Source organism: Pseudarthrobacter sp. CC4 (genome assembly GCF_048957775.1).
Classification (GTDB): Bacteria; Actinomycetota; Actinomycetes; order Actinomycetales; family Micrococcaceae; genus Arthrobacter.
On sequence record NZ_JARCCZ010000002.1, the window covers coordinates 286178 to 343516 of the forward strand.

Sequence of the window (57339 nt, forward strand, 5' to 3'; positions counted from 1 at the left end):
GTAACGACACCTCATGGCAGGCAATCGCTGAAGCCGATGACATCGACGTGGTCAGCGTGGTCATCGCCAATTCCCTCCACCGCGAGGTTGTTGAGGGTTTGCTGGCCGCCGGCAAGCACGTGCTGTGCGAAAAGCCCCTGAGTGATTCGATGGACGATGCCCGCGCAATGGCCGACGCCGCCCGAAATGCGTCCAGCATCGCCCGCATTGGCTTCACCTTCCGCCGTACACCGGGCATCGCCTACATTCGCAACCTCATCCGGAACGGGGTTCTCGGCAACGTCCTGCATTTCAGCGGCCGGTACTGGACCGACTATGGCTTCAGCCCCTTCGCCCCCATGAGCTGGCGGTACAAGGGTGGCGCAGGTTCAGGTGCCCTTGCCGACGTCGGGTCCCATCTGGCTTACGTCTCTGAGTTCCTCTGCGGCGATATTCAATCCATCTCCGGCGGACAGCTCAGCACCGTCATCGGCAAGCGTCCGCTGCCGCTGGCCGCAGTGATGGGCCATGACCACGTGGCCGTCAGCGACACCTTCGAAGCCGTCGAGAACGACGACTACGCAGCCTTCAACGCAGAGTTTGCCGTCGGCGCGGGAAGCTTCGAAGTCTCCCGCGTTGCCGCCGGCCACGCCAACAGCCTGCAGTTCGAGGTGTTTTGCGAAAACGGCGCCGCCAAGTTCGACCAGCGCCGGCCGTCCGAGATCCAGCTCTTCCTCAACGACGACTCCGGCAACGAAAACGGCTACCGGCAGGTCATCCTCGGCCCAGGCCACCCCTACATCGCCGGCGGCCTCGCCATGGACGCCCCGGAGGTGGGCTTCGGTCAAAACGATGCGTTCGGCTACCAGGCACGGGCATTCCTCGAAGAGGTTGCCGGCATCAGCGAAGCAGAGTCCCTCCCCCGGTGTGCCACCTTCGACGAGGGCGTCCGCAACATGGAACTGCTCGGCGCCGTCACCGAGTCCGCCCTCAACAACGGAAAGAAGATTTCGCTATGAAACTGGGTGTCTATAACGCGATCCTGCATGACCGGCCCCTTCCCGAGGCATTGAAGGTCATCGCCGACCTCGGCCTCACCGGGATCGAAATCAACACCGGCGGGTTCCTGCCTGCGGTCCACGTGCCCGCCATGGACCAGATCCTGGAAAGTGACGCAGCCCGCGATGACTTCCTGGCGATCTTCGAGGGTACCGGGGTGTCAATCGCCGGCCTGAACTGCAACGGCAACCCCCTGCATCCCAAGCGCGAGATCGGCGAGAAGCATTCCGAAGACATCCGCCGTTCCATTCGCCTCGCGCACCGCCTTGGGCAGAACCGGGTGGTCACAATGTCAGGGTTGCCCGGCGGAGAGCCCGGCGCCACCGTCACCAACTGGATCGTCAACGCCTGGAACTCAGCCGCCCTGGACGTTCTGGACTACCAGTGGGGCGTGGCTGCCAGATTCTGGAAGGAAACAGACCAACTGGCCCGGGAGTACGGTGTGAAGGTTGCCCTGGAGCTGCACCCGCAGAACCTGGTCTTCAACCCGGCCGACGTGCATAAGCTCGTGGAGCTGACCGGAGCGACACACATCGGTGTGGAACTGGACGCCTCCCACCTGTTCTGGCAGCAGATGGACCCCATAACCGTTGTCCGCGAATTGGGGCCGCTGGTATTCCAGGCCGCGGCGAAGGATGTACGGATCAACAAAGAAACCGCCGCACTCTACGGTGTTTTGGACAACCGGTTCCGGCGGCTCTCCCCGGAAGAACACCGGACGAACCTCGGCGGCGACGAGTGGGCTAACGAATGGCCCAGGCCTGCAGCTTGGGACTTTGTCGCGCTGGGCAAGGGGCACGACACCGCCTACTGGGCCGAGTTCCTCCGCGCCCTCCACGAAGTGGACCCGAACATGCTCGTCAACATCGAACACGAAGATGTCGAACTGGGCCGTATCGAAGGGCTGGAAGTTGCGGCCAAGGTTCTCCTGGACGCAGACGCAGCGCTCTCGGCTTCGTTGAAACTGACGGCCTGATCGCACAACAAACCCGCACAGCAGGAGGGGTGGCGCACACGCGCCGCTCCTCCTGCTGTCTTTCTGCTGTCTCTCCCGGCGGGGTTGTCCTGAATGTCGGCCATAAGCGGCGGCGTGTCGCCGATATCCTGGCTTTGGCCCGCTTCCAAAGATGAAAGGCGCCCGACGCCAGCCGGCGTCGGGCGCTTTTTTTGGCACGGAGTGTGCCTTGCGTTGGGGGGATTAGGCGTTCATGCCGGAACGCTCTTTGAAGAGGTGTTCGAGCTCCTCAAGCGACTTGTCCTTCGTTTCCGGTACCACCCGCTTGACCCACGCGATCGCGCAGATCTGCAGTGCCACGAAGATGAGGAAGGTAGCCGAAACTCCGATCCACGAAACCATCTGCGGGAAGAAGAAGCCGATGAGGAAGTTGACCATCCACAAGACAAAAACGCAGATTCCCATGGCGACGCCGCGGACATGCATCGGGAAGATCTCGGACATGGTCAGCCAGGTCACGGTGCCGATGCAGCCCTGCATAGAGGCCAGGAACGTCACCATGAACAGCAATACCAGGTAGCCGCGAAGGGTGCTTTCCGGCAGGGCCAGAGAGATCATCGCGATGGCCAGCAGGGATGTGGCCGTGCCGCAAAGTCCCACAATTAGCATGGGTTTGCGAGGCACACGCGACATCAGGTACATGCCTATAACGACGGCCACTACGGAGGTGATGCCGTTCAGAACGTTTGCGATCAGTGCGCCCTGGTCGCCGAATCCTGATGAAGACAGGATGGACGTTCCGTAGTACATAATCGCGTTGACGCCGCTGATCTGGTTAATGATCGCCATGCCGAGACCCACCACGAAGATCCTGCGGATCCAGGGAACGGTAAGGTCCTTGACCGTTCCGAGTCTGGCCTGGTAGTCCTCGCGGGCCGCCTGCCGCACTTCGTCGAACTCCGCCGATACGTCCCCGGCAGCGCGGGTGGAGCGCAATACTTCCAGAACAGCACCGAACCGGCCGGCAGACGCCAGCCAGCGCGGGCTTTCCGGCAGGACCAGCATCCCAAACCACAGCACCACAGCCGGCAACGTAGCGATCACGAGCATCCACCGCCAAATGTTGGCCTCTTCCGGGAAGGCGTTGCCCAGGACGGCATTGAACGTGAAGGCGATGAACTGGCCTGTGACGATCATCAGTTCGTTCTGCGTGACGATGCGGCCACGCTGGGCCGCCGGCGACATCTCCGCAAGGTACACGGGCACGATTACCGACGCGCCGCCCACGGCGAGCCCCAGCAGGGTCCTGGCCGCTATCAGTAGTTCAGTGCTGGGCGAGATGGTGCAGAAGATGGTGGCGACGACGAAGATCAGCGCCAGCCCCATGATGGTTCTGCGTCTGCCGAAACGGTCAGACAGACGGCCGGCACTGATGGCGCCAAACGCTGCACCGAACAGGAGCGTCGATGTCACGAGTCCTTCGGTCAGCGGTGTAAGGCCAAGGTCGCGCTGCATGAATGGGAGGGCGCCGTTGATGACTCCGGTGTCGTAGCCAAAAAGCAGGCCGCCGAAGGTGGAGAACAGCGCCACCTTCCGCATGAACTTTTTCGGATCGGATTGATAGGCCTTTGCAGGTGCTCCCCCGCCGATAGCCGTGTCCGGGGCTTCGGGCTCCGTTAAGATTCCTTTGCTGTGTTCCATCCGCACATCCACTACTTCGCCTTGGCGATGTAGGCCTTCATCGTCTCCAGCTGGTACCGGGAAACCTCGTCAGCGTTCTCGTCCTCCGCAAAAACGCTGGAGACCATTACAGTGTCATCCCTGTCCAGGAAGCCGATTTCCTTGAGTCCGCCGAAGAACTCATCCCAGTTCACGTCGCCGTCACCGATCTTCAGGTGCTGGTGCACGCGGACGGGATTGCCCGGCGGGTTGGTGATGTACCGAAGCCCGTGCGAGGCGTGGTGGTTCATGGTGTCGGCGACATGGACCAGCCGCAGCTTGTCCCCCGCTGCCCGCATGATGTCCAGTGGAGCGTTCTTCATGTGGAAGCTGTGCGAGGCGACGTAGACCAGGCCTACGTTCTTTGAGTTCAGCCCCCTGATCACCCGGATCGCTGCCAGGCCTTCCTCCACAAAGTCGTCCGGGTGCGGGTCGATCAACAGGTCGAGGCCCTCGCGTTCAATGATCGGCAGGAGTTCCTCCATGGAACGGTAGAAGGCCCGCTCGGACTCCTCGGCCTTCTCCGGCCTTCCGCTGAACTCCGTGTTGATGGTGCCGACGCCGAGGTCGACCGTGATCCGGATGACCCGCTTCCAGTAGCGGACTGCTGCTTCGCGGGCATCCTCGTCCGGTCCTGACCATCGGAGGACGGGCAGCACGGACGCGATCTCAATCCCCGCGTCCCGGCAGGCCTTGCTGAGCTGACCCACAAGTTCGTCATCGGCCTTGGGGTGGTTGTAGAAGGGGATGAAGTCCGCGTGCGGGGTCATCTGCATGTACTTGTAGCCGAGGTCCGCAACCACCTTTGGGAACTCGAGCAGGTTGTGCGAGTGGTGGAAGGGCGTAGGGTCAAGTGCGATTTTCACGAAAAAACACTCCGTTGTGGATCGGTAAAGGGTTGGAGACGGAAAAGGGGACGGATCGCTCCATCCCCTTTCTGTCCTACTTGTAGAGGTCCGGCTTGGGGGCAAGCTTCACGGCCACCTTTTCGCCGTTCTTCTGCGCCTCGACGCCTGCTTCACAGCAGGCTGCGGTGGCGTAACCGTCCCAGGCCGTGGGACCGCCGATCTCGCCCTTAAGTGCCGCGTCCACCCATGACTGGATTTCGACGTCGTATGCCGCACCGAAACGCTCCTCGAAGCCGGGGGTGACGTTGCCGCCCCAGCGGCCGGCGCTCCGGGTGTACGGGCCCTTGTCTCCTCCGATACTGACGATGCCCTCTTCGAAGGAAGCCTGGGTGGCCACTTCGTAGCCGAACTTGGCATTCACGTAGATTTCGACGTCGGCCAGGACACCCGACTCGGTCTCGAGCAGGACGTGCTGGGGGTCGTGCTGGCCCGCGGGCGCGTTCTTGGTCGCCTTGCCCAGGCGGACCTGGACGCTGGTGATCTCCTCGCCAGTGAAGTACCTGATGGCGTCGAACTCGTGCACAACGGAGTCGTTGATCAGCATCTCGTTGGTGAAGCCGGCCGGCGTAGTGGGGTTGCGGTGCTGGTGGTGCAGCATCAGCAGTTCACCCAGTTCGTGGTTCCGGATGATCTGGCCAAGGGCTGCATATTCTGCGTCGAACCGGCGCATGAAGCCGACCTGGATGCGCTTGTGGCCCAGTGCAACCTCGGCCTGGACGATCTTCCAGGAGGACTCGGCATCCGGGGTCAGCGGCTTCTCGCAAAGGATGGGGATGTCCTTGGCAACGGCCTTGAGCAGGATGTCCTCGTGCAGGAAACCAGGTGTGGCAATGAGTACTGCATTGACGTCGCCGTTGTTGAGCGCTTCCTCGGCGTCAGCAAGGGCAACGGCTCCCGGAATGCCTTCAACGGCCGCCTGGGCACGGGCCAGGTCAACGTCGACGACGGCGGCAACCTCGGCACCGTGGATGCGGGTGTTGAGCCGCTGGATGTGGTCGGCGCCCATGCGCCCGGCGCCGATGACGGCGACGCGGAGGTTTTGAGTCATTGTTTCGTCCTTCTGTATCTGTAACGGATGCGGGCTGTCTTTGTTGTCAGTTGACGGTGGTTCGGGAACCGCAGGACAGCAGGTAGTTGCGGGTGCGCTTGGCGATCGGCATGGGCACGTCGAAGGCCACCGGGTACATGTCCTGCTCCACGATGCCGAAGATGGGGCGGTTGAGGCCCTCGACCGCTTCGATAACGGCGCGGAGGTCGGGCAGGCCGTTCGGCGGCTCGGTCATAACGCCTGCCAGGTTGGCGGCAGCCCAGGTCATGTTTTCCTCGTTGACCTTCTTGAGGATCTCCGGGTTGATCTGCTTCAGGTGCAGGTAGCCGATCCGGTCCGGGTAGTTCTTGATGAGCTCCAGGCTTGATGCGCCGCAGTACTCGGCATGGCCCGTATCCAGGCAAAGGTTCACATACTTCGGGTCAGTCGCAGCCAGCAAGGTTTCGATGTCCTCCTGGGCTCCCACGTGGGAATCCGCGTGGGAGTGGAACTGCTGCTTCAGGCCGAAGTCTTCGAGCAGGGTCTTGCCCAGGCGGTTGTGGCCCTCGAAGAGGTCGCCCCAGGCCTTGTCGTTCAGGGTGCCGCTTTCCACTGCCTCGCCGGTAACGTCATCGCGCCACATGGCAGGGATGACCACGATGTGCTCGCCGCCCATGGCTGCAGTCAGTTCGGCAACCTTCCGGGCGGGCTCCCACGCGGTTTCCCACTGGTCCAGTCCGCGGTGGAAAGCGGTGAACACAGTACCGGCGGAGATCTTGAGGTCGCGCTGCTTGAGTTCCTCGGCCAGCCGCGCGGGGTCGGTGGGAAGGTACCCGTAAGGGCCCAGTTCGATCCACCTGTAGCCGGATTCGGCAACCTCGTCGAGGAACCGTTCCCACGGCGTCTGCTTGGGGTCGTCCGGGAACCAGACGCCCCAGGAGTCCGGCGCCGTGCCGATGATCAGTTTGTTCTCTGTCATTGTGCGTTCCTCCTCATCGATTGCTCCGCAGGTGTCGTTTTGGACGCTCAAAACGGCGGGTACGGAGCAGTCGATGGTGGTTGTCGGGGTGGGGCCTAGTTGGACGGGAAGTTGTAGGAGGCGCCGGAGGCGTGGTGGGTTTCGGGCCAGCGTGAGGTGACCACTTTGCCGCGGGTGTAGAAGGAGACGCCCTCGGGGCCGTAGATGTGCTTGTCGCCAAAGAGGGATGCCTTCCAGCCGCCGAAGGAGTGGTAAGCCACGGGAACGGGCAGGGGCACGTTGATGCCGATCATGCCGACGGTCACCGAGCGCTGGAACTTGCGGGCTGCGGCGCCGGAGGAGGTGAAGATGGCGGTGCCGTTGCCGTACGGGTTGGCGTTGATGAGGTTGATGCCGTCCTCGAGGCTGTCAACGCGGACCACGACGAGGACCGGTCCGAAGATTTCCTCGGTGTAGGCGGTCATTTCGGTCCTGACGTGGTCGATGACGGTGGGGCCCACCCAGAAGCCGTCCTCGTGGCCGGGGACCACGAGGTCGCGGCCGTCAACGACCATGGCGGCGCCGGCCTGTTCGGCTTCGGTGACGATCCGGACGATGCGTTCCTTGGAGGCGGGGGTGATCACCGGGCCCATTTCGGCGTCGGGCTCGGTGCCGTTGTTGACCTTCACGGCCAGGGCGCGTTCTTCGACCTTCTTGACGATCAGGTCGGCTGCGTCCGCGACGGCGACGGCGACGGAGATGGCCATGCAGCGTTCGCCGGCGGAGCCGAACGCGGCGGCGGCCAGGTGGTCCGCGGCGTTGTCCAGGTCGGCGTCGGGCATGACAATGGCGTGGTTCTTCGCCCCGCCCAGGGCCTGGACGCGCTTGCCGTGCTTGGTGGCGGTCTCGTGGACGTACTGGGCAATCGGGGTGGAGCCGACGAAGGAGATGCCGTCCACGTCCGGGTGGGTCAGGAGCCCGTCCACGGTTTCCTTGTCGCCGTGCAGGACCTGGAACACGCCGTCGGGCAGGCCGGCCTGCTTCCAGAGCTTGGCCAGGAGCATGGAGGCGGAGGGGTCGCGTTCGGAGGGCTTGAGGATGAACGCGTTGCCGGTGGCGATCGCCATCGGGGCCATCCACAGCGGGACCATCACCGGGAAGTTGAACGGGGTGATGCCGGCGACCACGCCAAGGGGTTCGCGGAAGTTGAAGACGTCGATGCCGGTGGACACCTGGTCCGAGTAGTCGCCCTTGAGCAGGGTGGGGATGCCGCAGGCGTATTCGATGACTTCCAGGCCGCGGCCGATCTCGCCCTTGGCGTCGGAGAGGACCTTGCCGTGCTCGGCCGTGATCAGCTGGGCGAGCTCATCGATGTGTGAGGCGACGAGCTCGCGGAACTTGAACAGCACGGCGGTGCGCTTGGCCAGGGAGATGTCGCCCCAGGTGTCGGCGGCCTTGCGGGCGGCCGCAACGGTGGCGTTTAGGTCCGCCCGGTTCGCCAGCCGCAGCTCTGCGCTGACCTGGCCGGTGGCCGGGTTGTAGACGTTGGTGGTGCGGTCGCCCTCGCCGGCGGTTTCGGCGCCGTTGATGAAGTGGTTGATGACAGTGGTGGTCGTCGTTGACATGTGTGGACTTCCTTGGTCTGTGGCTGTGCAGGGGTGGGGTGTCAGCCGAGCAGTTTGCGCTGGCGGGCTTTGTGGTCGGTGTAGGTCTGGTAGGCCGCTTTCGTCGAGTCCAGTTCTGATACCTGGGAGACGGGAACGTCCCACCAGGACTCGGAGGACGGGGCGTCCAGCAGCGGGTCGGATTCGACGTGGATCAGGATGGGGCCGCCACGTTCGGGGGCGGCCTTGGCGTCGCGGATGGCCTGTTCGAGTTCGGCGATGACCTTCTCCCCCGGTTCGATCCGGATGACCTTCACGCCCAGGGACTCGGCGTTCAGGGCCAGGTCCACGGGCAGGGTCTCTCCTTCGTCGAAACTGTGCTGTTCTTCGTCCAGGGCCCGGTACTGGGTGCCGAAACGCTGTGAGCCGAGCATCTCGGAGAGCGAGCCGATGGAGGCGTAGCCGTGGTTCTGGATCAGGACCACGATCAGTTTGATGCGTTCGGCGACGGCGGTGACCAGTTCGGTGTGCATCATCAGGTAGGAGCCGTCCCCCACCATGACGACGACGTCGCGCCGGGTTCCGCCTTTGGCGGCCTCCGCCAGCGCCGCGCGCTTGACGCCGAGGCCGCCCGGAATCTCGTAGCCCATGCAGGAGTACGCATATTCCACGTGGTAGCCGAACGGGTCCCGGACCCGCCACATCTTGTGCAGGTCACCGGGCAGGGAACCGGCCGCACAGATCACAACGTCCTGCGCGTCCATGGCCCGGGAGGTGGCGCCGATGATCTCGTTCTGGGCCGGCAGCGGGGTATAGCGGGTGTCGAAGGCCGCGTCCACGGTGGCGTCCCAGCGCTTCTTCTCAGCCTCGATTTTCTGTTCCAGGTCCGCACCCACCCGGTACCCGCCCAAAGCTGCGTTGAGCTTCACCAGTGCCCTGCGGGCGTCGGCCACGATCGGCAGCGTGGTGCCGTGCTTGTACGCGTCGATCGGGGCGACGTTGATGTTGACGAACCGTACGTCCGGGTTCTGGAAGGCCGTGCGGGACGCGGTGGTGAAGTCCTCGTACCGGGTGCCGATGCCGATGATCAGGTCCGCCTCGGCAGCGATGGCGTTCGCCGCCGTCGTCCCCGTGGAACCAATCGCCCCCAGGGAGAACGTGTGGTCCCAGGGCAGGACGCCGACGCCCGCCTGCGTGTTGCCCACCGGGATGCCCGTCAGCTCCACGAGCTTCGCGAGTTCGTCGTTGGCGTAGGCGTACAGGACGCCGCCGCCGGCGATGATCAGCGGGCGCTTCGCGGCACGGATCGCCGCTGCGGCGCGGGCGATGTCGTCGTCGTCCGCGTCCGGGCGGCGGATCCGCCACTCCCGCTCGGCCAGGAACTCCGCAGGCACGTCAAACGCCTCGGCCTGGACATCCTGCGGCAGCGAAATGGTCACCGCGCCGGTCTCTGCCGGGTCCGTCAGGACGCGCAGGCCGTGGTGGAACGCGGAGAACAGCTGCTCCGGCCGGGTCACCCGGTCAAAGAACTTGGACAGCGGCCGGAACGCATCGTTCACGGTCAGGTCGTACGCGTAAGGCTGCTCCAGCTGCTGCAGCACCGGATCCGCGGCACGGGTGGCGAACGTGTCGGACGGCAGCAGCAGCACCGGCAGCCGGTTCGTGGTCGCCAAAGCGGCACCGGTCAGCAGGTTCGAGGAACCCGGACCGATCGAGGTGCTGACCGCGAACGTCTGTCGGCGGCGGGTGTGCCGGGCATACCCCACGGCCTGGTGCACCTGGGCCTGCTCGTTCCGGCCCTGGTAGTAGGGCATGATGGCCGGGTCCAGCTGCTGGTACTGCTTCAGCGCCTGGCCCACACCGGCCACGTTCCCGTGCCCGAAGATGCCAAAGGTCCCCGGAATCAGCCGCTCGCGGTACTCAACGCCGCCAACGGAGTCCACCGTGTACTGCTTGGAAAGGTATTCCACCACGGCCTGGGCGACCGTCATTCTGCGCGTTGCAGTTCCTGATGTTGTTCCCATGGGGAGGCTACTCCGATACTTCTTCGGTTCGGTTTGGGGTGGTGTGGTTCAGCAGCGAGGCGGCGGTGGCAACGGCGCCGGAAACATCGCCGTCGGCCGGGTACAGGAGGGTCCGTCCCACTGTGAGACCCTGCACCCCGGGCAGCGCGAGGGCTGCCTGCCAGCTTGCGAAGACCTCGTCCTGGCTGCTGTCCGGGTCCCCGCCCAGCAGGACGGTGGGCATGGTGGTAGCTGCCATGACCCGTTCCATGTTTGCAACAACGGGAAGCTTCATCCACGTGTAGGCACTGGTGGAGCCCAGACCCTCGGCGATGGCGATGGACTTGATCACGGCGTCCGTTGAGAGGTCGTTCCGGACGCGGCCGTTTTCCCGGACCGACAGGAACGGCTCCACCATGGCGATCAGCTTACGCTCGGCAAGCGAATCGATGGCCTTGGCCGTTGCCTCGAGGGTGACGACCGTATCCGGGTCCCCCAGGCAGATGCGCGTCAGCATCTTGCCGCCATCGGCACCAAGAGCTTCCAGGGCAGCAGCCGTGTGCCCGGTGAAACGGTCATCGAATTCGTTGACCAGGCCCGCGAGCCCGCCGCGGTTCATCGAGCCAAAAACGAGTTTTCCGTCCAGCGCACCCAGCAGGAGCAGGTCGTCCATGATGTCCGGCGAGGCAAGCACACCGTCCACGGCCGGGTTGGCCAGCGCAATCTGCAGCCGGTCCAGCAACTGCCGGCGGTCTGCCATGGCCACGGGATCCGAACCGACGGCAAGGGCGCCGCGCGCGGGGTGGTCCGCAGCCACAATGAAGTTCTGCTTGCCGTATTTCAGGCCGGGGTGGCGGCGCCGCGCCTTCGCGGCCCGGGCTATGGCGTCCGGGTCTTCAAGCCGGATGGTGCTCAAGTGGGCATAACGGCGGGGGTCGTCGTCCAGGGCATTGTTCGAGGCGAGGGGGGTGAGGGTCACAGCGCTGCTCCTTCGGTGGCAAACTGACCAGGAACCAGGCGGCCGCGTTCGGCAAGCAGCGAGGTGACCTCCTCCGGCGTCGGCATCGCGTCGGCGCAGGAAAGCCGGGACGCGACGATCGCGCCTGCGGCGTTGGCATAATCCAGGACCCGGGCAAGCGGCCAGCCCGAGAGCAGGCCGTGGCAGAAGGCGCCGCCGAAGGAATCGCCGGCACCCAGGCCGTTGACGGTTTCCACCGGTACCGGCGCAGAAACAACACGCTCCGTGCGGGTCTTGGCCATCACACCCTCGGCGCCAAGCTTCACGACGGCAATCTCAACACCGGCTGCCAGAAGCCGGTCAGCCTGCTCATCAGGCGTCCCTTCCCCAACGGCCACCGCGCATTCCTTGTCGTTGCCAATGGCCACGGTCACGTGCGGCAGGATCCGGCCGACCTGTTCCCGGGCTTCCTCTTCGGAGGCCCAGAACATGGGCCGATAGTCCAGGTCCAGGATGGTGAACTGGCCTTCTTTGAGGCCGGCGTGCGGGCGGGCCTCATGAGCGGCAATGTGCGCGCTTCGGCTGGGCTCCTGGCACAGGCCGGTCACGGTGGACCAGAAGATCCGCGCGTCGCGGATAGCGTCCAGGTCAAGCTCTTCTGCCTTGATCTGCAGATCCGGGGCGGTAGGGAAACGCCCGTAAAAGTAGAGCGGGAACTCGTCCGTAGCCGGCTTGATCGCACAGAACGTCACCGCAGTGGGCCATTCCCTGACCGGGGTGACGAAGGCGTCGTCAACGTTGAACTTCTTCAGTTCCCTGTGGAGGTACTTGCCGAAAGCGTCGTCACCGGTACGGGTAATCACCCCGGTCCGGCGGCCATGCCGGGCGGCCGCTACCGCAACGTTCGACGGCGATCCGCCGAGGTACTTGCCGAAGGACGTCACGTCCTCCAGGTCCACCCCAATGTCGTTCGGGTAGATATCAACGCTGATGCGCCCGATCGTGAGCAGTTCGTGGGTCACGGTATTTGCGGACCTTTCTAGTTTGAACTCTTACCTCAAACAGCTAGAGCTCCGGTGCCTGGCTGGCCCCTCCATGAGCGGGGTCACACCCACTACTTTGCCCTAGAATCAATGTCCTGTCAAAGGTTTGTACTGACATGTTTACAAGTTGCCATAGTGGCAGTTTTAGACTCCCCAGGGGGAGCCGGAAGGGTCCCGCGAGCAGAAGACGACGCCCTACTTCCGGGGTACAGCCAGCTCGCCGGTAACGTACTGGGCGCGGCCAAAGCCGAAGGACCAGTCGCCGGCAGTGTTCTCCACGTAGCCAATGAACACGTCCTCGCCGGCGATCCCCGCCTCACCGAGCTTGTCCGCCACGGCGGCAAAGAGGCGCTGTTTTGCCTCCTGCGACCGTCCACCCTGGGTAACGATCTGGATCATCACCACACCGCTTGTCCGCTCAAAACCTAGTCCGGCATCCTGGGCAAAGATCTGCCCGGCGGGATGCTCGGTGAGGATGTGGAAGTAGTCGCGCTCCGGGATGCCGTATTCAGCAAGGATGGCGTCGTGGATTCCCCGGCTCAACTGCTGCAGGTCCTCCCGGCTGCGGCCCAGATTTACATCGATACGAACGAGTGGCACTGTCTCTCCTTTGAAAGTTTGTACTGACATACTAACAAAGTTCTTCAGGCTGCGGCAAGAGCGCCTCTGGGGATCTTGAACAGCCGCCGGAACAGACGTAGACTTAAACAACCTAAAGGTTGATAAAAGAAAAGGTTGAATAAGGAAGGGCCCTGATGATCTCCGAAAGCGCAGCCTTGGACTCGGCCTTTATGGCCTTGGCCGATCCCGTGCGGCGGAGCATCATCGCCCGGCTCAGCCGGGGCCAGGCCACCGTGAACGAATTGGCGGAACCGTTTGAGATCTCCAAGCAGGCGGTCTCAAAACATATCCAGGTACTCGAGCAGGCGGGACTGGTGACCCGGACCAGGGATGCGCAGCGCCGGCCCGTCCACCTGAACCCTGCGCGGCTTGAGGCGCTGACAGCCTGGATCGACCAGTACAGGCTGGTCCGCGAAGGGCAGTTCCGGAGCCTCGACGCCGTACTTAGATCAAATGCTGCGGCCAGCAGCGATCCATCTCCAAGGAGTCATCATGAGTAATTCCCTGAAACTCAGCGTTCCTGAGGGCGTCCCCTTCATCGACTACGAGCGCGAGTTTGATTTCCCCGTAGCGGACGTCTTCCGGGCCCATAAGGAACCGGACCTGATCGTCCAGTGGCTGGGCCCGCGGGGCTACAAGATGGAAATCGACCACTACGATTTCCGGACCGGCGGCAGCTACAGCTACCTGCACACCGGGCCCGAAGGGGTGCCCTACGAGTTCAGGGGCATCTTCCACACGGTCCGCGAGAACGAATTCGCCATCCAGACCTTTGAGTTCGGCGGCTACCCGGACGTGGTGAGCCTGGAATTCATGACCTTCGAGGACCTCGGCAATGGACGGTGCCGCCTGCGGGGCCACTCCGTCTACCCAAGCCAGGAGGCGCGGGACGGGATGGCCCAGTCCGGAATGGAAGGCGGCATGAGCGAGGGCTACGAGCGGCTGGACGAACTCCTCAGCGGCGCCAAGGTCTGACAAGCTAAAAGTACGACGACGGGAGGTCACCTTTCGCTGGGAAAGGTGACCTCCCGTCGTCGTACGTTACGTCGTACGTTAAGTCGTACGTTAAACAGCAACGCGGGGTCACTCCGCGCCCAATCCAGGGGATGGATCGGGCCGGGAGTGACCCCGCGTTGTTTGTTACTGGGAGTTAGAGCGCTGCGTAAACTTCGCGCAGCAGCTTGGCGGTTTCGGACGGCGTCTTGCCGACCTTCACGCCAGCGGCTTCCAGGGCTTCCTTCTTGGCCTGGGCGGTTCCGGCGGAACCGGAAACGATGGCCCCGGCGTGACCCATGGTCTTGCCTTCGGGAGCGGTGAAGCCGGCAACGTAGCCGACGACCGGCTTGGTGACGTTGGCCTTGATGAAGTCGGCTGCACGCTCTTCGGCGTCGCCGCCGATTTCGCCGATCATCACGATCGCCTTGGTCTCGGGGTCAGCCTCGAACGCGGCCAGGGCGTCAATGTGCGTGGTGCCGATGATGGGGTCGCCGCCGATGCCGATGGCGGTGGAGAAGCCCAGGTCCCGCAGTTCGTACATCATCTGGTAGGTCAGGGTTCCGGACTTGGAAACCAGGCCGATGGGACCCTTGCCCGTGATGTTGGCCGGGGTAATGCCGACCAGCGCCTCGCCGGGGGTGATGATGCCGGGGCAGTTCGGTCCGATGATGCGGGTGACCTGGTTGCCGTCGGCGTCCACCTTGGACTGGGCCAGCGCCCAGAACTCGGCGGAGTCCTGGACCGGCACGCCTTCGGTGATCACAACGACCAGGCCGATGCCGGCCTCGATGGCTTCGACCACGGCGCTCTTGGTGAACGCCGGCGGCACGAAGACGATGGAGACATCAGCGCCGGTTTCCGCCATGGCTTCCTTGACGGTGCCGAAGACGGTGATTTCCTTGTCGCCGTGCAGGACGGTGGTGCCGGCCTTGCGGGCGTTGACGCCGCCCACGATGTTGGTGCCGGCCTTGAGCATCAGGGCGGTGTGCTTGGTGCCTTCGCCGCCGGTGATGCCCTGGACGATGACCTTGGAGTCCTTGTTCAGATAGATAGACATGGTGCGTCCCTTTACTTAGCTGCGTTGGCGAGCTCGGCTGCCTTGTCGGCGCCCTCGTCCATGGTTGCGGCCAGGGTAACCAGCGGGTGGTTCGCCTCGACCAGGATGCGGCGGCCTTCCTCAACGTTGTTGCCGTCAAGGCGGACTACCAGCGGCTTGTTCGCGGAGTGGCCCAGCTCGGCCAATGCACCGACGATGCCCTTGGCTACCGCGTCACAGGCGGTGATGCCGCCGAAGACGTTCACGAAGACGGACTTGACCTGCTCATCGCCGAGGATGACGTCCAGGCCGGCGGCCATGACCTCTGCGGATGCTCCACCACCGATATCCAGGAAGTTGGCGGGCTTCACGTTGCCGTGGTTCTCCCCGGCGTAGGCGACGACGTCCAGGGTGGACATCACCAGGCCTGCACCGTTGCCGATGATGCCCACTTCGCCGTCCAGCTTGACGTAGTTGAGGTCCTGCGCCTTTGCCTTGGCCTCAAGCGGGTCAGCAGCGTCCTTGTCCTCGAGGAGGGCGTGCTTTGCGTGGCGGAACTCGGCGTTCTCGTCGAGCGAGACCTTGCCGTCGAGAGCGACGATTTCGCCGGCGCCGGTCTTGACCAGCGGGTTGACCTCCACCAGGGTGGCGTCTTCCTTCTTGAAGACGTCCCAGAGCTTGAGGATCACTGCGGCGACCTTGCCGCGGAGTTCCTCAGCGAAGCCTGCGGCTGCGACGATTTCGTCGGCCTTTGCCTGGTCGATGCCCACGGCGGGGTCGATGGCGATCTTGGCGAGCGCCTCGGGGCGTTCGACGGCGAGCTGTTCGATTTCCATGCCGCCCTCAACCGAGCACATGGCCAGGTAGTTGCGGTTGGCCCGGTCCAGCAGGACGGAGAAGTAGTACTCCTCGGCAATGTCCGCACCCTGGGCAATCATCACCTTTTTGACGGTGTGGCCCTTGATGTCCATGCCCAGGATGTTGGTGGCGTGTTCAAGTGCCTCATCCGCGGACTTTGCCACCTTGACGCCGCCGGCCTTGCCGCGGCCGCCAGCCTTGACCTGTGCTTTAACGACAGTAACGCCGCCGATCTTCTCGGCAGCTGCCTTTGCTTCTTCTGGGGTGTACGCCACGATGCCAGCAAGCACGGGTACACCGTGCGCCTCGAACATATCGCGCGCCTGGTATTCAAACAGGTCCACGGTTTAGTGTCCTTCTACGTCGAAGTAGTTTCTGTACAGTCGGACACCATCGCAAGACGATGACCGGGCTGCGGAATTGCACGCACCGGCGGCCTATCGGAAACGAGCCACGCGGCGTGATGCTCCACTGGGAACTCTAGTCCTTTGGGAGGACCGGCCCGTCCCAGACTACCCCTTATGTGAGTAAGGACACTATTCTATGAAGCGTAGAAAAACCGCGGAATTACGGGGTTTTTGAGGCCCCTGCCGTCGCCGCCGGGGGGCTTGCGGCCGGTCCTGCGATCAGTTCGTAATGATCCGGCGACACGAAGAAACCGACCCCTGCGGACACGTTTCCGCACGCTACGCCGCCGTTATAGGCAGAGCAGCGCAGCCCGTTGCGTTCGAGGATTTTCCCGTCCGCCAGAACAGTCAGCTGCGCCAGCGGTCCTGCCTTGCTGCCCCGGGGGCCGTACGCTGCTTCCATTTGTGTGACGCCGGAACGGCACTCGCCATACGTAGCGGCGTCAGGCGTCAGCAGCGCAACGCCGCCCAGGTAGCCGAGGTTCGTTGCCGCACAGTCGTCTGCCACGTCTTCCGTTTGCGGCTTGGGGTACCTGGCCAGTTCGCAGTAGGCCACCGGCACAATGGCCAGCTTGTTGTTTTCGCTGTCGCTGAAGCTGTTCTGCTCATAGGGAAGGTTGATGTGCGGCCCGCGGGCAGCCGTGAGGGAGCATGCCACAGTGCGGTCTTCCGTGATGAACGAAACAACGCCATCAGCTCCGCCGGAGTAGTCCTCCGGGTCAACCAGCGCTGCCTGCTCCAGCTGTTCCATTGGTGGCAGCGGCGGCGGTGCCACATACCCGCGGTCTTCCACCGTCACCGCGCACCCTGTGGCACCCAGCAGGAAAAGGGCGGCGAGCATCCCCCAAACAGTCCGTCGCATGGGCTCCATTATGCTTCACCGCGGCCTTCATTCCGCCCGCAGGCCGGCCGCCCTTTCTACGACGCCGGCAGCAACAGCGGCGGGATCCCCGGCGGCAAACTGGTCACGCATGTTCCCTGCCCGGGCCCGCCAGGCAGGATCCGAGAGAATTTCGCGCACTGCTTTGGCGATCCGGGATGGTCTGGGCCGTTCGGTTTTCAGGCTGATACCAACGCCCGCATACTCCACCCGGGCGTTGACGTCGCTCTTGCCCTCGTTGATTCCGGACACCACCATGGGCACTCCCTTGGACAGGCTGAGCTGCACTCCGCCAAAGCCGCCGTTGGTAATGAAGACGTCCGTGAAATCCAGGACATTCGCGAAATCCACGAAATCGCGGACAACAATGTTGGGCTGCGGGTAGCGGGACTTGAGGGCTTCTGTTCCACGCCCACCGGTGGCAACGATCACCAAAGCGTCCATGTCCTTTACCGCCTCCAGCGCCGGAACAATGAGCTTGTCCTGGTCCACGTTGTCCACCGTTCCCTGGGTCACCAGCAACGTGCGCGGGTACTGCGGCCACGGGTCCGCCACCTGCGCCTCATCACCGGATGCCTGCGCTGCAGTTCCCGGCAGCCTGTAGGGCAGGAGTGCCCCCACATAATGCACCGCGGGATTCCTGTTCCGCCGCGGGAAGTCCAGCGCTTCCGGCCCGGTCTGGATCACTGCCTTTGAAGTCTTGTAGGGCTCGTCCGTCAGCCGACCGCGCTTGGGGACGTTCTGGCCGTAAACGGCAAGCTGGCGGCGGTAGCTGAGGCCGGCGGGCCGGAGAATCACCTTATCGGATAGGACGCCCGCGGCGGCCTGGACGGATCTCTCCACCGCGTTGCGAGGGGGTTTGAAACCGAAAAAGAGCGGGGGTACCTGCGGGTCGCTTTCCATGTTGGGAATGGCAACGAAGTTCACCAGCGGTTTACCCATCAGGTGCGCGACGAGGCGGTGGACAAACATGGAGCTGTCAACCACGGCCACGTCAAAGGAGAAGTCCTGTTCCAGTTCGCGGATGTCCTCGAAGAAGTTGCTGACGTTACTGGCGAAGATCTTTTCCCCGTCGAACCCGATAGCCCGCGGGCCTTTGAGCTTGGCGCGTTCGGGGTACAGCTCGAACAGGTTGTCCGCCCGGTGCTCAATGGCCCGCTTGAAAGGCATGAGCGGAACGTCCAGTTCCCGGAGTTTTTGGCTGAAGACAGGACCGGTGTACCACGCGACTTCATGGCCGCGTTCTTTGAGGCATACGGCAACACCCGTCATGGGATTGAAATGCCCGTCTATTGCCTGGCTGGCGAAAAGGATTTTCATTGGACCTGCTCCGACTGGTCCTGCGGCTGCTGCGGGACGGTCCCTGAACCTTAGCCCTGGGCCCCGGCACCGGCAAGGGGTATGGTTCCTTGCCCGTGAAGGGGTGAGCGGCTTATGCGACTGTCAGGCATCGAGCTTTGTCAGCGGGGCGTAGCGCAGCAGCAGCCGCTTCTCGCCGACGTCGAACTTCACCTTGGCCACTGTCTTGTCCCCCGCTCCCTCAAGCGCCAGGACTGTTCCGTTGCCGAAGCTGGTGTGGTTGACCTTGTCCCCAACGCTGACCGCCACAATTTCCTTTTGCGGCTGAACGCGGTTCCGCGCGATGGCGGCGGGAACATCCGCATTGAAGCCGGCCGAGGCATCAGCCGACGCACCGCGCGCGGTTCCCGCGCCCCAGAAGGACCCGCTGTAGCGGTTGGAGCCGATGGAACCGCTGCTCCCCCAGCCGCCCTGCCTGCTGGTCCCTTCGCGCTTCCACTCCAGGAGTTCGGCGGGAATCTCCTCGAGGAACTGGCTGGCCGGGTTGTACTGGCTCTGCCCCCACATGCTGCGGACCTCGGAGCGGGTGACATAGAGCCGTTTCCGCGCGCGGGTTAGGCCCACATAGGCAAGCCGGCGTTCCTCGGCCAGTTCCTTGGGGTCCGTGGCTGAGCGCTGATGGGGAAACAGTCCATGTTCCATGCCGGTCAGGAACACCACCGGGAACTCGAGGCCCTTCGCGGTGTGCAGTGTCATCAGCGTGACTACGCCCAGCCGTTTGGCTTCCGCCACGGCGGCATCAATGTCTGCTCCCGGCGCGTCAGGGATCTGGTCTGCGTCTGCCACCAGCGAGACCTGTTCCAGGAAGGCGCCCAGCGACCCTTCCGGGTTCTCCTGCTCATACTCACGGACGACGGCGACGAGTTCCGCCAGGTTTTCCACCCGCGACTCGTCCTGCGGGTCAGTGCTGGAGCGCAGCGCGGCAAGGTAGCCGGTCTGCTCCAGGACTGCCTCCAATGCCGCTGCGGCGCCTGAGCCGGCAGCCACCTCGGCGAGGTCATCCAGCAGCTTCACAAAACCGAGGACGGCGTTCACGGACCGGGTTGCCATTCCCGGAGCCTGGTCAGCACGGCGTGCAGCGTCCATAAAGGAGGTCCGCTCGCGCTGGGCCAGTGCCGCTACGGCGCCTTCGGCCCGGTCACCGATGCCCCTTTTCGGTTCGTTAAGCACCCGGCGGAGGTTGACGTCGTCGTCCGGGTTGACCAGGACGCGCAGGTAGGCGAGGGCGTCCTTGATCTCCTTGCGCTCGTAGAAGCGCGTGCCGCCCACTACCTTGTAGGGCAGGCCCACGCGGACCAGGACGTCTTCGATGGAGCGGGACTGGGCATTGGTGCGGTAGAAAATGGCGACATCGCCGGGACGGAGGTTGTCTTCGTCCTGGAGCCGGTCAATCTCCTTGGCAATGAACTGGGCTTCGTCGTGCTCGTTCTCGCCCACATAACCGATGATTTTGTGGCCGTCCCCCTCCGCCGTCCACAGCCGCTTCTCGGGACGGTTCGGGTTCCTTGAGATGACGGAGTTCGCTGCGCTGAGAATGTTCTGGGTGGAACGGTAATTCTGCTCCAGCTTGATGGTCCGGGCTTCGGGATAGTCCTTTTCGAACTCGACGATGTTGCGGATGTCGGCGCCGCGGAATGCGTAGATGGACTGATCGGAATCACCCACGACCGTCAGCGCTGACGCACCCGGACCTTCCCCCACGATTTCCCGGACCAGCGCGTACTGGGCATGGTTGGTGTCCTGGTATTCGTCCACAAGCACATGCCTGAACCGGCGCCGGTAGGACTCAGCAAGCGCGGGGAAAGCCCGGAACATGTAGACGGTCTCCGCGATGAGGTCGTCAAAGTCCATGGCATTCGCCTGGCGCAGCCGCTGGGTATAGCCCTTGAAGACATCGGCTACGGCCTGCTCGAAAGGATCGTTGTAGTTCGCGGCAGAGGCATACGAGTCAGCATCGATGAGTTCGTTCTTCAAGGCGGAAATCTTGTGCTGGATGGCCTTGGGCGCGAACTTCTTGGGATCCAGGTCCAGGGCTTTGGATACTTGGGTGACGAGCCGGAGCGAGTCCGCGGAGTCGTAGATGGAGAAGTTCGACTTCAGGCCGACATTTGCCGCCTCCTGCCGAAGGATGCGGACGCAGGATGAATGGAACGTGGAAATCCACATGATCTTGGCACGTCCGCCCACGAGCTTTTCGATGCGTTCCCGCATTTCCGCCGCGGCCTTGTTCGTGAAGGTGATGGCCAGGATTTCGCCGTGGTGGGCACGTCCGGTGGCGATCAGGTAGGCGATCCTGTTGCTAAGCACACGGGTCTTGCCCGAACCGGCGCCGGCCACGATCAACAGGGCGGGCCCGACGTGTTTGACCGCTTCTTCCTGCTGCGGGTTCAACCCCTCCAGGAGCTGGGCTGCATCCGGCCTGCGATTGCCGTGGCGATGCCCCTCCCCGTGCTGAGCATCAGGCTCGTGGTTGCTGCCCGCAAGGCCCGCACCTGGCCGGTTCTCCCAGGGCGCAGAACCGCCAGGACCAGCCGCCGTAGCGCCGTCAGGGCGCGACTTGGTGCGGGAAGCCGCTGCGGAAGCGGCCTTGAACGGTCCGTCAGAGTACGGGTCAAACAACATATCCATGGTGCCTACAAGTCTAGGCGGTGGGGCCGACACCCAGTTCCAGGCTGTGAATTACGGGGCTTTATCCACATAGCGCTGAGGGGTGCGTGCCGTGCCTGGGCTGTGGCATGCCCCTAGGCCACCGAACCTGACGCGAGGGCCGCACGCAACTCGCGTACCGCCGTCGCGCCTCCTGCCATGAACCATTCCAGCCCGTTCACGCGCACGGTGTCCACAGCACCTCCGGCGGCCCGCACGATCGCTTTGCCGGGCAGCCAGTCCCATTCCGGGCAGCTGTGCTGGAACCAGCAGCCGATCTGCCCATCCGCTACCCTGCCAAGGTCGCAGGAGCCGGAGCCGAGCATCCGCAGGGCAGCGGCCGATGTTGCCGCCGCATGCCAGGGCATGGCGCAGAGGGGGTCCATCAGCCAGCTGGGATGGATATAGGTGGCCGCCCCCAGCTCGGCAACGGCGGTCGCGTTCCGCTCTCCCCTGTTGTCGTGGAAAACCGTCAGCTGTTCGCCGTTCAGGGTGGCGGGGTGCGACCGTCCACCCAGCCAGAGCTTGTCCTCCTCCGGCTGGAAGATGGCGCCCAGCACCACGTCGGACTGGTCTTTCAGGGCGATGGCCGAGCACCAGTATGTGGAGCCGTGCAGGAAGTTGTAGGTGCCGTCCACGGGATCAATCACCCAGGTGCGGCCGCTGCTGCCCTGCACCGACGCGCCTTCCTCACCCAGGATGCCGTCCTGGGGCCGGCAGCGTTGCAGCTGCTCCAGGACATAGGCTTCCGCTGCATGGTCGGCCGCCGTCACGACATCCGAGATGGAAGTCTTCTGCTGCGACTGCAGGCCTGCCATCCGCATCAGGAGCGCCAACTGGCCGGCCTCGCGCACCAAGGCGGCCGCAAGCTGATAGTCGTCAAGTGAAGGGTCAAGTTCAACAGCGCTGTGCCGGCCAATGGTCATGGCTTCAGTTTATGGGGCGCGATAATGGTGCCATGGCCAAGACACCTGCCCAGCGGATCAAGAAGCACGGTTCCAGGGCGGCGGTACCCCAGCACCACCTCCCGCCCGTGGTGAACCCCACCACGGCCCGTACCCCGCAAAAAGCCCAAAGCAACAGCAACCTCATCCTCATCGCGGGCGTCGTGGCCAGCCTGTTCCTTTTCTGGTACCTGCACCTGCTGACCCTGGACCAGCTCCGGCAACTCTCCGGCGGCCTGGCCATGCCGGACTCCCTCATTGGCGGTTTCGACCCCTCCTACGTCGGCACGCTGCAGGCCGCCATGGACGCGGACGCCCGCGGTCAGCTCAACTACGTACACAAGACGGCGGGCACCCTGTTTCCGCTGATCTTCGGGTTCACGTGGCTGCTGCTGATCGGCACGAACGTTGCCCGGAAGGCGCTGCGCTGGGCGCTTTGGGCTCTCCCGCTGCTCTTCGTCGTGGTGCGGCTCTGGGCAAACGTGGCTATCGACGGCATGCTGGGAGCAGAAACACCCGACGCCGGCCAGGTTGCCCTTGCATCCGGCCTCACCGTTGCCGGCTGGGTCCTGCTGGTCCTGAACCTGCTCGCGGGCGCTGCCGCAGTCGTCCTCGGTACCCGGAAGCCGAAGGCAGCTAGCTGACCGCAGCCCGGGCCCGGACCTCCTTGCGGTGCCGGTGCACGCGGTGCGCAATCACCAAGCCTGCGGTGGCCATGCCCACCGTGACCGGGTAGCCCATCAGCCGCTCCAGCGTGCCCGGCTCCGGCACGTCCATGCGCGTCAGCCCGCCGGTTACCAAAGCAGCGGAGGAAACAGCGCCGCAGGCCAGGATGAACCAGGCGAAAGCGGTCTTCCGCAGCCAAAGGACGCCCAGCACCAACAGGGCGGCCGCCCCGGTGAGGAAGTACACCACAGCGCCCACGAGGTGCCAGCTGGAGCCCGCATCCTCCGGCACCAGTCCCACGATCACAGTCCCGGCCCCGGCCGCCCCGGTCAAGATCCGCACCCAGACAGCCGCCATCCAGGGCCGCCGCCGCGGCAGTGCCCATAGATCCGCCCGGGCCGCCACGCACAGCAGCCCGGAGGTCAGCAAAACAGCACCCAGCAGCATCCCCAGGCCCTGGACCACGAACGAGGCGTTCATCAGCCAGTTCAGCGGGGAACACACCTGGCGGCCGTCATAAATTCCGCAGTTCAGTGCCCCGAGGTCGCTGATATAGCCGGTCCGGAGGTCGTAGGCGGCGGGTCCTGCCCACGCTCCGATCACTGCCGCCTCCGCCGCGAAATATTGCAGCACGCTCAGGACGGACCACGCGCCGATGTACTGCCGTGTGGAGGTGGTGTCCGGAATGAAGGCGAAGGCTGGGGCGGCGGACGGCGCTGAACTCATGCCTTGAGCGTAGTACGGCCCCGCACCTTGTATGCTTGTATCCGTGTCCGGCCGGACTGGCCCGCCGATCCTACGGACGCAAGCCCTCGTAGCTCAGTGGATAGAGCACGGCTCTCCTAAAGCCGGTGTCGTTGGTTCGATTCCAATCGAGGGCACTTGAACGATCCTTCCCCGGAGTTCCAGCTTCGCGCCTACCTCCTTGGCACCAACGGGCCCGGCCGCGCCGCAGAGGCGGGACGGTGGGCCGTCCAGCGGGACCTGCTGGACCGCGCGGAGGGCACCCGCGGCACCTTTTCCGGCGTCGTGCATTTTGCTCCCACGGACGACGACGGCCTGGCCCTTCGCGAGGAAGGCACCATGCGCTGGCCGTCCTTTACAGGCCCCGCTTCCCGCGAATACCTGCTGAAAAGCACAGCCCGCCCGGACGCACTGGACGTTTTCTTCCCGGACGGCCGACCCTTCCACACCATGAGCTTCACCCCGGAGGCGAACCTGGACCAGCACTGGTGCGATCCCGACACCTACCGCGTCGCCTACACCTACGGGGACGCCAACAGCTTCAGCTACACGTGGGACGTGAAGGGCCCAAAGAAGGACCTGCTGCTGGCCTCGCATCTGGTCCGGATCCCGGGCGTTGCCGCATGAAGGACCGCATTGTGGTCTCCGCCGTCTGCGTGTTCGACGACGCCGGCCGGCTCCTCACGGTGAGGAAGCGCGGCACGGCAATGTTCATGCACCCGGGCGGGAAGCCGGAGGCCGGCGAAACAGCTGTCCAGGCGGCAGCCCGGGAGCTGGCTGAAGAAGTTGGCATCGTCCTCGACCCACGTGATCTGCAGCTGATGGGCGTCTGGATTGCCGATGCCGCGAACGAGGCCGCCACTGATATTGAAGCCACCGTCTTCACTGCGCCGGGCACGTGGTCGGCCCGCCCCTCGGCGGAGATCGAAGAAATCCGCTGGCTGGACCTGGCTGCCCTGGGCAGCGGCACGGAACCCGTCGAAGACCTGGCACCGCTGCTGACGGACCACATCCTGCCCGAGCTCGCCGCCAGGCCGGGCAGCGCTCCCTTGGGAGCCTAGAACTCCGGAACTGCTTCCTGGGCTACTGCCGTGGCCTCGTTGAACTGCGTCCGGTAAAGCTCGGCGTACCGCCCTTCGGCAGCAAGCAGTTCGGTGTGGGTCCCGCGTTCCACGATCCGGCCGTCCTCCACTACCAGGATGGCGTCCGCGGCCCGGACCGTGGACAGTCGGTGCGCAATCACGACGGCGGTGCGCCCCTCGAGCGCGGCCCCCAGGGCCGCCTGCACGGCCGCTTCGTTGGTGGAGTCAAGGGCAGCCGTTGCTTCATCGAGGATGACCACCCGCGGCTGGGCGATAAGCAGCCGCGCAATGGTGAGGCGCTGCCGTTCACCGCCCGAAAGCCGGTAGCCGCGCTCCCCCACCACGGTGTCCAGCCCGTCCGGCAGGGAACGGATCATGGTTTCCAGCCTGGCCTGCCGGATGGCCTCCCACATGTCCGCTTCCGTGGCATCCGGCCTGGCAAGCCGAAGGTTGGAGGCGATGGATTCGTGGAAGAGGTGGCCGTCCTGCGTGACCATGCCCAAGGTCTGCCGCATGGAGTCGAAGGTCAGGTCGCGGACATCCACCCCGGCGCCCCGCTCCACGCCGCCGAAACGGACGGCGCCGGAATCCACATCGTAGAGCCGGGCCAGCAGCTGCGCGATGGTCGACTTGCCGGCGCCGGAGGAGCCCACCAGCGCCACGGTCTGCCCGGGCTCCACCCGGAAACTGATACCGTGCAGGACTTCCTCCCCGCCGCGGGTGTCAAGGATGGAGACGTCTTCGAGTGAAGCCAGTGAGACCTTGTCCGCAGAGGGGTAGGAGAAGCGGACGTTGTCGAACTCCACCGAGAGCGGGCCGCGCGGCGATTCCACCGCATCCGGCTTTTCCCGGATGAGCGGCTTGAGGTCCAGGATCTCGAACACGCGCTCAAAGCTGACCAGGGCGCTCATGATTTCCACCCGGGCATTGGAGAGTGCGGTCAGCGGGGCGTAGAGCCGGGTAAGCAGCAAAGCCAGCACAACAACGTCGCCTGCGGCGAGTTGGCCTCCGAGCGCCAGCCATCCGCCCAGGCCGTAGACCAGGGCGAGAGCCAGTGCGGAGACCAGGGTCAGTGCCGTGACAAAGGTGAACTGGAGCATGGCCGTGCGGACGCCGATGTCCCGCACCCGGCCGGCCCGGAGGGCGAATTCACGGGATTCTTCGTCCGGGCGGCCGAAGAGCTTTACCAGCGTGGCGCCGGGGGCGGAGAAACGCTCCGTCATCTGCGTGCCCATGGTGGCGTTGTGTTCGGCGGCCTCGCGGCGCAGCTCCGCCAGCCTGGAACCCATCCGGCGGGCCGGGATCAGGAAGATCGGAAGCAGGATCATGGCCAGCACAGTCACCAGCCAGGACTTGTTCAGCATCACCACCAGCGTCAAGGCCAGCGCCACCACGTTGCTGACCACGCCGGAGAGCGTGCCGGCGAAAGCCGACTGCGCGCCGATCACATCGTTGTTGAGGCGACTGACCAGCGCGCCGGTGCGGGTACGCGTGAAGAACGCTATCGGCATCTTCTGCACGTGGTCGAATACCTTGGTGCGCAGGTCCAGGATCACGCCCTCACCGATCGAAGAGGACAGCCAGCGCGTCACCAGTCCAAGCCCGGCTTCTGCCACGGCTGCGACCGCGATCAGCACCGCCAGCCATATCACCGTTCCGGCGTCCGCCTTCGCGATGATCGCGTCGACCACCTGGCCTGCGAGCACGGGTGTGGCCACCGCAAGGACCGCCATCACGATGGACAGCAGCACGAAGGCGGTGAGCTTTCCGCGATGCGGCCGGGCGAAGCCGAACACGCGCTTGAGGAGCTCCTTGGAGAACGGCTTGGAGCCGTTCGTAGCGCGGGCGATGTTGTAGAGGGAGCTCCAGGCCACCCGGTCCATACTCATTTTCTGGTGCCTTTCGGGGCGCTGGCGCCCGGCATTTCCGTAATGACGCCGTTATCCACATTCCAACGTACATCCAGCCGCACGTTTTCCAGGAGCCGCCGGTCGTGGGTCACCAAAAGCAGCGCACCATCGTAGCTTTCCAGGGCCTCCTCCAGCTGCTCGATGGCGGGAAGGTCAAGGTGGTTGGTGGGCTCGTCCAGGACCAGGAGGTTCACGCCGCGGGCCTGCAGCAGCGCGAGCGCGGCCCGGGTCCGCTCGCCCGGCGACAGGGAGTCGACGGTCCGGGACGTGTGGTCCGCCCTTAGGCCGAACTTGGCAAGCAGGGTGCGGACCTCGGCCGCGGTCAGATCCACCAGGACTGCCTCGACGGCGTCAGCCAGGGTCAGGTTGCCGGCCAGCAGCCCGCGGGCCTGGTCAATCTCGCCAATGGCCACGGAGGCCCCCATGGCGGCACTGCCGGAATCGGGCTCGATGCCGCCCAGCAGCAGCCGCAGCAGGGTGGACTTCCCGGCACCGTTGGGTCCGGTAATGCCAATCCGCTCCCCCGCGTTGAGCTGGAGGTTGACGGGTCCCAGGGTGAAGCCGCCCTGCCGGACCACGGCATCGCGGAGCGTCGCAACCACGGAACTGGAGCGGGGTGCCTTGCCGATGGAGAACTGGAGCTGCCATTCTTTCCGCGGTTCTTCCACCACATCCAGCCTTGCAATGCGGGACTCCATCTGCCGCACTTTCTGGGCCTGCTTCTCTGAAGACTCGGTGCTGGCGGCGCGCCGGATCTTGTCATTGTCCGGGCTCTTTTTCATGGCATTCCGGACGCCCTGGGAGCTCCATTCGCGCTGGGTCCGGGCCCGGGACACCAGGTCGGCCTTGGTGGCCGCAAACTCCTCGTACTTTTCGCGGGCGTGCCGCCGGGCAACGGCGCGTTCCTCGAGGAAGGCGTCATAGCCGCCGTCGTACACGGCCACGGCATTCTGTGCCAGGTCCAGTTCCACCACCGTGGTGACACAGCGGGCCAGGAATTCGCGGTCGTGGCTCACCAGCACAGCACCGCCACGCAGGCCTTTGACGAAGTCCTCGAGCTTGTCGAGGCCCTCCAGGTCAAGGTCATTGGTGGGTTCATCCAGCAGCACCACGTCAAACCGGCTCAAGAGCAGCGCAGCCAGCGCAACCCGCGCGGCCTGCCCGCCGGAAAGGGCCGTCATGGCCGCATCCGGGCCGGTCTCCAGCCCAAGGTCCGCCAATACCGCTGGAAGCCGGTCGTCCAGGTCGGCCGCACCCGAAGCCATCCACCGGTCGAAAGCCAGTGCATAGGCATCATCGGCTCCCGGGGCACCTGCTCCGAGCGCCTCCGCCGTGGCTTCCATGTCGGCCGTGGCCTGTGCACAACCCGTGCGCCGCGCAATGTACCCCGCAACGGTTTCACCCGGCACCCGTTCATGCTCCTGGGGAAGCCACCCCACGAAAGCGTCGGCAGGGGCAAGACTGACCGAGCCGTCCTGCGGCTCGTCCACGCCCGCCAGAAGCCGGAGCAGCGTCGACTTCCCGGCTCCGTTGGCACCCACCACGCCCACTACGTCCCCGGGCGCGACGGTCAGGGAAAGCCCGGAGAAAAGCTGCCGGTGGTCATGACCGCCGGAAACGTCCTTGGCTACAAGGGTTGCAGTCATTGATCCATCCTTTCGCCGCTGTTGCGCAGCGTCTTTTCTGCCTAAAACCGGCCGGCAGGGCCATGCCGATTGCCCGGGAGGAAGGTGCGCGGGCCGCAGGACATGAAAGAACCCGCTGGTCCGGACTTGGGGGGTGTACGGACCAACGGGCTCGACCATCAAGCATAGTCGAAACGGCTGCGCGGGTAAAACCGGGACTCAAGGGGCAGGCTAAAATCAACGAAACACCCGTTCTGCAGAGAGCCCTCCATGACCATCCCCGCCAAGGCGTTCCAGCGCTGGCTGCAAGGCATTGCGCCGGACGCCAGCACGGCAGATGTCTGCAGGATCTCCGGGATCAAGCGGACCACGCTCGCCCAGCAGCTGGTCCGCGGGAAAGTCGCCGTGGGCACTGTCGTGAGCATCAGCCGCGCCTACGGCGTCAATCCTGTTGCGGCCCTCGCCACCTTCGAGGCCTACCGGGACCTGGCCGGTCCCCTGCCTCCGCCCACCCGGTGTGAGCTGGTGAGCCAGATTTCCACGGCCGACCTCCTGCAGGCACTGCTGGCGCGGCCGGCGATGGAAGCAGCCGCCCCCGGGAAGGAACCCCTGCCGCTCTCTGCGGCGCCGCACTCCACTTCGGTCAAAAACTGGGTTGATGCAATCGACGACGGCGAACTGCGGCACCGCGTATCGGCTGCCACGGGGGTTGCGCCCCAGAACTACTCTGCCCAGCTGACCGCGAACCGGCTGTCCCCTGAACTGGCCATAGCCACGTCCCTCGCCGCGGGCGTCGGACCCACAGGCGGGCTGGTGGCTACCGGCCTCATCACGGAGGAAGAGGCCGGTTGGCCGGCCGGCGCCCGGCAGCGGGCCTTGGACAGCCTGTCCGACGGCGACCTCACCGCCTTGGCCGGCGACAGGCTGCAGGCACTGGGCAAGGTACTGCGGCGCCAGGAGCAAGACCAGGCGCAGACCGAAAAGATCTGGGAGAACCTGGGATGATCGAAATTCTTCAGTGGTCCACCCTTGCCATCTGCGGCCTTGTTGCGGCTGCCCGCCTCCCCAGCGCCCTGCGCGGCGAGAACAGGTCGCTCTTCTATATCTTCGCCCTGATGACCGCAGCCATCCTCTTGAGCATCGAGGCGCCGTACGTAGCCATCGACCAGGCTTTGGGCGGCATCAACCTTGCCAACCTGCTGCTGCGCTTCATCATCTTTGCCGCCATCTATTTCATCGGGATACGCGTCACGCGCGGCTTCGGTGCTGAAGGCGCGTACCGGCTCATCACGGGAAAGGCCGGCATGATGGTGCTGGCGGTCGTTTCGCTGGTGATGACAGCGGTGTTCTTCATGATGGACACCACCGGTTCATCGGCGGGACTGTCGGCACCGTCGGTCAGAAACCAGCACAACGCCATCCTGGCCCAGTACTACGGTGCCGCGGGCCGCGCCTACCCCGCATATGTAGGCCTCGTCCTGCTGCCCGCCATGGTGCGGGCAGTCCGGAGCCGGCTGCCGGCGCTGGTGCGGGTGGCAGCCGCCCTTCTTGCCCTGGGCGGCGTGGCGATTGGCCTCAGCCTGCTGTTTCCCCTGGTGCCTCCGGGATGGGGCGCCATCATGTTCGTGGTCAACTACACCGCCGTGCTGTGTTACGTGGTTGGGCTGGCGCTGATCTGGGCGGCGCGGGTGCGCAGCGGCAGGCCTTTGTCCACCAAAAGGACATATACCGAAAAGTAACAAAGCGGGCTTTCACAAAAACATTAGAATGTGAAACAATCATGAATGTGTGAAGGTGGAGCGCATGGCGTTTGCGAACGGGGATATTTCTTGAACGCTTGCGTTCCGGGGGCCTTCGCATGCATTGGGGGGATGAGTGGTGGCGGGACGTTGGGGACCGCCCCCACTCAGCCTATTTAACGCTGTTTTCGGGGCGCCAAGCCCCCCCCGCCCCTCATGCTCATTTAGGGGCCGGGCGAGTCTCCCTGGCAAGCCTGAGGGTCACCAGCTGGAACGGCCGCAGAACCAGATCCGCTCCGTCCCGGCACGTTTCCACTCCGGGTGCGGGGACCGGGCGCTCCAGCAAGTCGACGGCAGTGACGCGCCGCACCGGAAAGTTCGCCGTGAGCTTCCCCGCAGAGCGCTCGCCCAGTGACTCGTACAGGCGGACAACCACGTCGCCGGACCCGTCCTCGGCCAGCTTGACCGCTTCAATGACCAGCGCAGGATTCGTCACGGAGAAGAGCGGTTCCACCGGCGAAGCGCCGCGGACCAGCCGGGGCACGAGGTTGGTCCGGTAGCCTTCCTCCACGGCATCGGCAATACCGGCTCCCGGACGGATGGTGACGGTGAGTTCATGAAGCCCGCGGTCGGCGTCGGGATCCGGGAACTTCGGGGCGCGCAGCAGTGAGAGCCGCACGGTAGTGGTGGTGCCGCCGTCGGACTCCCTGATGCTCCGCGTGACATCGTGCCCGTAGGTGGAGGAGTTGGAAATGGCCACGCCATACCCCGGCTCGGCCACGTGGATCCACCGGTGTGCGCAGATTTCGAACTTTGCCGTTTCCCAGGACGTATTGGTGTGCGTGGGCCGGAAGACGTGGCCGAACTGCGTCTCCGCCGCAGACCTCTCCGCCCGGACATCCAGGGCGAACCCGAGCTTGAGCAGCTTTTCGCGTTCCTGCCAGTCCACGGATGTGGTGATGGAAAGGGACGGGCTGCCGGCCGCAAGGCTGATGTGCTGCGTAACGGGGGACGCGCCGGCAAGCCGCTCCACCGTGACGACAGCCTCTGCCCCTTCCCGGCTCAACCGCACGGATGCCGCCTGGGTCAGCGTCGTGACGTTGCGCCGGTAGAACCCGTCGATGTCCCAGGCGTCCCATTCGTTGGGCGTGTCCCGGTGCAGTTCGAGGAGGTTGCCGCGCTGGCCCGGCGCAATGGCTTCGCGGCCGGTGGCATGATCCACCAATGACGTGAGAAGCCCGCTACCGTCCAGCACCGCGCGGATGACGCCGTTGTCCAGGACGTAGCCGCCGTCATGGGCCTTGGCATGGACCTCTCCGGCCGGCGCGGCAGGTTCGCCCGCAGCCAGGGCGGGAACGCCGGCCCTGGCATGCGGCGCTGCGTTCAGCAGGAAGGTCCGCTCGCCGTTGCCCAGCGTGGCGGCGGCAGCCTGGCTGATGATTGCTTCAAGGGCTTCACCGATTGCCTGGTAGTTGCGCTCGGCATCCTGGTGCACCCAGGCAATGGCGCTGCCCGGAAGGATGTCATGGAACTGCTGCAGCAGCACCAGCTGCCACAGCCGCTTGAGCTCAGCGGCCGGGTAAGCGTATCCGCCGCTGGCACGGACCGCGGCCGTTGTGCACCACAGTTCGGCCTCCCGCAGCAGGTGCTCACTGCGCCTGTTGCCCTTCTTTGTCCTGGCCTGGCTGGTGTAGGTTCCGCGGTGCAGTTCGAGGTACATCTCGCCAACCCAGACAGGCAGGACGGGGTAGTCTTCCTCCGCCTGCGTGAAAAAGCTCTCGGCCGAGCCGATCCGGACCTTGGGCGAGCCTTCCAAGTTGGCGGCGCGCGACGCTGCCGCCAGCATTTCCCGCGTTGGTCCGCCACCGCCGTCGCCGTAGCCGAACGGCACCAGGGACACGGTGCCGCGCCCATGGTCCCGGTAGTTGCGTTCCGCGTGTGCCAGTTCGCGGCCGGTCAGCTCCGAGTTGTAGGTGTCTACCGGCGGGAAGTGGGTGAAGAGCCTGGTGCCGTCAATGCCCTCCCAGTTGAAGGTGTGGTGGGGAAACTTGTTGGTTTGGTTCCAGGAGATCTTTTGGGTCAGGAACCAGCGGCTGCCGGCAGACTTGACGATCTGCGGCAGCGCAGCAGAGTAGCCAAATGAATCAGGCAGCCAGGCTTCGTGGCACTCAACGCCGAATTCCGCCATGAAGAAGCCCTTGCCCTCCACGAACTGGCGTGCCATGGCCTCACCGCCGGGCATATTGGTGTCCGACTCGACCCACATTCCGCCCACGGGGACAAACTGGCCAGAGCGGACCTTCTCGCGGATACGGCTGAACAGTTCAGGGTAGAGCTCCTTGATCCAGGCCAGCTGCTGCGCGGAGGAGCAGGAGAACACAAAGTCCGGGTTTTCATCCATCAGGGACACCACGTTGGAGAAGGTCCGTGCACACTTGCGGACCGTCTCTCGCACCGGCCAGAGCCAGGCGGAGTCGATGTGCGCGTGGCCGGTGGCCACCAGCTGGTGGGCTGAGGCATAGGCCGGCCGGGCCAGTACTTCGGCAAGTGCTTCACGTCCCGCTGCGGCGGTGCCGGGAACATCGTCCGGGTCCATGACGTCCATCATGCGTTCAAGGGCGCGGAGGATCTCATGCCGCCGCGGCAGTTCCAGCGGCAGTTCCGCCATCAGGCCGGAAAGGGTCCGGATATCCTGCTGGAGTTCCCAGACCGCCTGGTTCAGTTCCGCAATGGCGATGTTCCCCAGCCGGTACTGCGGCGCCGTCCCGGCCGTGGATTTGTCACCGTACGGCATGGGGGCGAAGGTCCAGCCCTGCGCGACGTCCGGGTTCGCGGCGGCTTCCACGTAGAAGTCCACCGCCATGCCGCCACCCAGCAGCTTCAGCGGTATGTACTGGTTCCTGGGCGAGACAGCCTTGATGGTGGTTCCGTCCGGACGCCAGGCCAGGCCTTCGCACTGGAAGCCGGGAATTTCGGTGGTGAACCCGAGGTCCACGAGCACTTCAACAGTGGTGTCCGGCCCGGTGCCCCACGATTCGGGGACTTCGCCCTGGAGCCGGAGCCATTTGGTCCCCCAGGGCTTCCCCCAGGGAGCCCCGTGTTCCTGGGGCTGGAAGTCCTGCCGCATTGCCTCCAGCGCGGGGACTGGCTCATCGGGCGCATCCCAGCTGCTCAGGGTAAGGGGAAGGCTCCGGCCGTAGACCGCCGGGCTAATCCGTTCACGCACGAACCTTTGGAGGCGGACTTCCGTTATCCGGCGGTCGTCATGCAATGTGGGCCCTCTTCAGCGGTTGGGACTGGACCATGCTGTCCATTCGATGGATAAATCTACCCGCTGGTAGCCCGTTAACCAACCCTTTAGGAAAACGCATCCCGGACGCTGACCTGCGCGCAAGTCAAGCTTACGACGGCGGCCCAAGCTTACGACGGCGGCGCCGCGGCCACCGGCCGCCGTATCCTTCCGTCACCGGCATAGATGTTAAGGCTGGTTCCCCTGCTGAAGCCGGCGAGGGTCACTCCGCTGGCCTCGGCGAGTTCGACGGCAAGGCTGGACGGCGCACTGACCGCAGCGAGGACGGGGATTCCGGCGAGCGCAGCCTTTTGGACCAGCTCGAAGGATGCCCGGCCGGAGACTTGGAGCACGGTGCCGCGCAGCGGCAGCAAACCTTCCCGCAGGGCCCACCCCACAACCTTGTCCACCGCATTGTGCCGCCCCACATCCTCCCGAAGGCACAGAAGCTGGGGGCCGCCGTCGTCCCCTATCTTGAAGAGCCCGGCAGCATGGACGCCGCCGGTGTCATCGAAGAGGCGCTGGGACTCCCGGAGGATGCCCGGAAGCGAGGCAAGCACCTCCGCGGAGACGCTCAGCGGATCCCCGGCGGGGTTGAAGTGTGAGGATTTCCGGACGGATTCTATGGAGTCGGTCCCGCAGATGCCGCATGAACTGGAGGTGTAGACGTGCCGGCCGATGGAAGGAAGCTCCACGTCGGGCCGCAACTGGGCCTCCACCACGTTGAAGGTCTGCACCCCGTTTTCGTCTTCCCCGGCGCAAAAGCGCAGCGAAACGAGCTGGCCGGACTCCCAAATGACGCCCTCTGACACGAGGAACCCGGCCACGAGGTCGAAGTCATCCCCCGGCGTGCGCATGGTTACCGAGTAGGACAGGCTTCCCAGCCGGATTTCCAGCGGCTCTTCCACCGCCAGGACGTCCTCCCGGTACCGGACCGGAAACTCGAGGGCGTTCGGGGAACCGTCCAGCACATACTTGTGCACCTTGCGGCGCTGGGTCACGCGTCCCATATCCCACCGTTCCTGTCCATATGTCCATCATCGCAACTGCCTTGGGGCGATGCCAGCGTGGCTGCAGCACGTTGGCAGGCCTCAGCCAAGGAGTGCGCTCCAGTCTACGGGGCCGGCCGGCGCCGGTTTGGCGGCCGGCTTGCCCGTCCGTCCGGCAGTGCGCGCCTTCGTCTTGGCGGCGGGCTCGGGCGGCGCCGGGATGGGCGGCCCCCACGGAAGGGCAAAGGCGGGCACCAGCTCTCCCAGCTGCACCCCGTGGGGAGGCACAACCAGAACGCCGTCCGCTGAAGCCAGCCCGCGCATCATGCCCGGGCCGGTGTGCTGGGCGGGAGAGGCCATGCCGTAAAGCAGGCGGAACGGGACCAGGCGTGTGCGCCCGGGTTCGGGGTCGAGGGTGGTTCCGCAGGGAACCTCCTGCACGGCCGGCAGCGTGCGGTGTCCGAGCGCCGCCAGCAGCGGGGCCCCCACCGTGGAAAGTGCCATCATGGCTGCAAGGGGGTTACCCGGCAGTCCAAGCACGAACCGCCCGTCCGGAAGTTCGGCCAGGACGGCCGGGTGTCCGGGACGCATGGCCACGCCGTCAATGATCAGCCGCCCGCCCAGCTCCCGCACGGCCCGGCGAAGGTGGTCGGTGCCGGATTTTCCGGTCCCGCCTGTGGTGATGACGACGTCGGCCGGCAGGTCCGGCGCGCCCGGCACCCCGGGGACCACGTCCTCCAGTGCCGCCAGCCATTCAGCGTACGAATCGCCGATCCGTTGCTGTCCGCCCGGCAGCCCGCCCAGCATGCCCACCACGGCCGGTAGCTGCGGGCCGAAGGTGTCACGCACCTGCCCCGGAACCGGCAGGCCGCTCCCAACCACTTCGGAACCGGTCAGCAGCAGCCGGACCAGGGGCTTTCCCTGGACCACAAGTTCGTCATAACCGGCCAGGGCTGCGAGGGCCAGGTGCGCAGGGTTCAGCACCACGCCGGCCTTGACCAGGATGTCCCCTTCCGAGGCCTCCTCCCCTGCTTTCCTGACATGCTGGCCTGCACGGGGTTCGCCAGGGCGGGCAGTGCCGCCGGTCACCAGGACGGGCAGCCCGTCTTCGTCTTTGTCCAGGCGGGCGCTTTCGCTGCGCAGCACCGCCTTCGCCCCGGGCGGTATGAGTCCCCCCGTGGCAATGGGACTGGCCTGGTGCGGAGCCAGCGGCAAACCTGCATCCACCAGGATCCACGGCCCCGTGCCATTAACGGCCCAGCCGTCCATCGCCGATGACGCATAGTGGGGCATCTCCTGCAGGGCCACAATGTCCTGGTCCAGCCTGCGTCCGAGGGCCAGCTCCAAAGGAACAGGGCCGGCGGGGATTGGAGTGCCGGCGTCGAAAGCTGCCTGCCGGGCTTCTTCCCACGTATGGTCGAGGTGCCTCGGCTGCCCGCCCTCGGGGGCATCCGCTGCTTCCTGGGACTCCGTCGTCATTCGCCGGGAGCCCCGGCGGCTTCAGCATCGTAGTCGGCAGCCAGGGAACGGGCCACGGCCAGGGCGGACTCCATGGAAGCAGCATTGGGTGCCCGGCCCGAGCCGGACGCCAGGCCGGCGGCATACCCGGCAATGAACGTCGTCAGGGGCGCGGCCGGACGGACCACCGAGTGGGCGGCCACACCGGCCAAGGCAAGGATGGCGTTGACGTCCACCTGGACGTCCTCCAGTTCATAGGCCTGGAGGAGGGACCTGCACCACTCCTCCAGCGTTTCATCCTGGCTTTTCACGAACGTGCCTCCCTATTTAACTGCGGCTGCGCCGGTCCTGGCCTTTGTCCTGGTTGCCGGCGGCAATCCCTAGTGCGGCGGCATCATCCCAGGTGTCCACGTCTGCCGTGGAACCTGCAGGGACGGTGACAGGCTGCACCTCCAGACTAGCAAGGAGGGAGCGCACGGAGCCGTTAATAAGGGCGCCACGGGACGAGAGCTGCGCCGCCGAGGTTTTTAACGCAGCCGTGCGGTAAAAACCGGCCAGAGGCTGGAGCCGGCCGTCTTCCGCGCGTGCCATGGCGCCGTCTGCGTTCGTCGAAACCATGGCCGCCACCAGTGCCTCCACTGCGTCCCGGACCAGCGGCATGTCACACGCCAGCACCAAAGTGAACTCCGCCTCGTGTCCGTCCCGGGCCAAGGCGTCAAGTCCGGCGGAGATGGCAGCTGCCGGCCCCGCGAACTCCGGCTCTTCCCGGCAGAAAAGCACCCCGGGGACAGAATGTCCGGCGTCCGGGCCCACCACCGCCGTCCGCGCAGCATCCGCTGCAGCGGCCAGGGCGCGCTGGAGGAGGGTGTCATGATGGAAAACCAAGCCCTGTTTCGGCACCCCGCCCAACCGGGAAGACCGGCCGCCGGCCAGGATCACTGCATTGAAGTCCAGCCGCTTCTGTTCCATGCCCCCAGCCTAGCCATCGGCGGCGCTGCGGGCGTGCCGAAGGTTCCGGTCAGGCGGCCCGCTCCGGCAGAAGGAACGGATCCCAGGCTGGAGTGGGCTTCTCAAGTTCCTTGATCTGCCAGATGGTTCCATGCGGTGGCTCCGGGACGAAACGCAGTTTCCAGCCCATTTCCGCCGGCGTATGGTCGCCCTTGACGTTGTTGCAGCGCAGGCAGGCCGCCACCAGGTTCTCCCAGGAGTCCTCGCCGCCCCGGGACTTGGGGTGGACGTGGTCGATGGTGTGGGCCGCTTTACCGCAGTACGCGCATCTGTGGCCGTCGCGCCTGAGCACTCCGCGGCGGCTGACAGCAGTGGCCTGGTTGTACCTCGGCCGGATGTAACGGTTCAGGAGAATCACCGAGGGACGGCCCAGGATTTCCTGCGGTCCCACCACGGGATCATCGCCTTCGGCAACCACGCTGGCCTTGCCCGTGAGCACAAGCACCAGCGCCCGGCGGAAAGTGATCACCGCCAGGGGCTCATACCCAGCATTCAGAACGAGAGTGCGCATGCACGTACCTCTTCACGGCCGCACCCGTCCAGGGGCACGAGGGCCGGCTGCCCTCGGCATGTCCGGGCTATGGATCGACACCACAAGAGTAAACATAGAAGCGCGCGATCGGCTAATCGCCCTTTCCCTGAACGGTCGTGTCGATCCAGTCAGGCGGCGCATACTGAACGGCTGGAGCAGCCGGCAGTTAAAAGGCAAGAACCCTTGCCGTGAGGGCAAGGGTTCTTTTGAGTCCTGGTCGGACCGCCGGAACTGGCGGGTCAGTTCACTCGGATGAACACGGGGCCGGAGCCGACGTTGGCGCTGAAGACCACCGTCTGGTTTCCGTTGTAGCCACCGTGGACGGCCTGGCCGTTGCCTGCGTAGACAGCAATGTGTGCCATGCCGGCACCGCCGTCGGCGTAGTAGATCAGGTCGCCGGGCTGCGCCTCGGCAGCGCTGACGGTGCGACCCAGGGAGAGGTAGCCTGCAGGCCAGTCGTGGAAGTTGATCCCCACTGCTGCCAGGGAGTTCGTGACCAGCATGGTGCAGTCCTGCATAACACCCAGCTGGGCGTATGCAGCCGACAGGATGGCTGCACCCTTGCCGCTGGCGGAAGCAGTGGGAGCGGCGGCCGGGGCCGAGGCCGTGGAAACCTTGGCCGTGACCTTGGGAGCAGCAGGCTGGGCGACGGGGGCCGGCTCGGCCTCCTGGACCTCGACAGGTGCGGGTTCTTCGATAACCGGGGCCGGCGTGGTGGTGACGGCGGGCTTTTCGAAGGTGATGTTGATCGTGGAGGCCGCGGAGATGGGGGCTTCGACGGCGGATTCAACTTCCAGGGTGGAAGCCGGAGCGGAGTCGCGCTGGACGTTGGAGTCGGCAGCGTTCGCCGCGATGCCGCTGGTCAGTACCAGGCCGGAAGCGGCGGCGATGACAGCGGCCTGGCGGCCTACGCCGCCGGCGTTCTCGCCGACAGCCTTGGCGATGATGGCGATTGAGCTGGTTTTGGTGACCTCGGCGCGATGCCGTGCGGTAGCACGAGTAGTCATCAGTTCTCTCTTTCGTTTTCCTCAGGCCGTTGTGGGCACCAAGGGATGTGGACGCGCCGGCATCTTGGGGGTACGCCGGCACGCCCCGAACGGGGATGTGGTGTTAGCGGAAAGCGTGGTGGAGCAAAGAAATAGTTCTTGGACCCGAGGGTCCAAGAACTATTTGCTGATGGTGAAGAACGAAGAGGTGCCGGTGGCGGCTACGGCGTGGAGCAGCGTGCCCTGGGAGGGGTTGAGCGCGCTGACCATCATGCCGTTGCCGACGTAGATGCCGACGTGCGCTCCGCCGTTCTGCATGACCAGGTCGCCGGGCTGCGGGGTGGAGGTGGGGGTCATGGCAGTCCAGGCGTTGACGCGGGGGATGCTGATGCCGGCCTGGGCGTAAACCCACTGGGTGAAGCCGGAGCAGTCCCATCCGGTGACCGGGCTGGTGCCGCCCCAGACGTAGGGGCTGCCAATGCCCGTGTAGGCGATGGCAGCAATGCCTGAGGTGGAAGCGGAAGAGACAGTCTTGGCCAGCTTGTCCGCTGCAGACTCCGAACTCGACGCTGCGCCCGTTTCCGTGGCGGTGGACTGTGGGCGCACCCGCTCCGGCTTCGGGGCGGCAGTGGTCTTGACCACGGGCCGCTCGAACGACACGGTGGCCGTGGGGGCTGCGGTGACTGCCAGGGCAGCCTGCGCGGAGCCGGACTCGGTGGAAGCGGAAACACCAGCGGTGGTGTCCGCTGCGTTGGCGGGCAGGCCCATGCTGAGGATAAGACCGGAAGCTGCGGCGATAACGGCAGCCTGGCGACCTACTGTCCCGGCATTGGCACTAACAGCCTTGGACATAGTGTCCAAGGGGTTGGTACGAACCGTTTGCGCACGGTGGCGCGCAGAATTATTGCGTGAAGACACGAAGGTAGCCTCTCCCAATGCCTGCGAGGTGAGCTGTCGGATTCGGATGGGAGTCACCCGGCCGCGCTGCTTCCAAGGAAGTTTTGCGACTTAACCCCAAGGTCTTAGCCAAAGCCAAGACCAAAATTGGTTCCCCCGCCCCTGCCAGACGATGAAATGCGAACGGACCTTGAGCGGTGGCAGAGTTAGGCAATCCGCACAAGAGCGTCAACTTCGGAAAAGTTGACGCGAGTTAGACGGTACAGCAGTTTTGAGTGAATGTCACATTCAGGTCACGGCAAGTCACGATCATCTGATAGTTCACCGTCACTTGACTACAGCCAGCCAGTCGGATCGACCACTTCGCCGTTGACCTGCACCTCGAAGTGGAGGTGGCAGCCCGTGGAGGCGCCCGTGGTCCCGCTAAGGGCAATTACGTCCCCGCGCGAGACGGTCTGCCCCTCCCTCACGCTGAAGGAGGAGAGGTGGTTGTACGTGGTTTCCAGGCCGTTGCCGTGGTCCACCACAACGCGGTTTCCGCCGCCGAACTGGTGCCAGCCCACGAAGGTCACGGTACCGGTGGCGGCAGCGAAGACCGACGTACCGCACTGGGCCACATAGTCCTGGCCGCGGTGGAAGTCGCCTGAGCCACCGGTGATCGGGCTGACGCGGTAGCCGAAGGGGGACGCTGTGGTCAGCGTGGCCAGTGGAGCGCCGAGGCTTCCTGCCGAGGCAGCACGTGACACCGAGCCGGCGGACTGGGCACTGAGAAGCTGCTTGAGCTTGCCGTCCGGATCCGCCTGGGTGACCACGGCGGAACGGCTGAAATCGATCTGGGCACCGGCCTCGGCTGAGATCTGCGGCTGCGGCGTGACGGCTGAGGCTGCCATCGGAGTAACACCGGGAGCGTCGGTGGCCATCACGGGGCTGGTGGCCGGCACCGTCACGGTCAGCACCAGGCCTGTGGCTGCGAGTGCGATTCCGGCCTTCTGGCCGATTCCGCTCGCAGCAGCGAACTCGGTGACTTGGCGGAAGGGACCACGACGGCGGCGCGCATCACGGTGGGGATCGCGGGGGCGTTCCGTGGTGATGACTTCAACAACCCGCGGCGTCGAAGCGGGCACCGCTGCGCGGCGGCGTCCCCTGGGGGTCTGCATGGACAAGAAGGGTTCCTCTCTGGAAAGCCTGCGAAGTTAGCTGTCGGATTCGGGTCAGAGAGTTCAAAGACCCGGTCCGCCGTAAGCAAGCTTCGGCACAGAGGTATCCACGGAGGATCCTTCACTGGAAGAGGCTTGCTGCTGACGGACTTCACCCCAAGGCAGTCCCCCGGCTGCCGTTTGTGGTTCCCCCGCCTCTGCCAGTAATGACTCGTGCACCTGATCCGCTGGCAGAGCTCGGCTCCAGATCAGGTAACGCTTTAGTATCAACGCTTGGGTTTAACTATAGGGGCAAAAGTCCCAAAGTAACAATTCCGTTATCTTTGCGTAACCGGCACCCGTTGGGGTAGCCGGGAGGCCTCAAGCGGTCCCTAGCGTACGGCCACGAAGACGTGCGCCGCGACTTCCGGCGGCAGCTCCAGGGCCCCTTCGATGCCCGGGACGCGGACCGAAATGTACTCCCCCACCCGCTCCAGCGAGACCGAGGCACCGGGCCGGATTCCGCCTTCATCAAGCTGGACCAACAACTCGGGTTCCACCTGGATCGGCTCTGCCAGGCGGCTGACTGTCACCTCAGACGCCGGGCCGTAGGTCTTCATGGCCTCAAGCAGGCTGACCGCCGCGTCCGCAGCGGCCTGCGCCTCGCCCCCGAGGGCCGCCAATCCCGGGATGGGATTGCCATACGGGGACTCAGTGGGATGGTTCAGCATTTCGTAAATGCGCCGTTCCACCCGTTCGCTCATGACGTGCTCCCAGCGGCAGGCTTCGTCATGGACGTAGGCCCAGTCCAGCCCGATGACATCGGCCAGGAGCCGCTCCGCCAACCTGTGCTTCCGCATGACTTCGGTGGCGCGCTTCCGGCCCACCTCCGTGAGTTCAAGGTGCCGATCTCCGGAGACAACCACCAGGCCGTCCCGTTCCATCCTGCCGATGGTCTGCGACACAGTGGGCCCGGAGTGGCGCAGCCGCTCCGCGATCCGGGCCCGGAGGGCAACGATGTTTTCTTCCTCAAGCTCCAAGATGGTCCGAAGGTACATCTCCGTAGTGTCGATCAGATCCGTCATCCAGCTCAGCTCCTCGAGCGCAGTACCTTGCGTTGTCCCACCGTACCGCCTTCACATGCAGCGTGGTCCGTTGGAAAGCTTAGCCTATTTTGAGTTTGTCCGAATAGTTGACGGCGCGGGCAGGGGCCCTGTCTCAATGTCTGGACTATGACGGTCCCGGTTCCCGCTGAAACAGCTGTTCAGGCAGAATGAGGGAGGGCCCGAGTCACAGTCGCCGCGACTGCCTGGCACCCACATCCGTCCGGACCAACACCCCGTCCACGCCGAAATTGGAGCACCTGTGAGCGAAACCAGCATCACTATTCCCGCCGACCTCCTGCCCAAGGACGGGCGGTTCGGCGCCGGTCCCTCCAAAGTCCGGCAGGAGCAGATCGATGCCTTGTCCGCCGCATCGAAGACCATCCTGGGAACGTCCCACCGGCAGGCACCGGTCAAGAACCTGGTGGGGTCCGTACGCGAAGGCCTGAGCCAGTTCTTCCGTGCCCCGGAAGGCTATGAGGTGGTGCTGGGCGTGGGCGGTTCCACGGCGTTCTGGGACGTCGCCAGCTTCGGCCTGGTGGAGAAGAAGGCGCAGCACCTCTCATTCGGTGAATTCGGCTCGAAATTCGCGGCAGCCACCAACAAGGCACCTTTCCTGGATGCCTCCTCCATCATCAAATCCGAGCCGGGAACCCGCCCTGCTGCGCAGGCTGAGGCGGGCGTTGATGCCTATGCCTGGCCGCAGAACGAGACGTCCACTGGCGTGTCCGCCCCCGTTAAGCGCGTGGCTGGCGCGGATGAGGGCTCACTGGTCCTTATTGACGCGACGTCGGCAGCCGGCGGCCTGGACGTCGACGTGGCGGAGAGCGACGTCTACTATTTCGCCCCGCAGAAAAACTTTGCCTCCGACGGCGGGCTGTGGCTTGGCCTGTTCTCGCCGGCTGCACTGGAGCGCGCGGCCCGGATCAAGTCCACCAGCCGCTGGATCCCGGACTTCCTGGACCTCCAGACGGCCATTGACAACTCCCGCCTGAACCAGACCTACAACACGCCGTCGCTGTCCACCCTGGTGACCCTGGACGCCCAGGTGCAGTGGCTGAACGCGAACGGCGGGCTTGACTTCGCTTCGGCGCGGACTGCAGATTCTGCCGGACGCATCTACAGCTGGGCGGAGTCCTCCGAATTCGCCACGCCGTTCGTCGCCAACCCGGACGAGCGCTCCAACGTAATCGCCACGATTGACTTCGACGATTCAGTGGACGCGGCCGTGGTGGCCAAGGTCCTGCGGGCCAACGGCATCGTGGACACCGAGCCGTACCGGAAGCTGGGCCGCAACCAGCTGCGCATCGCCACGTTTGTGGCCATCGAGCCGTCCGACGTCTCTGCCCTGCTGGCGAGCATCGACTACGTGGTGGGCGAACTGCGCAAGTAGGCCGGCAGCCTTAACGTACGACGGCGCCGCCCGGGATCATCCCGGACGGCGCCGTTCGTGTGTGGTCAGGAAGTCCTTGCTTCGTCGCCGGGCTGTCCACCGTCGCCGGGCTTTTCCTCCCCGGATTCCTGGCCCTGTTCCGGCTCCTGGGCCGGCACCTGCTCCGGCTCCTGCTCGTCCTCGGGTCTGACACGTTCCGCCCACGGCACCCATTCCGGGGCAAGGATCGAATCCTCCGACGGCAGCAGGCCGAGTTCGTTGACGGTGACGACCTTGGAGCGGGAGTTACGGGTGAGCACCGCGTACCACTGCCAGCCCAGGTAACCGGCCAGCTTCGACTCAAACAGATGGGTCACCAGGCGGTCGCCTTCGCTCTTGGCCGCAAGGTGTTGGCCGATCGTAGCCGGTGCCGTGATGCCCTCGATGGCGGTGCGGGCGGTGTCCACGGCTGCAGCCAGGAAGGCATCAGGCTTGCCTGTCCGCCACACCGGAACTCCCGCGCGGCGCTTGGACATGGCCTTGGCCCCCGCAGCCGCAGGGTTGGCAGCGGCAGCAGCCCCCGCCGTCGGACCGTCCTGGTCCTGGGCGGCGGCCACCGGCTGTTCAGCTTCCGGGTTCATCGGCGCCTAAACGTCCAGCTCGTCGGCAACCTTACGCAGGGCAGCGGCGATGGCCTTGCCCTTGTTGCCTTCCGGATACTTGCCTGCGGAGAGGGTTCCGGAGAGATTGTCCAGCACGGTCACCAGGTCCTGGACCAGCGGGGCGAGTTCCTTGGCGTTGGGCCGTTTGGCCTTGGCGATCGAGGGCGTCTTGTCCAGGACGCGCAGCCCCAGGGCCTGGGCGCCCTTGCGTCCGTCGGCTACCCCGAATTCAACCCGGGTGCCTGCCTTGAGCTCTGTTACGCCTTCGGGCAGCGACGATTTGGGCAGGAATACCTCCTGGCCGTCTTCGCCTGCGAGGAACCCGAAGCCCTTGTCCTTGTCATACCACTTGACCTTGCCGGTAGGCACGTAATCAACCTTCTTCGTTCTGACGTCTTCTGACACGGCCAGCCGTCACCGCATCCGCACTGCAATGCGGGTTCAAGGTATGGCGGCTGCGGACCGTGTTGGTCTATCCCTCAAGGTTATCCTGCCCACCGCCCTATTGACGCTTTCAACGGCCCAGTGCAACCTTCCGGCTGCCTCCTTCAGCACCATTCACTCCCGGTGCGGCAGGAGGGGTAGCGTTACGTCCATGACACCCTCGCGCTACCGGCGTGCCCTGATGATCATCGCCGCGGCTGTGGCCGTGCTTTCCCTGGTGGCAGTGGGCACCGTGATGGCCCTTGCCTTTGCCGGCTCAGTGGCTCCGGCCTGGGTCACCTATACGGCGCTTTACGGCCTGCCGCTTGCGTTCCTCCTGATGCTGTTCCTGGTTCTGGACAGCGTTGCCGGGCGCCGCCGGGCAGCAAACCCGGACCGGCGGTAACGTTGGACTGATGTCCCTCATTCGCGCATTGAGCAAGGAGCTGGAGGCACGCAGCGACGATTCACTGCGTGCGCTGTTCGATGCGCGGCCGGACCTCATTTCGCCCCCCGTTCCGGACTTCCCCGCCCTTGCCGCGCGGGCAAGTGCCCGGCTCAGCGTGCAGCGGGCACTTGAACGCCTCAACCGTCCGCAGATGCAGGTCCTCGAAACCCTCCACCTGTGCACCAATACGGACACCGGCCACAGCGCGTCCGCCGCGGGACTCCGGAAGATGATTTCCGGGTCTTCGGCAGCCTCGGTGGAGCGGATCCTGCATTCGCTGCAGGAACTTGCGCTGGTGCACCGCGCCGAGCCGCCGCACGGCACCCCGGCATCCGCGGCGAAACACCACTACTACCTCCCGGTGGGTTCGCTGAAGGACGTGGTGGGCATCTATCCCGCCGGGCTGGGCAGGAGCTACACCGAGCTGGTCCGCCTTCAGCCGGCCTTCGCGCAGCGGGCCGTGCAACTGGTGTCCGAACTGCACCGCAGCGGTGTTGCCATCCACGATGCCACCACCCCCATGGAGGCGGCGCTGGCGCTGCAGCACTGGACCTCCTCCCCCGAGGCTCTCCAGAGCATACTGTCCACTGCCCCGGAGCGGACGACGGCGCTGCTCGCCAGGTTCCGGAACTGGGCCATGGGTGCCGTCCCCCAGGCCCAACGGAAGGCCTCAATCGCCACGGAAGGATCCGACGTCGGGCCCGTGGACTGGCTCCTGGCGCGGGGCCTGCTGGTGCCGCTGGACGCGGCGCACGTCGAGCTGCCGCACAGCGTGGGGATCTCGCTGCGCGGCGGTGCGGTGATCGACGATTTCACGTTGTCGCCCCCGGTCCCCCAACTCGGCCGGACCTCAGCGGCGCTGCGCCGGAACGCAGCACTCAGCGCCATCTCGGAGACGCTGCGCCTGGTAAGCGATTTGCTCCACGCTGTAGGGGAGCAACCGCTGGTCACGCTGCGCAGCGGCGGTGTGGGAGTGCGCGAGATGAGGCGCCTTGCCGAACTGCTGCGGATCGACCTGCAGCACGCGGGAATCCTGCTGGAGCTGACCGCACTGGCCGGACTCATCCGCCTGGATGTCGATTCCTCGTCCTGGATCCAGCCTCCGCAGCTGGAATGGCTCGTCCTGCCGCGGCAGGAACAGTGGCTCTGGCTGGTGAACGCCTGGCTGTCCAGCCAGCGCGTGCCGTCCCTGGTGGGCCAGCCCGTCAATGGAACGCGCAGCGTGCCGGCGGCACAACGCTCCGCCTCCGGCAGCACCGTCATCGCGCTGTCAGCCGAAGCGCAGCGGCCTGATGCCCCGGTGGTCCGCAAACGCATCCTGGAGATCCTGGATGAGCTGACTGCCGAGGCAGGCGCCCCGGACGGGACCGCACCAGTACTTGATGCCGCAGCTGTTCTCCAGCGCGCAGAGTGGGCACAGCCCAGGATGGCCAGGCGCTTCAGCTCGATGATCCGCGGCGTGCTCGCCGAAGCCGAGCTCCTTGGACTGGTGGGATCCGGAGCCCTGAGCCAGCTTGGAAGCGCGTTGGCGGAAGACAACCCTGAAGCCGCGCTTGCCATCCTGGGCGAGCACCTGCCGGCAGCTGTCACCCACGTTTTACTGCAGGCCGACCTCACTGCCGTCGCCCCGGGGTACCTGGCCCCCGAACTGACCGGGAAGCTGCTGCTGATGGCTGACGCGGAAGGCCAAGGTCCGGCAACCACCTACCGCTTTTCGGCCGGCTCCATCAAGCGGGCCCTGGACAGCGGACAGGACGCCGCCGGCATCCTGGAGTTCCTCCGTGAGCACTCTGCCACCGCCGTGCCCCAGCCACTCGAATACCTTGTGGAGGACACGGCCTCACGGCACGGAAGATTGCGGGTGGGGGCGGCTGCCAGCTTTATCCAGAGCGAAGACGAAGCCGCGCTCCTGGAGCTTCTCTCCGGGCCGAAGGCGTCCGGCCTGAACCTGGTGAAGATTGCGCCCACCGTCCTGGTTTCCTCGGCACCGCCGCGGGAAACCGCCCAGGTTCTCCGCACCCTGGGGCTCTCCCCCTCCGTGGACGGCGCGGACGAACCGGTGGTCCGGCTCCGGGCAGCCCCGACCCCGCAGGACCACCTGCGCCCTGTCTACACCGCCCCGCGGACGGCGCCGGGGGCTGAGGAGGTGGACGCACAGCTCGCGGTCCTGCGCCAGGTGGGTGCCGCCGTCGGACACCGCGGCGGTTCCGGACACCGGGACGGCGAGGCCGGAACCCAGCTGGGGCTTGAGGCCCTGCAGCGGGCCATCAGGCTCAAGCAGCGGATCAGCATGAACGTGGTGGACGGGCTGGGGAATGCCAGCCTGGAAGTAGTTGTTCCGCTATCAGTAAGCGGCGGACGCGTCCGGGTGTTTGATCCTGCAAAGGAAACAGAACGCGTGCTGTCCATCCACCGCATCATCGACATTGAGGCTGCAGAGGAACTGCGCCAGTGAAGGACTTCCCCGAGTGAACGACGGACCCCTGATCGTCCAGAGTGACAAGACCATCCTGCTTGAGGTGGACCATGAACTGGCAACTGAAGCCCGTCATGCCATCGCGCCCTTCGCCGAGCTGGAACGGGCACCGGAGCACATGCACAGCTACCGGCTGACACCGCTGGGGCTCTGGAACGCCCGCGCCGCCGGGCTGGATGCGGAAAAGGTGCTGGACACGCTGCTGAAGTACTCGCGCTTCCCGGTTCCGCATTCGCTGCTGATCGACGTTGAAGAAACCATGTCCAGGTACGGGCGGCTGCGCCTGGAGAAGGACCCGCAGCACGGCTTGGTGATGCGGACGGACGACTACCCCGTCCTGGAGGAAGTGATCCGGGCCAAGAAGATCCAGCCCCTGCTGGGGCCCCGGATCGACGGTGAGACCGTTGTGGTGCACGCCTCCCAGCGGGGGCAGCTCAAGCAGCTCCTGCTGAAGATCGGCTGGCCGGCGGAGGACCTGGCCGGGTATGTGGACGGTACCCCGCACCTGATCGCGCTCAACGAGGATGGCTGGAAGCTGCGGCCGTACCAGCAGATGGCGAGCGACAACTTCTGGTCGGGGGGAAGCGGCGTGGTGGTGCTTCCCTGCGGAGCCGGGAAGACCCTGGTGGGCGCCGCGGCAATGGCTACCGGCTCCACCACAACCCTGATCCTGGTCACGAACACGGTAGCCGCCAGGCAATGGAAGGACGAGCTGCTCAAGCGCACGTCCCTCACCGCGGACGAGATCGGCGAATACTCAGGAGCGGTCAAGGAAGTCCGGCCGGTGACCATCGCCACGTACCAGGTGCTGACCACCAAACGCGGCGGCCTGTACCCGCACCTGGAGCTTGTGGACGGCCACGACTGGGGACTGATCATTTACGACGAGGTGCATCTGCTGCCGGCACCGATTTTCCGGATGACCGCCGACCTCCAGGCACGGCGCCGGCTGGGCCTTACCGCGACCCTGGTGCGCGAGGACGGCCGCGAGGGCGAGGTTTTCAGCCTTATCGGGCCCAAGCGGTACGACGCCCCCTGGAAGGACATTGAGTCCCAGGGCTACATCGCGCCGGCAGACTGTGTGGAAGTCCGGGTCGACCTGCCCAAGGACGAACGGGTTGCCTATGCCATGGCCGATGATGCGGACAAGTACCGGCTTTGCGCCACCTCCGAGTCCAAGACGCACGTAGTGGAACAGCTGGTGGCCCGGCATGCCGGTGAACAGCTGCTGGTCATCGGCCAGTACATCGACCAGCTCGATGACCTCGGCGAGCGCCTGCAGGCGCCGGTGATCAAGGGCGACACCTCCGTGAAGGTACGCCAGAAGCTTTTTGACGACTTCCGTGCCGGGGACATCCAGACGCTCGTGGTTTCCAAGGTGGCCAACTTCTCCATCGACCTTCCGGAAGCATCGGTGGCCATCCAGGTATCGGGTTCGTTCGGCTCGCGGCAGGAGGAGGCGCAGCGGCTGGGCCGGCTCCTGCGGCCCAAGAAGGACGGCAGGGCGGCGCGTTTCTATTCGCTCGTTGCCCGGGACACCCTGGACCAGGAATTCGCGGCGAAGCGCCAGCGGTTCCTGGCGGAACAGGGCTATGCCTACCGGATCATGGATGCCAAGGATGTGGAACAGAAACCCACTGGCACCTAAGTCGCCACCTACCGGGTATGTAACGGGATGCCCGCAAACGTGTTGTCCGTGCCGCACCGGCTCGCGTGGCTGAATGCTTCCGATGCCCGTGGTTTCTGCTTCCAATATGCCCGAGTTTTCGCGGCGGCGAGGGCGTAGCGGTAATGGAAGGCGTGCCCGCGGGGGGAGTTCGCCCAGGACCCTGACCGCCACGGACGTGTTCACCGGCTAGACCGAGAACCTCGCGGTCCGCAACGGCTCGCACAGGTAGGTGCCCGCCTCCATGGACGGGATCGCAGCGTGGAGCCGCATGTCAGCTTTGATGAACCCTCGGGCAATATTTGGTCAATATCTCTTCCGGACGTTGTCATCCCGTTATCCCCGGGCTACGCTCAGAGCGCTGGGTTACACATTGGTAAAAGGTCCTGAACTCAGATCAGGATGGGCGAAGCCTCATGGCTTTCCCCGTGTATGAGGACGCGTGCATGCGCAGTCGCCCCAGCCGATCCACCCGCGCACCCCCAAGCTATAACACTTGGCTCCGTGCTGCCTGCCCGCTCCGTGCCGCAAAGACGCGACCACCGGAGTAGCCGGCGGGCACCCGACGCGCGGGCGCCATCCGATCAGATTCTTGGAGAGGGATGCTGGGGGACCTCCCGGTGCCGGACCACAGGTCCGCGCCGACCGTCACACCATCCGCCACTCCCAGAAGTGAGTAATTCAATGGAGAATATAACGCGCGCCCGCTTGGGCGCAGGCATGGCTTGTCTGGCTTTGATCCTTACCGGAGTCACGTCGGCTCAGGCCACGCTCTCCGGAGCCCAACTAAACGCGCAGGACGGCAACCTGGTCGTCGACACAGGCGACATCAAAGACTGGGCGAACATCGGCATTGATTGTTCAACGTTGACCGGTGGTTGCGGTCTCGATCTTCCAACCGGCCAGACAGACAATTCATTCGGTACAGGCACGAAGGAAGACACTGCAGTACCGTCCGTCGTCGACGGATCCATCCCCAACAACAAGAGCGACCTGACACGCTTCTACGCCAAGTTCGTGGAAGAATCCAACGGCAGCACGTACGCATACCTCGCGTGGGAGCGGGTCCAGGAACCAAATGGCACTACCAACATGGACTTCGAATTCAACCAGTCGTCTGTGCTGTCCTCCAACGGTGTGACCCCCGTCCGTACGGCCGGCGATGTCCTGATCAAATATGACCTGTCCCAAGGCGGCGTGAATCCGATTCTTGGATTCCACCGGTGGATCACCACCGGTGCCCGGACGCTCTGCGAGGCAGCCAACGCGACCCCCTGCTGGGGCAAAGTCCAGCCATTGACCGGAACTTTCGAGGGTTCAATCAACACCGCTGTGGTTACGGACCCCATCGCACCCAACGCTCCGCGAGATCTGAGTGTCCGGACCTTCGGCGAAGCAGCCATCAACCTGACCGCTGCCGGTATCGTCGGCACGGACCCTTGCCTGCCGTTCAGCAGTGCGTACTTGAAGAGCCGCTCCTCAGATTCATTTACAGCGGCTCTGAAGGACTTCATCGCCCCGATATCCGTCGCCACGTCCAAGTGCGCCGACATTAACGTGCTGAAGACCGACGACGACTCGCCGGCCTCCCCACTGGCCGGTGCCGTCTTCACGCTGTACAACGATGCCGCACCTGTCGGCGGAACCTTTGATCCCGCAACAGACCTGGCCGTAACCCCCGCCACAACCTGCACCACCGGCGCCGACGGCAAGTGCTCGTTCAGCCAGGTTCTCCAAGGCAATTACTGGGTAGTTGAGACCACGACACCAACGGGGCACGACACGGCAGCGCCCCAAGCAGTGACCGTCGTGGGGGGCACGAACGTCAGCCTGACCTTTGTAGACCCGCGCGACTTCAAGATCATCGTGCTCGTCTGCAAGGAAGCCGACAACTCGCTGTACTCAAGCCAGGTCACGGTTGATGGCGTCAACAAGGACTCGCTGGCCACGGCTCCCTCAGGCACCACGGCCGCCCAGCTTTGCAGCCTGGGCGGCGCTGCGTATGACGACAAGAGCTACGGCGGTCACCCCGCGAATGTGGACATCCCGCAGTAGACAGGGAAATCTGGCACCTGACCAGCTGACCACTTTGAAGTGATTCGCCCAACCCAGGGTCCTCCGCACTCCCGTGCGGGGGACCCTGGCGGCGCCACCAACTTTACTGCGCGCCGCGGACGCCCATGCAACATTCACCATGCATCCAGAAAACTCACAGACTCTGGGAGCAGAATGGGAGCATGAACAAGAACGGTCCCGAGGCAAAGCTCCTTGTTGTTGACGATGAACCCAACATCCGCGAGCTGCTGTCCACCTCGCTAAGGTTTGCCGGCTTCGAGGTTGTCTCGGCCGCGAACGGCCGGGACGCCCTGGCGGCTGCCGAAACCCATGCCCCGGACCTGGCCGTGCTGGATGTCATGCTTCCGGACATGGACGGCTTCACCGTCACCCGCCGCCTCCGGGCCTCGGGCAAGCACTTCCCGGTACTGTTCCTGACCGCGAAGGACGATACCGAGGACAAGGTCACAGGCCTCACCGTCGGCGGGGATGACTACGTCACCAAGCCGTTCAGCCTTGACGAGGTGGTGGCCCGTATCCGCGCCGTCCTGCGCCGGACGCAGCCGCTGCTGGATGACGACGCCGTCATCCGCGTCGACGACCTGGAGCTCGACGACGACGCGCACGAAGTGCGCCGCGGCGGCACGGTGATCGAGCTCTCCCCCACCGAGTTCAAGCTGCTCCGGTACCTCATGCTCAACCCCAACCGGGTGCTCTCCAAGTCCCAGATCCTGGACCACGTATGGGAATACAACTTCAACGGTGATGCCTCCATCGTGGAGTCGTACATCTCCTATCTGCGCCGGAAGGTGGACATCGATCCCGACGCTCCCGCCCTGATCCAGACCAAGCGCGGTGTGGGCTACGTGCTTCGGACGGCTGAAAAGCGCTGACCTTGCTGCAGCGATGGAAGTCGGCCTCACTGAGGACGCAACTGGTGGCCATGATCATGGCGCTGCTGATAGTTGCCCTGACGGTGACCGGAGCGGGAACGCTGGCCCTGCTCCACAGCTACCTGCAGGCACAGGTGGATGACAAACTCACCGCGGCGGTAGACCTGGCCCGGCAGCAGCGGTCCTTCACCCCGCTTCAGGCGCCCAACCCGATGGTTCCCACTGACTACTCACTTATTCTCTTCGCGCCAGGCGAGGAGCCGTATCCGTTCGGCGGCGACCCTGAGAGCCGTCCGGACATCAGCTCCGTCACGGTGCAGCAGGCGCAGGAACGCGGCGCCGTTCCCTATCAGGTGCGCGGTACGGACGGGCAGAACTGGCGGGTGGTGGCCGTGCCGGTGCAGAACAACCAGACCACCGCTGTGGTGGTCATCGGGCTGCCCCTGCAGAGCGTGGATGATGTCCTCAAGCACGCCTCCCTGGTGGTGACCGGGGTGGGCCTGCTGACCCTGCTGCTGGCCTCCCTGATCGCGAGCTGGACCGTGTCCCGCTCCTTCCGCCCGCTGGCCCGGGTGGAAAAAACGGCGGCCGCCATTGCCGCCGGTGACCTTTCCCGCCGTGTCGACGTCGAAAATCCCGGCACTGAATTGGGACGCCTCAGCAGGTCGCTTAATGCCATGCTGGCCCACATTGAGACGGCCTTCGCGGCACGCACGGCCTCGGAGGCGAGGATGCGGCGGTTCGCCGCTGACGCCTCCCACGAACTGCGGACCCCGCTTGTCACCATCCGTGGCTTCTCTGAGCTGTACCGGCACGGCGCACTGACCACCGAGGAAGACGTGGCCACAGCCATGGGAAGGATTGAAAGCGAAGCCAAGCGCATGGGCTCAATGGTGGAAGACCTTCTCCTGCTGGCCCGCCTCGACGAGCAGCGGCCGCTGCAGCAGAAGCCCGTGGACCTTCAGCTGCTCGCCCATGACGCCGTGGTGGACACGCAGGCCAGCGACCGCTCGCGGGCGATTTCGCTGACCGGGCTCGACGGCGGACCTGCCGCGGCTGCCCCGGTGCTGGGGGACGAAGCCAAACTCCGACAGGTGGTGGGGAACCTCGTGGGCAATGCCCTGCGTTACACGCCGGAGGGCAGCCCGATCGAACTGGCGGTGGGGGTGCGCGCCAGGGAGGACGGACAGCTGCGCTCGGTCATTGAAGTGCGCGACCATGGACCCGGCATCTCCGAAGAGGACGCCTCCAAGGTCTTTGAGCGCTTCTACCGGGCGGACACCTCACGGACCAGGGAAACGGGCGGAAGCGGACTCGGCCTGGCCATTGTGGCCGCAATTGTAGGGTCCCACGGCGGTTCCGTCCGGGTGGAAAATACCGATGGCGGCGGCGCGACCTTGGTGGTCAGCCTTCCGCACCGTGATGACGCGCTGAATACCGGGGCAGCTGCCGAGGCGGAACAGGCAGCGACGGCGGGGTTGTCCACATATAGCGCCGGACCGTAGCGGCTCCAGGGGCCTGCTCCCTACGCTCGTTATCAGCGGTCCGGACCAGCCGGGCCCCGCAGGCGAAAGCTGCCCCCACAGCGAAAGGCACGGCCATGAGCATCATTTCCGTCGACACCGAACTCCTTCAGCTGAAGTCCGCCAGTGTCCAGGCGACAGTGGACAGGATCAGCGCAGACGTCCAGGCAATGAAACGCGGGCTGGACGAGCTCCAGGGGTCATGGCGGGGCACCGCCGCCACGAATTTCCAGGCGCTCATCACGGAGTGGACCATCACGCAGGGACGCGTGGAGGCCTCGTTGGCGTCCATCAACACGGCGCTTGCCTCCGCGGCTGCCACCTACGCACAGGCGGAACAGGGCAACACACAGCGGTTCAGCTGACCGGGTAGATACCCAGGAGCCGGCTAAGCCTCGGGAGTACCTTGGTGGAACCGCAGCCGCCAGCGGCCGCCGTCCAGCACCCACAGTGAGCTTCTGAGCGTGGTGCCGGAGCGCGCGTAGCTGCGGTACGTCAGCAGGACCGCGTCAGCGCCAATACGGTCCGCGCCAAGTATCTCAATGTCTGTCCGCTCGCCCGGGTCCTCCTCGAGCGCCATCATCATGGCGTCCCGGGTCCACACCCTGCCCGAGCTTCCGATCTCCATGAAATCGGGGTGCAGCAGAACAGCCGTCCGGCCGATGTCCCCCCGCACCAGGGGGCCCAGCAGCTCGCGCTCCAGTTCCTCCACCAAGGCCTCCGGCACGGCGGCACCTGGCTGGGCTGCGGCGTCCGGTTCGCCGAAAGCGCCGTTGTCCAGCTGGCTGAACAGGTCCGGCTCCTCGTAGGCTCCTGGCAAGGTTGCGGCTTCCCGGGGTGCACGGGGGGCGGCCTCCGGCGCATCCTTGGCCGCCGGCGGATGGTGGGCGTGGTGGGCGTGGTGGGCGCCAGGGAAACCGGGACCGGACCGGGCTGCCACCCCCTGCTGGTAGGCGGTCGCGGCCGCCCTGGCGCGCTCGTCCGCGGCTTCGTTCAAGTCATGCCCGGCATGCCCCTTGACCCATTCGAAGGTGTACTTCCGGCCGGCGAGCTCCCGGTCCAGCTCCTTGAGCAAATCCACGTTGAGGACCGGCTTGCCGTCGGCCTTGCGCCAGCCTTTGCGTTTCCATCCCGGCATCCACTTGGTGATCGAATTGATGACGTACTGGCTGTCGCAGAGGATGTGCAGGTCCTCCTGGGGAAGGTGGGCCGTGGCCCGCAACAGATCCAGGACCGCCATCAGCTCGCCTTGGTTGTTCGTCCCGTGGGGCCATCCTCCGGCGCGCCAGCAATCGTCGTTCACGTACCAGGCCCAGCCTGCCGGACCGGGGTTTCCCAAGGCCGAACCATCGGCCGCTGCAGTAATTGTCACCGGTCCATCCTCCCAGACCGGCAGGACAAACCGTGCCTTTGCCACCGTACGATGCCGTACCGTACCTCCGCCGCACACTCGCCCTACCCGGGCCGCCCGGCGGATCAGGCCTTGACCTGACGGAAAGCGTTTACCGAAAATGCTTGACGCGGGCAATGGCAGGCAGGCAGAATCGCATTACTGACATGAGAAAGCGTTTTCTCAGCGGCCGGCGCTGCCGACAACCCGACGCCAGCGTCCACCCAAGAGAAGCGCCCCGCCATTAGGAAGGCATATCAATGACGATTCCAACCCTCCGCCGGAGAAGGTTCCAGCTCGGCGCAGCAGCCGTCGCCCTTTCCCTCCTTGCCACAGGCTGCGGTTCCTCTTCCGGCTCCGAGGGCAATGAGCAAGTAACCCTGCGCTTCGCCTGGTGGGGGAACGAATACCTCAACGCCCAGACCGAAAAGGTCATCGATGCCTTTGAAGCGGAACACCCGAACATCAGGATTGAGTCCGAGCCGGGTGAATGGGGCAGCTACTGGGACAAGCTGGCCACCAAGACCGCGGCCAACGACGCGCCGGACGTGATCCAGATGGACCAGAAGTACATTGCCGAATACGGCGGCCGCGGGGCGCTCCTGGATCTGTCCAAGCAAAGCGGCATTGATACCTCCAAACTCGACAAGGAAGCCCTGGCCTCGGGCCAGTACGACGGCGCCCAATACGGCCTGAGCACCGGCCGGAACGCCTACGTCATCATGGCCAACACGAAGGTTTTCGAGGCAGCAAACGTTCCGCTTCCGGATGACACCTCATGGACGTGGGACGACTTCATTGAGACAGCAACGAAGATCAGCGCCGCCGGAGACGGCAAGAACTACGGCGCAGCATACGGCAGCAACGAGGCAGACCTGATCATCTGGCTTCGCCAGCATGGGGAGAATCTCTACTCCGAGGACGGCAAGCTCGATTTCGACACTGCAACGGCCGCTTCCTTCTGGGAGCGGCTCAAGGAACAGCGCGACTCCAAGGCAAGCCCGTCGGCCACGGTGGCTACCGAGGACTCCGGCGCGGGCCTGGAAGAAAGCCTCTTCGGCACCAACAGGGTGGGGATGGCATGGTGGTGGACCAACCAGCTCGGATCGCTCGGGTCCACTACCGACAGCAGCATCAAGATGCTCCGTGCGCCTAGCCTCGACGGTGTTGCCGCTGAGAACGGCATGTACTACAAGCCCACCATGTTCTGGTCCGCTTCCGCACGGTCAAAGCACACCGAAGCCGCCTCAACCTTCATCAACTACCTGGCGAACAGCCCGGAAGCCGGCGCAATCCTGATGACGGACCGCGGCGTGCCCACCAACACGGAGATCGTAAAGGGCATCACACCGTCCCTGAAACCGGCAGACACCACCGTGGTGGGCTTCCTGAAGGACATTGCTCCGGACATGAAGGATGCGCCGCCCGTTCCTCCGGTGGGCGCGGGCAGCGTACAGAACGTCATCAAGCGATACACCGATGAGGTTCTCTACGACCGCCTGACTCCCCAGGCAGCGGCAGAGGCATTCAAGAAGGAAGTCGAGGGAATGCTGTCCAGCGCCCGGAAGTAAAAGCCAGCCCCTCTCCAGGAACACGAATGCGGCCCCCTCAAGAGAGGGGGCCGCATTCGTTTCCAGCGGGACAAAGCCCGGCAGGAGGGCTTAGAAGCCGCCCATGCCGCCCATGTCGTCGCCGCCGCCCATGGGGGCCGGGTTCTTCTCCGGCTTGTCGGCAACAACAGCTTCGGTAGTGAGGAACAGGCCGGCAATGGAAGCCGCGTTCTGCAGGGCAGAGCGGGTTACCTTGACGGGGTCGTTCACGCCGGCAGCCAGCAGGTCGACGTACTCGCCGGTTGCGGCGTTCAGGCCGTGTCCTGCGGGCAGGCCGCGAACCTTGTCCACCACAACGCCCGGCTCCAGGCCGGCGTTGAAGGCGATCTGCTTCAGCGGAGCATCGATGGCAACGCGGACAATGTTGGCACCGGTGGCCTCGTCGCCGGACAGCTGCAGGTTGGCGAATGCCTTGGCGCCGGCCTGGATGAGGGCCACGCCGCCACCGGCAACGATGCCTTCTTCAACAGCAGCCTTGGCGTTACGCACTGCGTCTTCGATGCGGTGCTTGCGCTCCTTGAGCTCAACCTCGGTTGCGGCACCGGCCTTGATCACTGCAACGCCGCCGGCCAGCTTGGCCAGGCGTTCCTGCAGCTTCTCGCGGTCGTAGTCCGAATCGGAGTTCTCGATCTCGGCGCGGATCTGGGACACGCGGCCGGCGATCTGGTCGGCGTCGCCGGCACCTTCAACGATGGTGGTCTCGTCCTTGGTGACAACAACCTTGCGTGCCTTGCCCAGGAGTTCCAGGCCGGCGTTTTCCAGCTTGAGTCCGACTTCCTCGGAGATGACCTGGCCGCCGGTGAGGACGGCAATGTCGGCGAGCTGTGCCTTGCGGCGGTCACCGAAGCCCGGAGCCTTGACGGCAACGGACTTGAAGGTGCCGCGGATCTTGTTGACGATCAGGGTGGCCAGGGCCTCGCCCTCGATGTCCTCGGCGATGATCAGCAGCGGCTTGTTGGACTGCATGACCTTTTCGAGGACAGCAACCAGTTCCTTGACGTTGGAGATCTTGGAGTTGACGATCAGGATGTACGGGTCTTCGAGGACCGTTTCCTGGCGCTCCGCGTCGGTGACGAAGTAGGCGGAGATGTAGCCCTTGTCGAAGCGCATGCCTTCGGTGAGCTCGAGTTCCAGGCCGAAGGTGTTGGATTCCTCGACCGTGATGACGCCTTCCTTGCCCACCTTGTCCAGGGCTTCGGCGATCAGCGCACCGATTTCCTCGTCCCCTGCGGAGATGGATGCCGTAGCGGCAATCTCTTCCTTGGTTTCGATTTCCTTGGCGGAAGCCAGGAGCTCGCGGGTGACGGCTTCGACAGCCTTTTCGATGCCGCGCTTGAGGGACAGCGGGTCGGCGCCGGCGGCAACGTTGCGCAGGCCTTCCTTGACCAGGGCCTGGGCCAGAACGGTGGCGGTGGTGGTTCCGTCGCCGGCGACGTCGTCAGTCTTCTTGGCAACTTCCTTGACCAGCTCGGCGCCGATCTTCTCGTAGGGATCGTCCAGCTCGATCTCCTTGGCGATGGAAACACCATCGTTGGTGATCGTGGGGGCGCCCCACTTCTTTTCGAGGACGACGTTGCGTCCACGCGGGCCGAGGGTGACCTTAACGGCGTCGGCGAGGATGTTCAGGCCCCGCTCAAGGCCGCGGCGTGCCTCTTCATCAAATGCAATGATCTTGGCCATAACGGCAGTAGTCCTTT

At 65.0% G+C, this 57339-nt stretch carries 50 protein-coding genes, 1 tRNA gene and 2 riboswitches (1 of these 53 running past the window's edge); of the genes, 19 read left to right on the forward strand and 32 right to left on the reverse strand.

The annotated features are described in order from the left end of the window. A protein-coding gene (locus PV768_RS02515) for a Gfo/Idh/MocA family protein (RefSeq protein ID WP_157239009.1) crosses the window boundary here: on the forward strand, positions 1-998 show its 3' portion. 181 nt of this gene lie to the left of the window's left edge; only the last 998 of its 1179 coding nucleotides appear in the window; its start codon lies off the left edge, out of view; the stop codon is at positions 996-998. Then, a complete protein-coding gene (locus tag PV768_RS02520) occupies positions 995-2014 on the forward strand; it encodes a sugar phosphate isomerase/epimerase family protein (RefSeq protein WP_421092198.1) in 1020 nt (339 codons plus the stop codon). The genes PV768_RS02515 and PV768_RS02520 overlap by 4 nt, the downstream gene beginning before the upstream one ends. 222 nt (positions 2015-2236) lie before the next feature. On the opposite strand, the gene PV768_RS02525 is transcribed toward PV768_RS02520, so the two are convergent. The 9 genes from PV768_RS02525 to PV768_RS02565 form a co-directional block, all read right to left on the reverse strand. Then, positions 2237-3694 (reverse strand): sugar porter family MFS transporter, encoded by a 1458-nt coding sequence (locus PV768_RS02525; RefSeq protein WP_421092199.1) that lies wholly within the window; start codon positions 3692-3694, stop codon positions 2237-2239. An 11-nt stretch (positions 3695-3705) separates the two neighbouring features. After that, on the reverse strand, positions 3706-4578 hold the full coding sequence (locus tag PV768_RS02530) for a sugar phosphate isomerase/epimerase family protein (protein ID WP_421092200.1): 873 nt from the start codon (positions 4576-4578) through the stop codon (positions 3706-3708). Between the two features lie 76 nt (positions 4579-4654). Continuing rightward, positions 4655-5668: a Gfo/Idh/MocA family protein gene (locus tag PV768_RS02535; RefSeq protein ID WP_157239012.1), complete on the reverse strand. Its 1014-nt coding sequence runs from the start codon at positions 5666-5668 to the stop codon at positions 4655-4657. Positions 5669-5714: 46 nt separating this feature from the next. Next, a complete protein-coding gene (locus PV768_RS02540) occupies positions 5715-6626 on the reverse strand; it encodes a sugar phosphate isomerase/epimerase family protein (RefSeq protein ID WP_364406534.1) in 912 nt (303 codons plus the stop codon). A 95-nt stretch (positions 6627-6721) separates the two neighbouring features. Then, on the reverse strand, positions 6722-8230 hold the full coding sequence (locus tag PV768_RS02545; RefSeq protein WP_157239014.1) for a CoA-acylating methylmalonate-semialdehyde dehydrogenase: 1509 nt from the start codon (positions 8228-8230) through the stop codon (positions 6722-6724). A gap of 41 nt (positions 8231-8271) precedes the next feature. After that, positions 8272-10200: a 3D-(3,5/4)-trihydroxycyclohexane-1,2-dione acylhydrolase (decyclizing) gene (gene iolD, locus PV768_RS02550; RefSeq protein ID WP_421092201.1), complete on the reverse strand. Its 1929-nt coding sequence runs from the start codon at positions 10198-10200 to the stop codon at positions 8272-8274. Positions 10201-10240: 40 nt separating this feature from the next. Continuing rightward, positions 10241-11191 (reverse strand): Cgl0159 family (beta/alpha)8-fold protein, encoded by a 951-nt coding sequence (locus PV768_RS02555; protein ID WP_321215424.1) that lies wholly within the window; start codon positions 11189-11191, stop codon positions 10241-10243. Then, positions 11188-12192, reverse strand: coding sequence for a 5-dehydro-2-deoxygluconokinase (iolC, locus tag PV768_RS02560; RefSeq protein ID WP_421092202.1), 1005 nt, complete (start codon positions 12190-12192; stop codon positions 11188-11190). Before iolC ends, PV768_RS02555 begins: the two co-directional genes overlap by 4 nt. Positions 12193-12408: 216 nt before the next feature. Then, complete coding sequence (locus PV768_RS02565) at positions 12409-12813, reverse strand: tautomerase family protein (RefSeq protein WP_421092203.1); 405 nt, start codon at positions 12811-12813, stop codon at positions 12409-12411. 155 nt (positions 12814-12968) lie between these two features. Between PV768_RS02565 and PV768_RS02570 the strand changes: the two genes are divergently transcribed. Beyond that, positions 12969-13334, forward strand: coding sequence for an ArsR/SmtB family transcription factor (locus PV768_RS02570; RefSeq protein ID WP_421092204.1), 366 nt, complete (start codon positions 12969-12971; stop codon positions 13332-13334). Further along, positions 13327-13809 carry an SRPBCC family protein gene (locus PV768_RS02575; RefSeq protein ID WP_321215420.1) on the forward strand — a complete coding sequence of 161 codons (483 nt, stop codon included), beginning with the start codon at positions 13327-13329 and terminating at the stop codon, positions 13807-13809. The genes PV768_RS02570 and PV768_RS02575 overlap by 8 nt, the downstream gene beginning before the upstream one ends. A 175-nt stretch (positions 13810-13984) precedes the next feature. On the opposite strand, the gene sucD is transcribed toward PV768_RS02575, so the two are convergent. The 6 genes from sucD to PV768_RS02605 all read right to left on the reverse strand — a co-directional run bounded on the left by sucD (position 13985) and on the right by PV768_RS02605 (position 21942). Beyond that, on the reverse strand, positions 13985-14887 hold the full coding sequence (gene sucD, locus PV768_RS02580) for a succinate--CoA ligase subunit alpha (protein WP_157239019.1): 903 nt from the start codon (positions 14885-14887) through the stop codon (positions 13985-13987). Between the two features lie 11 nt (positions 14888-14898). After that, complete coding sequence (gene sucC, locus PV768_RS02585) at positions 14899-16068, reverse strand: ADP-forming succinate--CoA ligase subunit beta (protein WP_321215419.1); 1170 nt, start codon at positions 16066-16068, stop codon at positions 14899-14901. 223 nt (positions 16069-16291) lie between these two features. Beyond that, positions 16292-17002, reverse strand: a complete 711-nt coding sequence (locus tag PV768_RS02590) for a hypothetical protein (RefSeq protein ID WP_421092205.1) — start codon at positions 17000-17002, stop codon at positions 16292-16294. A gap of 18 nt (positions 17003-17020) precedes the next feature. Further along, on the reverse strand, positions 17021-18331 hold the full coding sequence (locus tag PV768_RS02595; protein ID WP_421092206.1) for a glycosyltransferase: 1311 nt from the start codon (positions 18329-18331) through the stop codon (positions 17021-17023). Between the two features lie 123 nt (positions 18332-18454). Continuing rightward, on the reverse strand, positions 18455-20992 hold the full coding sequence (pcrA, locus tag PV768_RS02600; protein WP_421092227.1) for a DNA helicase PcrA: 2538 nt from the start codon (positions 20990-20992) through the stop codon (positions 18455-18457). Between the two features lie 119 nt (positions 20993-21111). After that, positions 21112-21942 carry an inositol monophosphatase family protein gene (locus tag PV768_RS02605; protein WP_157239022.1) on the reverse strand — a complete coding sequence of 277 codons (831 nt, stop codon included), beginning with the start codon at positions 21940-21942 and terminating at the stop codon, positions 21112-21114. A gap of 32 nt (positions 21943-21974) precedes the next feature. Between PV768_RS02605 and PV768_RS02610 the strand changes: the two genes are divergently transcribed. Next, a complete protein-coding gene (locus PV768_RS02610) occupies positions 21975-22604 on the forward strand; it encodes a hypothetical protein (protein WP_421092207.1) in 630 nt (209 codons plus the stop codon). On the opposite strand, the gene PV768_RS02615 is transcribed toward PV768_RS02610, so the two are convergent. Next, positions 22597-23352, reverse strand: coding sequence for a DUF998 domain-containing protein (locus PV768_RS02615; protein ID WP_157239024.1), 756 nt, complete (start codon positions 23350-23352; stop codon positions 22597-22599). The genes PV768_RS02610 and PV768_RS02615 overlap by 8 nt on opposite strands. 82 nt (positions 23353-23434) lie before the next feature. Between PV768_RS02615 and PV768_RS02620 the strand changes: the two genes are divergently transcribed. The 3 genes from PV768_RS02620 to PV768_RS02630 all read left to right on the forward strand — a co-directional run bounded on the left by PV768_RS02620 (position 23435) and on the right by PV768_RS02630 (position 24431). Beyond that, a tRNA-Arg gene (locus PV768_RS02620) sits at positions 23435-23507 on the forward strand. 1 nt (position 23508) lies between these two features. Next, a complete protein-coding gene (locus tag PV768_RS02625; RefSeq protein ID WP_323056464.1) occupies positions 23509-23997 on the forward strand; it encodes a DUF6314 family protein in 489 nt (162 codons plus the stop codon). Beyond that, positions 23994-24431: an NUDIX domain-containing protein gene (locus PV768_RS02630; RefSeq protein ID WP_323056465.1), complete on the forward strand. Its 438-nt coding sequence runs from the start codon at positions 23994-23996 to the stop codon at positions 24429-24431. The genes PV768_RS02625 and PV768_RS02630 overlap by 4 nt, the downstream gene beginning before the upstream one ends. Here the strand turns inward: PV768_RS02630 and PV768_RS02635 are convergent. Both PV768_RS02635 and PV768_RS02640 read right to left on the reverse strand, forming a co-directional pair. Continuing rightward, positions 24428-26341 (reverse strand): ABC transporter ATP-binding protein, encoded by a 1914-nt coding sequence (locus PV768_RS02635; RefSeq protein ID WP_157239027.1) that lies wholly within the window; start codon positions 26339-26341, stop codon positions 24428-24430. The two genes, PV768_RS02630 and PV768_RS02635, sit on opposite strands and share 4 nt — an antisense overlap. Next, on the reverse strand, positions 26338-28008 hold the full coding sequence (locus PV768_RS02640; protein ID WP_321215412.1) for an ABC-F family ATP-binding cassette domain-containing protein: 1671 nt from the start codon (positions 28006-28008) through the stop codon (positions 26338-26340). Before PV768_RS02640 ends, PV768_RS02635 begins: the two co-directional genes overlap by 4 nt. Positions 28009-28257: 249 nt before the next feature. Here PV768_RS02640 and PV768_RS02645 point away from each other — a divergent pair, with 249 nt between their 5' ends. After that, complete coding sequence (locus PV768_RS02645; protein WP_157239029.1) at positions 28258-28992, forward strand: hypothetical protein; 735 nt, start codon at positions 28258-28260, stop codon at positions 28990-28992. Continuing rightward, positions 28989-29726, forward strand: coding sequence for a hypothetical protein (locus tag PV768_RS02650; protein ID WP_421092208.1), 738 nt, complete (start codon positions 28989-28991; stop codon positions 29724-29726). The genes PV768_RS02645 and PV768_RS02650 overlap by 4 nt, the downstream gene beginning before the upstream one ends. 220 nt (positions 29727-29946) lie before the next feature. Here the strand turns inward: PV768_RS02650 and PV768_RS02655 are convergent, their stop codons facing one another. The 10 genes from PV768_RS02655 to PV768_RS02700 form a co-directional block, all read right to left on the reverse strand. After that, a complete protein-coding gene (locus tag PV768_RS02655) occupies positions 29947-32997 on the reverse strand; it encodes an alpha-mannosidase (protein ID WP_421092209.1) in 3051 nt (1016 codons plus the stop codon). Between the two features lie 149 nt (positions 32998-33146). Next, positions 33147-34025, reverse strand: coding sequence for a formate dehydrogenase accessory sulfurtransferase FdhD (gene fdhD, locus PV768_RS02660; RefSeq protein ID WP_321215409.1), 879 nt, complete (start codon positions 34023-34025; stop codon positions 33147-33149). 81 nt (positions 34026-34106) lie between these two features. Further along, positions 34107-35483, reverse strand: coding sequence for a molybdopterin molybdotransferase MoeA (locus tag PV768_RS02665; RefSeq protein ID WP_421092210.1), 1377 nt, complete (start codon positions 35481-35483; stop codon positions 34107-34109). Further along, positions 35480-35773, reverse strand: a complete 294-nt coding sequence (locus PV768_RS02670) for a DUF6457 domain-containing protein (RefSeq protein ID WP_199775326.1) — start codon at positions 35771-35773, stop codon at positions 35480-35482. The genes PV768_RS02665 and PV768_RS02670 overlap by 4 nt, the downstream gene beginning before the upstream one ends. 16 nt (positions 35774-35789) lie before the next feature. After that, positions 35790-36431 carry a molybdenum cofactor guanylyltransferase gene (gene mobA / locus PV768_RS02675; protein ID WP_321215407.1) on the reverse strand — a complete coding sequence of 214 codons (642 nt, stop codon included), beginning with the start codon at positions 36429-36431 and terminating at the stop codon, positions 35790-35792. 49 nt (positions 36432-36480) lie between these two features. Further along, the gene (locus tag PV768_RS02680; RefSeq protein ID WP_104996890.1) at positions 36481-36981 is read right to left on the reverse strand and encodes an HNH endonuclease; all 501 of its coding nucleotides are present in this window, start codon (positions 36979-36981) and stop codon (positions 36481-36483) included. A gap of 260 nt (positions 36982-37241) precedes the next feature. Next, positions 37242-38009, reverse strand: coding sequence for an NlpC/P60 family protein (locus PV768_RS02685; protein ID WP_157239034.1), 768 nt, complete (start codon positions 38007-38009; stop codon positions 37242-37244). Positions 38010-38168: 159 nt separating this feature from the next. Beyond that, positions 38169-38840 (reverse strand): C40 family peptidase, encoded by a 672-nt coding sequence (locus PV768_RS02690; protein ID WP_157239035.1) that lies wholly within the window; start codon positions 38838-38840, stop codon positions 38169-38171. 70 nt (positions 38841-38910) lie between these two features. Then, positions 38911-39108, reverse strand: a riboswitch (cyclic di-AMP (ydaO/yuaA leader). A 112-nt stretch (positions 39109-39220) separates the two neighbouring features. Then, positions 39221-40042 carry a M23 family metallopeptidase gene (locus PV768_RS02695; RefSeq protein ID WP_157242685.1) on the reverse strand — a complete coding sequence of 274 codons (822 nt, stop codon included), beginning with the start codon at positions 40040-40042 and terminating at the stop codon, positions 39221-39223. Positions 40043-40052: 10 nt separating this feature from the next. Next, positions 40053-40295, reverse strand: a riboswitch (cyclic di-AMP (ydaO/yuaA leader). Positions 40296-40413: 118 nt separating this feature from the next. Next, on the reverse strand, positions 40414-41106 hold the full coding sequence (locus tag PV768_RS02700) for a metal-dependent transcriptional regulator (protein ID WP_321215406.1): 693 nt from the start codon (positions 41104-41106) through the stop codon (positions 40414-40416). A 280-nt stretch (positions 41107-41386) separates the two neighbouring features. Here PV768_RS02700 and serC point away from each other — a divergent pair, with 280 nt between their 5' ends. Continuing rightward, the gene (serC, locus tag PV768_RS02705) at positions 41387-42517 is read left to right on the forward strand and encodes a phosphoserine transaminase (protein WP_321215405.1); all 1131 of its coding nucleotides are present in this window, start codon (positions 41387-41389) and stop codon (positions 42515-42517) included. Positions 42518-42582: 65 nt separating this feature from the next. Here the strand turns inward: serC and PV768_RS02710 are convergent, their stop codons facing one another. Both PV768_RS02710 and PV768_RS02715 read right to left on the reverse strand, forming a co-directional pair. Further along, positions 42583-43137 carry a DUF3027 domain-containing protein gene (locus PV768_RS02710; protein ID WP_157239038.1) on the reverse strand — a complete coding sequence of 185 codons (555 nt, stop codon included), beginning with the start codon at positions 43135-43137 and terminating at the stop codon, positions 42583-42585. Between the two features lie 6 nt (positions 43138-43143). Beyond that, positions 43144-43527, reverse strand: a complete 384-nt coding sequence (locus PV768_RS02715; protein ID WP_104996883.1) for a cold-shock protein — start codon at positions 43525-43527, stop codon at positions 43144-43146. Positions 43528-43753: 226 nt separating this feature from the next. Between PV768_RS02715 and PV768_RS02720 the strand changes: the two genes are divergently transcribed. From PV768_RS02720 to PV768_RS02750, 7 genes are all read left to right on the forward strand, one after another. Continuing rightward, the gene (locus PV768_RS02720; RefSeq protein ID WP_157239040.1) at positions 43754-43987 is read left to right on the forward strand and encodes a hypothetical protein; all 234 of its coding nucleotides are present in this window, start codon (positions 43754-43756) and stop codon (positions 43985-43987) included. A gap of 10 nt (positions 43988-43997) precedes the next feature. After that, positions 43998-46484: a helicase-associated domain-containing protein gene (locus tag PV768_RS02725; RefSeq protein ID WP_421092211.1), complete on the forward strand. Its 2487-nt coding sequence runs from the start codon at positions 43998-44000 to the stop codon at positions 46482-46484. Between the two features lie 13 nt (positions 46485-46497). Then, the gene (locus PV768_RS02730; protein ID WP_421092212.1) at positions 46498-48153 is read left to right on the forward strand and encodes a DNA repair helicase XPB; all 1656 of its coding nucleotides are present in this window, start codon (positions 46498-46500) and stop codon (positions 48151-48153) included. A gap of 738 nt (positions 48154-48891) precedes the next feature. Then, entirely contained in the window at positions 48892-50226 is a 1335-nt protein-coding gene (locus PV768_RS02735) for a prealbumin-like fold domain-containing protein (RefSeq protein WP_157239043.1), read from the forward strand. A 182-nt stretch (positions 50227-50408) separates the two neighbouring features. After that, positions 50409-51119 carry a response regulator transcription factor gene (locus PV768_RS02740; protein ID WP_139028140.1) on the forward strand — a complete coding sequence of 237 codons (711 nt, stop codon included), beginning with the start codon at positions 50409-50411 and terminating at the stop codon, positions 51117-51119. 50 nt (positions 51120-51169) lie between these two features. Further along, entirely contained in the window at positions 51170-52624 is a 1455-nt protein-coding gene (locus PV768_RS02745; protein ID WP_157242687.1) for a sensor histidine kinase, read from the forward strand. A 95-nt stretch (positions 52625-52719) separates the two neighbouring features. Next, on the forward strand, positions 52720-53007 hold the full coding sequence (locus tag PV768_RS02750; RefSeq protein ID WP_139028136.1) for a WXG100 family type VII secretion target: 288 nt from the start codon (positions 52720-52722) through the stop codon (positions 53005-53007). 23 nt (positions 53008-53030) lie between these two features. Here the strand turns inward: PV768_RS02750 and PV768_RS02755 are convergent, their stop codons facing one another. Beyond that, on the reverse strand, positions 53031-54014 hold the full coding sequence (locus PV768_RS02755) for an RNase H family protein (RefSeq protein WP_421092213.1): 984 nt from the start codon (positions 54012-54014) through the stop codon (positions 53031-53033). A 278-nt stretch (positions 54015-54292) separates the two neighbouring features. Between PV768_RS02755 and PV768_RS02760 the strand changes: the two genes are divergently transcribed. Continuing rightward, complete coding sequence (locus PV768_RS02760) at positions 54293-55603, forward strand: ABC transporter substrate-binding protein (protein ID WP_421092214.1); 1311 nt, start codon at positions 54293-54295, stop codon at positions 55601-55603. Between the two features lie 90 nt (positions 55604-55693). On the opposite strand, the gene groL is transcribed toward PV768_RS02760, so the two are convergent. Continuing rightward, a complete protein-coding gene (groL, locus tag PV768_RS02765) occupies positions 55694-57322 on the reverse strand; it encodes a chaperonin GroEL (protein WP_157239045.1) in 1629 nt (542 codons plus the stop codon). Positions 57323-57339 lie beyond the last annotated feature (17 nt).

What these genes read in the sequence shown, in the direction of transcription:
- PV768_RS02520 (WP_421092198.1), top strand. Translation starts at nt 995, where the DNA reads ATGAAACTGGGTGTCTATAACGCGATCCTGCATGACCGGCCCCTTCCC.
- PV768_RS02525 (WP_421092199.1), bottom strand. Translation starts at nt 3,694, where the DNA reads ATGGAACACAGCAAAGGAATCTTAACGGAGCCCGAAGCCCCGGACACG.
- PV768_RS02535 (WP_157239012.1), bottom strand. Translation starts at nt 5,668, where the DNA reads ATGACTCAAAACCTCCGCGTCGCCGTCATCGGCGCCGGGCGCATGGGC.
- PV768_RS02540 (WP_364406534.1), bottom strand. Translation starts at nt 6,626, where the DNA reads ATGACAGAGAACAAACTGATCATCGGCACGGCGCCGGACTCCTGGGGC.
- PV768_RS02545 (WP_157239014.1), bottom strand. Translation starts at nt 8,230, where the DNA reads ATGTCAACGACGACCACCACTGTCATCAACCACTTCATCAACGGCGCC.
- iolD (WP_421092201.1), bottom strand. Translation starts at nt 10,200, where the DNA reads ATGACGGTCGCCCAGGCCGTGGTGGAATACCTTTCCAAGCAGTACACG.
- PV768_RS02570 (WP_421092204.1), top strand. Translation starts at nt 12,969, where the DNA reads ATGATCTCCGAAAGCGCAGCCTTGGACTCGGCCTTTATGGCCTTGGCC.
- PV768_RS02575 (WP_321215420.1), top strand. Translation starts at nt 13,327, where the DNA reads ATGAGTAATTCCCTGAAACTCAGCGTTCCTGAGGGCGTCCCCTTCATC.
- sucD (WP_157239019.1), bottom strand. Translation starts at nt 14,887, where the DNA reads ATGTCTATCTATCTGAACAAGGACTCCAAGGTCATCGTCCAGGGCATC.
- PV768_RS02590 (WP_421092205.1), bottom strand. Translation starts at nt 17,002, where the DNA reads ATGGAGCCCATGCGACGGACTGTTTGGGGGATGCTCGCCGCCCTTTTC.
- PV768_RS02595 (WP_421092206.1), bottom strand. Translation starts at nt 18,331, where the DNA reads ATGAAAATCCTTTTCGCCAGCCAGGCAATAGACGGGCATTTCAATCCC.
- pcrA (WP_421092227.1), bottom strand. Translation starts at nt 20,992, where the DNA reads ATGTTGTTTGACCCGTACTCTGACGGACCGTTCAAGGCCGCTTCCGCA.
- PV768_RS02605 (WP_157239022.1), bottom strand. Translation starts at nt 21,942, where the DNA reads ATGACCATTGGCCGGCACAGCGCTGTTGAACTTGACCCTTCACTTGAC.
- PV768_RS02610 (WP_421092207.1), top strand. Translation starts at nt 21,975, where the DNA reads ATGGCCAAGACACCTGCCCAGCGGATCAAGAAGCACGGTTCCAGGGCG.
- PV768_RS02615 (WP_157239024.1), bottom strand. Translation starts at nt 23,352, where the DNA reads ATGAGTTCAGCGCCGTCCGCCGCCCCAGCCTTCGCCTTCATTCCGGAC.
- PV768_RS02630 (WP_323056465.1), top strand. Translation starts at nt 23,994, where the DNA reads ATGAAGGACCGCATTGTGGTCTCCGCCGTCTGCGTGTTCGACGACGCC.
- PV768_RS02635 (WP_157239027.1), bottom strand. Translation starts at nt 26,341, where the DNA reads ATGAGTATGGACCGGGTGGCCTGGAGCTCCCTCTACAACATCGCCCGC.
- PV768_RS02640 (WP_321215412.1), bottom strand. Translation starts at nt 28,008, where the DNA reads ATGACTGCAACCCTTGTAGCCAAGGACGTTTCCGGCGGTCATGACCAC.
- PV768_RS02645 (WP_157239029.1), top strand. Translation starts at nt 28,258, where the DNA reads ATGACCATCCCCGCCAAGGCGTTCCAGCGCTGGCTGCAAGGCATTGCG.
- PV768_RS02650 (WP_421092208.1), top strand. Translation starts at nt 28,989, where the DNA reads ATGATCGAAATTCTTCAGTGGTCCACCCTTGCCATCTGCGGCCTTGTT.
- fdhD (WP_321215409.1), bottom strand. Translation starts at nt 34,025, where the DNA reads ATGGGACGCGTGACCCAGCGCCGCAAGGTGCACAAGTATGTGCTGGAC.
- PV768_RS02665 (WP_421092210.1), bottom strand. Translation starts at nt 35,483, where the DNA reads ATGACGACGGAGTCCCAGGAAGCAGCGGATGCCCCCGAGGGCGGGCAG.
- mobA (WP_321215407.1), bottom strand. Translation starts at nt 36,431, where the DNA reads ATGGAACAGAAGCGGCTGGACTTCAATGCAGTGATCCTGGCCGGCGGC.
- PV768_RS02680 (WP_104996890.1), bottom strand. Translation starts at nt 36,981, where the DNA reads ATGCGCACTCTCGTTCTGAATGCTGGGTATGAGCCCCTGGCGGTGATC.
- PV768_RS02685 (WP_157239034.1), bottom strand. Translation starts at nt 38,009, where the DNA reads ATGACTACTCGTGCTACCGCACGGCATCGCGCCGAGGTCACCAAAACC.
- PV768_RS02690 (WP_157239035.1), bottom strand. Translation starts at nt 38,840, where the DNA reads ATGTCCAAGGCTGTTAGTGCCAATGCCGGGACAGTAGGTCGCCAGGCT.
- PV768_RS02695 (WP_157242685.1), bottom strand. Translation starts at nt 40,042, where the DNA reads ATGCAGACCCCCAGGGGACGCCGCCGCGCAGCGGTGCCCGCTTCGACG.
- PV768_RS02700 (WP_321215406.1), bottom strand. Translation starts at nt 41,106, where the DNA reads ATGACGGATCTGATCGACACTACGGAGATGTACCTTCGGACCATCTTG.
- PV768_RS02710 (WP_157239038.1), bottom strand. Translation starts at nt 43,137, where the DNA reads ATGAACCCGGAAGCTGAACAGCCGGTGGCCGCCGCCCAGGACCAGGAC.
- PV768_RS02720 (WP_157239040.1), top strand. Translation starts at nt 43,754, where the DNA reads ATGACACCCTCGCGCTACCGGCGTGCCCTGATGATCATCGCCGCGGCT.
- PV768_RS02725 (WP_421092211.1), top strand. Translation starts at nt 43,998, where the DNA reads ATGTCCCTCATTCGCGCATTGAGCAAGGAGCTGGAGGCACGCAGCGAC.
- PV768_RS02735 (WP_157239043.1), top strand. Translation starts at nt 48,892, where the DNA reads ATGGCTTGTCTGGCTTTGATCCTTACCGGAGTCACGTCGGCTCAGGCC.
- PV768_RS02740 (WP_139028140.1), top strand. Translation starts at nt 50,409, where the DNA reads ATGAACAAGAACGGTCCCGAGGCAAAGCTCCTTGTTGTTGACGATGAA.
- PV768_RS02745 (WP_157242687.1), top strand. Translation starts at nt 51,170, where the DNA reads ATGATCATGGCGCTGCTGATAGTTGCCCTGACGGTGACCGGAGCGGGA.
- PV768_RS02750 (WP_139028136.1), top strand. Translation starts at nt 52,720, where the DNA reads ATGAGCATCATTTCCGTCGACACCGAACTCCTTCAGCTGAAGTCCGCC.
- PV768_RS02760 (WP_421092214.1), top strand. Translation starts at nt 54,293, where the DNA reads ATGACGATTCCAACCCTCCGCCGGAGAAGGTTCCAGCTCGGCGCAGCA.
- groL (WP_157239045.1), bottom strand. Translation starts at nt 57,322, where the DNA reads ATGGCCAAGATCATTGCATTTGATGAAGAGGCACGCCGCGGCCTTGAG.